The organism is Colwellia sp. BRX10-3 (genome assembly GCF_014077505.1).
In the GTDB taxonomy this organism is placed as follows: Bacteria; Pseudomonadota; Gammaproteobacteria; order Enterobacterales; family Alteromonadaceae; genus Cognaticolwellia.
Genome location: NZ_JACGWA010000001.1, coordinates 403,701 through 461,371, shown reverse-complemented (window position 1 = coordinate 461,371; position 57,671 = coordinate 403,701). Strand labels below are relative to the sequence as shown.

Annotated in this window: 37 protein-coding genes, 1 tRNA gene and 1 pseudogene (2 of these 39 cut by a window edge); 21 read left to right on the top strand and 18 right to left on the bottom strand. The window is 38.6% G+C overall.

Annotation, left to right across the window (positions count from 1 at the left end; translation table 11 throughout):
- On the bottom strand, positions 1-2,895 hold the 5' end (the start) of the coding sequence (locus tag H4J38_RS02000) for a lamin tail domain-containing protein (protein ID WP_182128954.1). Its footprint begins 3,141 nt before the window's first position; the window shows 2,895 of its 6,036 coding nt (coding positions 1-2,895); it begins with the start codon at positions 2,893-2,895; the stop codon falls past the left edge of the window.
- A gap of 397 nt (positions 2,896-3,292) precedes the next feature.
- Between H4J38_RS02000 and H4J38_RS01995 the strand changes: the two are divergent.
- Positions 3,293-4,276, top strand: a pseudogene (locus tag H4J38_RS01995) (transposase).
- 654 nt (positions 4,277-4,930) lie between these two features.
- Here H4J38_RS01995 and H4J38_RS01985 read toward each other — a convergent pair.
- Both H4J38_RS01985 and H4J38_RS01980 read right to left on the bottom strand, forming a co-directional pair.
- Positions 4,931-5,007, bottom strand: a tRNA-Ile gene (locus H4J38_RS01985).
- Positions 5,008-5,180: 173 nt separating this feature from the next.
- A complete protein-coding gene (locus tag H4J38_RS01980; protein WP_182128952.1) occupies positions 5,181-7,934 on the bottom strand; it encodes a choice-of-anchor B family protein in 2,754 nt (917 codons plus the stop codon).
- A 146-nt stretch (positions 7,935-8,080) separates the two neighbouring features.
- Here H4J38_RS01980 and H4J38_RS01975 point away from each other — a divergent pair, with 146 nt between their 5' ends.
- Together H4J38_RS01975 and H4J38_RS01970 are read left to right on the top strand one after the other, a co-directional pair.
- Positions 8,081-8,968 (top strand): MbnP family copper-binding protein, encoded by an 888-nt coding sequence (locus H4J38_RS01975; protein ID WP_182128950.1) that lies wholly within the window; start codon positions 8,081-8,083, stop codon positions 8,966-8,968.
- On the top strand, positions 8,958-10,103 hold the full coding sequence (locus H4J38_RS01970) for an MbnH family di-heme enzyme (RefSeq protein ID WP_182128948.1): 1,146 nt from the start codon (positions 8,958-8,960) through the stop codon (positions 10,101-10,103). The genes H4J38_RS01975 and H4J38_RS01970 overlap by 11 nt, the downstream gene beginning before the upstream one ends.
- 104 nt (positions 10,104-10,207) lie before the next feature.
- Here the strand turns inward: H4J38_RS01970 and rpoD are convergent, their stop codons facing one another.
- From rpoD to rpsU, 4 genes are all read right to left on the bottom strand, one after another.
- Positions 10,208-12,043, bottom strand: coding sequence for an RNA polymerase sigma factor RpoD (gene rpoD / locus H4J38_RS01965; protein WP_182128946.1), 1,836 nt, complete (start codon positions 12,041-12,043; stop codon positions 10,208-10,210).
- A gap of 133 nt (positions 12,044-12,176) precedes the next feature.
- The gene (dnaG, locus tag H4J38_RS01960; RefSeq protein WP_182128944.1) at positions 12,177-13,934 is read right to left on the bottom strand and encodes a DNA primase; all 1,758 of its coding nucleotides are present in this window, start codon (positions 13,932-13,934) and stop codon (positions 12,177-12,179) included.
- A gap of 151 nt (positions 13,935-14,085) precedes the next feature.
- Complete coding sequence (locus H4J38_RS01955) at positions 14,086-14,532, bottom strand: GatB/YqeY domain-containing protein (protein ID WP_182128942.1); 447 nt, start codon at positions 14,530-14,532, stop codon at positions 14,086-14,088.
- A gap of 53 nt (positions 14,533-14,585) precedes the next feature.
- Positions 14,586-14,801 (bottom strand): 30S ribosomal protein S21, encoded by a 216-nt coding sequence (rpsU, locus tag H4J38_RS01950; RefSeq protein ID WP_011045067.1) that lies wholly within the window; start codon positions 14,799-14,801, stop codon positions 14,586-14,588.
- Positions 14,802-15,211: 410 nt separating this feature from the next.
- On the opposite strand from rpsU, the gene tsaD reads away from it, so the two are divergent.
- Positions 15,212-16,261 (top strand): tRNA (adenosine(37)-N6)-threonylcarbamoyltransferase complex transferase subunit TsaD, encoded by a 1,050-nt coding sequence (tsaD, locus tag H4J38_RS01945; protein ID WP_182128940.1) that lies wholly within the window; start codon positions 15,212-15,214, stop codon positions 16,259-16,261.
- 21 nt (positions 16,262-16,282) lie between these two features.
- On the opposite strand, the gene plsY is transcribed toward tsaD, so the two are convergent.
- A complete protein-coding gene (plsY, locus tag H4J38_RS01940; RefSeq protein WP_182130076.1) occupies positions 16,283-16,855 on the bottom strand; it encodes a glycerol-3-phosphate 1-O-acyltransferase PlsY in 573 nt (190 codons plus the stop codon).
- Between the two features lie 225 nt (positions 16,856-17,080).
- Between plsY and folB the strand changes: the two genes are divergently transcribed.
- The 4 genes from folB (at position 17,081) to H4J38_RS01920 (ending at position 20,168) form a co-directional block, all read left to right on the top strand.
- Positions 17,081-17,452, top strand: coding sequence for a dihydroneopterin aldolase (gene folB / locus H4J38_RS01935; RefSeq protein WP_182128938.1), 372 nt, complete (start codon positions 17,081-17,083; stop codon positions 17,450-17,452).
- A complete protein-coding gene (gene folK / locus H4J38_RS01930) occupies positions 17,452-17,958 on the top strand; it encodes a 2-amino-4-hydroxy-6-hydroxymethyldihydropteridine diphosphokinase (RefSeq protein ID WP_182128936.1) in 507 nt (168 codons plus the stop codon). The genes folB and folK overlap by 1 nt, the downstream gene beginning before the upstream one ends.
- Positions 17,959-17,963: 5 nt before the next feature.
- Complete coding sequence (locus H4J38_RS01925; RefSeq protein ID WP_182128934.1) at positions 17,964-18,764, top strand: undecaprenyl-diphosphate phosphatase; 801 nt, start codon at positions 17,964-17,966, stop codon at positions 18,762-18,764.
- A gap of 249 nt (positions 18,765-19,013) precedes the next feature.
- Positions 19,014-20,168, top strand: coding sequence for an acyl-CoA dehydrogenase family protein (locus H4J38_RS01920; RefSeq protein WP_182128932.1), 1,155 nt, complete (start codon positions 19,014-19,016; stop codon positions 20,166-20,168).
- 65 nt (positions 20,169-20,233) lie between these two features.
- Here H4J38_RS01920 and H4J38_RS01915 read toward each other — a convergent pair whose 3' ends face one another.
- Positions 20,234-20,842 (bottom strand): DUF1801 domain-containing protein, encoded by a 609-nt coding sequence (locus H4J38_RS01915; RefSeq protein ID WP_182128931.1) that lies wholly within the window; start codon positions 20,840-20,842, stop codon positions 20,234-20,236.
- A 140-nt stretch (positions 20,843-20,982) separates the two neighbouring features.
- On the opposite strand from H4J38_RS01915, the gene H4J38_RS01910 reads away from it, so the two are divergent.
- Entirely contained in the window at positions 20,983-21,828 is an 846-nt protein-coding gene (locus H4J38_RS01910) for a tetratricopeptide repeat protein (protein ID WP_182128930.1), read from the top strand.
- Positions 21,829-21,963: 135 nt separating this feature from the next.
- Here H4J38_RS01910 and msrA read toward each other — a convergent pair whose 3' ends face one another.
- Positions 21,964-22,524 carry a peptide-methionine (S)-S-oxide reductase MsrA gene (gene msrA / locus H4J38_RS01905; RefSeq protein WP_182128929.1) on the bottom strand — a complete coding sequence of 187 codons (561 nt, stop codon included), beginning with the start codon at positions 22,522-22,524 and terminating at the stop codon, positions 21,964-21,966.
- Positions 22,525-22,911: 387 nt separating this feature from the next.
- Positions 22,912-24,027 (bottom strand): DUF3083 family protein, encoded by a 1,116-nt coding sequence (locus tag H4J38_RS01900; RefSeq protein ID WP_182128928.1) that lies wholly within the window; start codon positions 24,025-24,027, stop codon positions 22,912-22,914.
- A gap of 156 nt (positions 24,028-24,183) precedes the next feature.
- Between H4J38_RS01900 and H4J38_RS01895 the strand changes: the two genes are divergently transcribed.
- Positions 24,184-24,405 (top strand): DUF3820 family protein, encoded by a 222-nt coding sequence (locus tag H4J38_RS01895; protein ID WP_182128927.1) that lies wholly within the window; start codon positions 24,184-24,186, stop codon positions 24,403-24,405.
- 195 nt (positions 24,406-24,600) lie between these two features.
- Here the strand turns inward: H4J38_RS01895 and putA are convergent, their stop codons facing one another.
- On the bottom strand, positions 24,601-28,437 hold the full coding sequence (gene putA / locus H4J38_RS01890; RefSeq protein ID WP_182128926.1) for a bifunctional proline dehydrogenase/L-glutamate gamma-semialdehyde dehydrogenase PutA: 3,837 nt from the start codon (positions 28,435-28,437) through the stop codon (positions 24,601-24,603).
- A 554-nt stretch (positions 28,438-28,991) separates the two neighbouring features.
- Between putA and iadA the strand changes: the two genes are divergently transcribed.
- From iadA to H4J38_RS01855, 7 genes are all read left to right on the top strand, one after another.
- Entirely contained in the window at positions 28,992-30,179 is a 1,188-nt protein-coding gene (iadA, locus tag H4J38_RS01885; RefSeq protein WP_182128924.1) for a beta-aspartyl-peptidase, read from the top strand.
- 8 nt (positions 30,180-30,187) lie between these two features.
- On the top strand, positions 30,188-31,012 hold the full coding sequence (locus H4J38_RS01880) for a cyanophycinase (protein ID WP_182128922.1): 825 nt from the start codon (positions 30,188-30,190) through the stop codon (positions 31,010-31,012).
- A gap of 217 nt (positions 31,013-31,229) precedes the next feature.
- Positions 31,230-34,049 carry a cyanophycin synthetase gene (gene cphA / locus H4J38_RS01875; protein ID WP_182128920.1) on the top strand — a complete coding sequence of 940 codons (2,820 nt, stop codon included), beginning with the start codon at positions 31,230-31,232 and terminating at the stop codon, positions 34,047-34,049.
- A gap of 139 nt (positions 34,050-34,188) precedes the next feature.
- Positions 34,189-35,907: a Mur ligase family protein gene (locus H4J38_RS01870; protein ID WP_220465392.1), complete on the top strand. Its 1,719-nt coding sequence runs from the start codon at positions 34,189-34,191 to the stop codon at positions 35,905-35,907.
- Between the two features lie 547 nt (positions 35,908-36,454).
- Positions 36,455-36,625 carry a DUF2256 domain-containing protein gene (locus tag H4J38_RS01865; RefSeq protein WP_182128918.1) on the top strand — a complete coding sequence of 57 codons (171 nt, stop codon included), beginning with the start codon at positions 36,455-36,457 and terminating at the stop codon, positions 36,623-36,625.
- Between the two features lie 94 nt (positions 36,626-36,719).
- Complete coding sequence (locus tag H4J38_RS01860) at positions 36,720-38,270, top strand: cryptochrome/photolyase family protein (protein ID WP_182128916.1); 1,551 nt, start codon at positions 36,720-36,722, stop codon at positions 38,268-38,270.
- Positions 38,271-38,497: 227 nt separating this feature from the next.
- The gene (locus tag H4J38_RS01855; RefSeq protein WP_182130072.1) at positions 38,498-38,749 is read left to right on the top strand and encodes a TIGR03643 family protein; all 252 of its coding nucleotides are present in this window, start codon (positions 38,498-38,500) and stop codon (positions 38,747-38,749) included.
- Positions 38,750-38,987: 238 nt separating this feature from the next.
- On the opposite strand, the gene H4J38_RS01850 is transcribed toward H4J38_RS01855, so the two are convergent.
- A complete protein-coding gene (locus H4J38_RS01850) occupies positions 38,988-39,824 on the bottom strand; it encodes a GGDEF domain-containing protein (RefSeq protein WP_182128914.1) in 837 nt (278 codons plus the stop codon).
- 915 nt (positions 39,825-40,739) lie between these two features.
- On the opposite strand from H4J38_RS01850, the gene H4J38_RS01845 reads away from it, so the two are divergent.
- The 3 genes from H4J38_RS01845 (at position 40,740) to H4J38_RS01835 (ending at position 44,298) form a co-directional block, all read left to right on the top strand.
- Positions 40,740-41,024: a hypothetical protein gene (locus H4J38_RS01845; RefSeq protein ID WP_182128912.1), complete on the top strand. Its 285-nt coding sequence runs from the start codon at positions 40,740-40,742 to the stop codon at positions 41,022-41,024.
- A gap of 295 nt (positions 41,025-41,319) precedes the next feature.
- On the top strand, positions 41,320-42,447 hold the full coding sequence (locus tag H4J38_RS01840; protein ID WP_182128910.1) for an OprD family outer membrane porin: 1,128 nt from the start codon (positions 41,320-41,322) through the stop codon (positions 42,445-42,447).
- 177 nt (positions 42,448-42,624) lie between these two features.
- On the top strand, positions 42,625-44,298 hold the full coding sequence (locus H4J38_RS01835) for an RluA family pseudouridine synthase (protein ID WP_182128908.1): 1,674 nt from the start codon (positions 42,625-42,627) through the stop codon (positions 44,296-44,298).
- Positions 44,299-44,537: 239 nt separating this feature from the next.
- Here H4J38_RS01835 and H4J38_RS01830 read toward each other — a convergent pair whose 3' ends face one another.
- The 4 genes from H4J38_RS01830 to H4J38_RS01815 form a co-directional block, all read right to left on the bottom strand.
- Positions 44,538-45,764 carry a HAMP domain-containing sensor histidine kinase gene (locus H4J38_RS01830; protein WP_182128906.1) on the bottom strand — a complete coding sequence of 409 codons (1,227 nt, stop codon included), beginning with the start codon at positions 45,762-45,764 and terminating at the stop codon, positions 44,538-44,540.
- Positions 45,757-46,509 (bottom strand): response regulator transcription factor, encoded by a 753-nt coding sequence (locus H4J38_RS17330; protein WP_182128904.1) that lies wholly within the window; start codon positions 46,507-46,509, stop codon positions 45,757-45,759. The genes H4J38_RS01830 and H4J38_RS17330 overlap by 8 nt, the downstream gene beginning before the upstream one ends.
- Positions 46,510-46,652: 143 nt before the next feature.
- The gene (locus tag H4J38_RS01820) at positions 46,653-46,865 is read right to left on the bottom strand and encodes a hypothetical protein (protein WP_182128902.1); all 213 of its coding nucleotides are present in this window, start codon (positions 46,863-46,865) and stop codon (positions 46,653-46,655) included.
- A 179-nt stretch (positions 46,866-47,044) separates the two neighbouring features.
- Positions 47,045-48,589, bottom strand: coding sequence for a hypothetical protein (locus tag H4J38_RS01815; protein ID WP_182128900.1), 1,545 nt, complete (start codon positions 48,587-48,589; stop codon positions 47,045-47,047).
- Between the two features lie 571 nt (positions 48,590-49,160).
- On the opposite strand from H4J38_RS01815, the gene H4J38_RS01810 reads away from it, so the two are divergent.
- Positions 49,161-53,210 carry an ExeM/NucH family extracellular endonuclease gene (locus H4J38_RS01810; protein ID WP_182128898.1) on the top strand — a complete coding sequence of 1,350 codons (4,050 nt, stop codon included), beginning with the start codon at positions 49,161-49,163 and terminating at the stop codon, positions 53,208-53,210.
- A 301-nt stretch (positions 53,211-53,511) separates the two neighbouring features.
- On the opposite strand, the gene H4J38_RS01805 is transcribed toward H4J38_RS01810, so the two are convergent.
- A protein-coding gene (locus H4J38_RS01805; RefSeq protein WP_182128896.1) for an ABC transporter substrate-binding protein crosses the window boundary here: on the bottom strand, positions 53,512-57,671 show its 3' portion. Its footprint extends 1,477 nt past the window's final position; 4,160 of the gene's 5,637 nt are visible here — the last part of the coding sequence; its start codon lies beyond the right edge, outside the window; it ends in the stop codon at positions 53,512-53,514.

Below are 57,671 nucleotides of genomic sequence, written 5' to 3'. Positions count from 1 at the left end.
TGATATATTTTCAAAGGTAATATTTTTAATCAACGCGTTAATTGCGGTAATTGTCGCATTTGCATTAAAACTTATCACAAGTGGTGTACTACCGTTGTTGCCACCAGATGATGTCGCAATTAAGGTACCTTCATAGCTAACATTACCTGTCCCAGTATCAAAGCCAATTTCGCCACCGGCATTACCAATATTTTTAATGGATAATCGATCATTAGTGCTGCCATTTGCTGTAATATCTATACTCAGGTCGCCTAAGTCAAAATCGACAGAATCAAAATCGCTTGCGGTAGCTAAGTTATCAATTTGGACTGCACCATCACCTTCAGTATAATTTAACGCCGTACCAGTTATGGTTAACACTGAAGCAACATTACAATCGGAAGTTACATTGATGTTAGCACTTCCAGGGGTTGTACATAAGAAAGACCAATCGGCGCTATTATTGTCAGTATCGCTACCATCAGGAAAACGGCCGATACCACCAGAATTCATCGTTGAAAGATCAACAATGCCAGAGCCTGAGGTTTCAATATAGGGGGGAGAGCTATTACCCTCGTAACTTATCACATCTATAATTGTTGAATTTAATTTCAGAGCTATAGCATCAGGCGCCCCATTTTGAATTAAATTAATATCAATTGCATCGTCTTGATCACAGTTATTCACACGACTCGCATTACTACAAATAACATAATAATCGCCAGGAGCTAAAATAGTGTTGGGCAGAGTTAAGGTTTTGTATACGGTAGTTAAATTTTCATCATATAACTCAATTGTAAAATTACTTAAATTAATTCCTGCATCGCCAATATTTTTTAATTCGATAAATTCGTTGTTATCAGTACCCGGTTGATCGTAGTCAACTTCATTAATCACTAATGATAAATCATTAGTGATACGTTGAGCATAAATTTCAAATTCATCCACTAATGTTTGATTTTCACCTGACCAAACCACTAAGTATTCATTATTTTTTGGGTTATATAATACAGTCTGCTCTAACGCATCAAAATCAGCATCACCATCTGTTCCCATATTACTAATGCGAAAATCATTTGTACCTATTGCTAAACCACTACTTGCAATAAGCCTTTGACCGTAAATTTCAAATTCATCATCCACACTTGTGGCGCTGTCATCATCTCCATTCCAAACCACTAAGTATTCATTGTTAGCAGAGTTGTAAGTTGCAGCCGGAGCGAGAGCAAATATAGTGGTGCTGGTATCAGTGCCCATATCACTAATGCGAAAATCATTGCTACCCAACTCGACTGCTGTAGTCCCGGATAATCGTTGACCAAATATTTCAGTTTCACCGATAACTAAGGGTAATATATTATCTTCCCCTTCCCAAACGACGAGATATTCGTTATTAAAAGTGTTATAAGCTACATCTGGCTCAAAACCACTGTAAGCGCTTGAATTATCATCACCCATATCGCTAATTCTAAAATCATTATCACCTAGTTCATTGGTGCCAAGCGTTGTGCCAGATGAGCCATCAATACGTTGTCCATAAATTTCAAATTCATTGGAAAGTGCTTGATTTTCTCCCGCCCAAACTACCAAATACTCATTATCTGTTGTATTGTGTGTTACCGCTGGGCGTAGAGCATCAAAGTCAGCATCACCATCATTACCCATATCACTTATGCGAAAGTCATTGCTACCAATTTCTGCGCCTGTGGTACTTAATATTCTTTGACCGTATATCTCAAATTCACTTGCTACCAAGGTCCCTGTATTGTCACTTCCTTCCCAAACTAATAGGTACTCGTTATTGATTGCGTTATAAGTAACATCAGGGTTGAATGCAGAGTAATTTACACTGCCATCAGTGCCCATATCTGAATATATAAAGGGGAAAAATGGTGTAGTTCCTGTTGCAGCAACAACATAATTACAGTGAATTTCAAGCTCTTCATTAACTTTAGGTGCACTATCATCATCACCACTCCAACAAACAAGATATTCATCTTCGGCACTACTGTAGGCAATAGTAGGAGTATTTGCTCTGTAAGTGGTATCACCGTCAGGCCCCATTTCACTGATTCTTATACGGGAGCCGACAAGCGCTCCTGTTTCAGCATTTATGCGTTGGCCAAATATTTCTATTTCTTGGTCAACTAGTGGCAAGGTATCATCATCGCCTTCCCAAACGACTAAATACTCATTTAAACTACTGTTGTAGGCAATAGCAGGGTTATCAGCAGTATAACCAGTAGAACCATCAGGCCCCATAGTGCTGACTCTAAAGTCGTTAGTACCTACTTCAGGATCGATTAATACAGGGTAACTTGCGTTAGCTAAAGCTTCACCATCAACAATAATACGTGAATAATGCTCACCGATTTCCATTGTGGCAGCAAGCTCAAGCCCATTAGCGTCAAATACAGTTACATCGCCCAGGCTAACTACGCCTTTATCGTTTTGCCATAACCAGCCATTTGTTGTGTCAATAAATGTACCTGAAGAATTAATACGACCTTCTATTTCTAGTGATTTACCATTTAACGCTAATGGTGCCGGAATAATAAATTGCTGTTCTATACTTTGGGCCTTAGCAATGTATTGCTCAATAATGGGACCACGATAGTAACGAATATCTCGTTGATTAAAGGCTTCAGGTGCCGCGGATAAATTGATTGGCTCTACGATATTGGTTTTTGTTAATGTCCAGTCCCAAGTTGGGCCGTCTTTGAGGGAGTTGAACTTCCAACCTTTATTTGAAAAATCGGCGTCGAAAGTATCATTTTTAATTTGAAATTTTTGTCCAGTTTGTATTCTTTGGTTGAGCGCTATTGAAATAGCTTTTGCACTGTCTAGTTCTATTTTGTTGGCTACAAGCTGCTTAGCATCAGAACTAATTGATAAAATGGGAGTAATAGATAGCATTGCCCAAAAAACAAATAAAAATAATTTGCGAGAGACATGAGTTGCTGAAAAATAGAACTTATTCGTACAAAGGAAAAAGGTCAAATTTACTTTACTACTTTTAATAAGAAAAATATCGATATAACGAACATTAATAATACAATTTTTATATCGCTTGTTCTATATAAAATTATTTGTGCAAATCGAGTATAGTTTAATTCGCGAGCAATAATGAAATTAAAAGTAGTTCAGGGAATATGTATTTAATATTATAATCTTAAATAATAACACCGTCGGAAACTACATCAGGTAATTTAAAGATATTCTTTAAAAGATTCATTAAACCACCCACAATAACTTGCTGATATTTTGAACAAAAACTACACTTGATTTATCCTTTTTAAGTGTGGTGATTGATATGCCTAAGCCTCGTTCACAGCAAATCAGTTTTTCCGATACGCCCTATTATCATATTTACAGCAGAGCCGTTCGCAAAGCCTTTTTATGTGGTGTGGATAAAGAAACCGGTGTCAGTTATGAGCACAGGCGTCATTGAATTGAGAAGCGCATTTTTCAATTATCTCAGGTATTTTTCATTGATATTTGCACTCATGCCCTAATGCATAATCACTTACATCTAGTACTGCATGTTGATAGTGAACAAGTGAAAAGTTGGTCTACGCTATAGGTACTTTCCCGTTGGCATAAGTTGTTTAAAGGCGCCATTTTGACCAGTAAATATCAGCGAGACAATCATTAACTAAATTCGAGATGGAAATGGTTGAAGAAACAGCGCTGATTTATAACCAACGCTTAATCGATATCAGTTGGTTTATGCGTGCTTTAAACGAGCCGATTGCCCGACAAGCGAACAAAGAAGATAAGTGCTCAGGTCATTTTTGGGAAGGACGTTTCAAATCACAAGCACTACTCGATGAAGGAACATTACTGTCTTACATGGCATATGTTGACTTAAACCCTGTACGTGCCGGGATTGCACCTACTCCTGAGCAGTCAAGCTACACCAGTATTCAACTACGTATCAAAGCCGCGATAAAAGTCGAACAACCGACAGCGTTATTAGTTTTTACAGGCAATGGCCATGAAAACAAAATATCAGGTATTTCCTTTAGCTTAAAAGATTACTTAACGTTGGTGGGTGAAGCAGGCAGATTGATTAGAGAAGATAATCGCGGTGCAATAAATGCTAAAAGCGAACAAAAAAACACTGTCAAGGCTTCAGAACAGTGATGAAAGCTGGCTAAAACTTACCACTAATTTTGAAGGTATATTCACCGGCGCTGTAGGGACAGCAGAGCATTTGTGTGAATTTACTGAACATGTCGGCTTAAAACGCACACACGGCATCGCGAATGAACAAGCTTGTTTGAATAGCGCTTAAAAACTGAACTATATACCAATCAAAATAAGGCTATCTTCGTATAGAGTTTAAAACTTGCATGAAATTCAGCGGTTTAGGATAAATTCATGATAATCATTACTAAACTACTTATTTACCAAATAAATGAGTTTATTGGATTATCTGTAGATTACCCTATATGTGCTTGGTTATTGTGCAAGTTATTATGGGTGGCATAGTTGAGTACTTGTTCTTCACGGTGGTATTTAGGATCAATACCTTGAGCTAACAGCTCTTTGGTTTTTTTCTTAACTCTCTTGCTTGTGCAGTGATAAGGCAGGGTATGAGCCAAAACTGATATTAGCCCGTTTTTTTGTTATTGGTCGATAATAATTAAACAAACAAAGCTTTGAGCCTTTGGGTTTGACTCGCAAAGACTATCCATCACCATCAACAAGGTTGTACTCTTTGTCTTTTGGTTTAGCTTGTTTTATTTCCGTATTTGTTAAGGGTTTTGTTGTTCTAGCCATTTTAGTAACACCAAAGTTAGTAACATTAGGTACGTGTTACTATCAATGTTACTAAAGATTTGAGATTTAGCAAGACGCTCTCAGAATTGTACAGGTATGTTTTCTAAGTTTTTATTAGGCTGTATATGGTGTTTGGGATAATTTTAGACTGTATGAGAGTAGTAGATGGTGGCCCCTCCCTGACTTGAACAGGGGACCTGCCGATTATGAGTCGGATGCTCTAACCAACTGAGCTAAGGGGCCATCTTGTTAATCTGCTCTGATAAACGCGAAAGGTTAATCAAAAGCGGCGGGAAGTATAAGCATTTTTTATTTTGTTGTCACCATTATAAAGTTAAAAAACCTGATAAAAGAGTCTGATAGTTCAATAGTTGAGCGATTTGCTGTTTCGCTAATCGCTCAACTGGCTTTATTGCTTATTTTATTTGTTTTCTAGTTAATAACACCAGCATAAAGATGACGAAATATCCGATTGAACCACTACCCGAAGACTTATCTGCTGTTAGTGGTATTGGCATTCCCGCTGGCATTGCTATAACCGTTAGTGTGATTGTGTCACTGGTCGATAGTCCTTTAGAGTCAGTGGCGGTGAATGAAAGCGTTATATTACCGGCTGTTGATGGGGCTACAAAGCCTGCTACTAAAGTGTCGGCGTTAGTTAAATTGATACTAGTTCCAGCTGTTTGTTGCCACAAGTAAGTCATGGGGTCATTTTCATTATCCGCTGCTGTTGCAGTTACGCTAACCGTTGCAGCGGTGTTTACTTCACTATTTTCAGCTAAAGTTACTATGGGGGCTGTATTACTATCGTCATCTGAAATAGTTACTGTGTACTGGGTATTTACACCTAGATTACTACCATCAACCGCTGATAAGGCAATGGTGAAATTCTCATTAATTTCACTTTCAGTGTCATCAATAATCACAATTTGAATGTTTTTTTCTGTTGAGTCACCATCTGGCCAATTTACGGTGCCTGAAGCTGATTCAACATCTTCACCAATAATGGCTGTGCCAGAGCTTAATAAATACGAAACAGACACTGCTCCTGTCGAGCTTCCTTGACGTGCAAGTGCTATATCTAGCGTGCCTTGGTTTTCAGCTACGGTTGTTTCAGATGTGGTGAATGACAATGAACCACTGTCGATAAGGCCGTCAATATTAACCGTTAGGTAACTATTACTACCGAGTGTGGCGCTATTGCTTGGTTGGCTTAAACGTACAAAAAATTGCTCTTGAAACTCTTCACCCGTTGAGTCACTGGCAATATCGATATTGATAGTTTTATCGGCTATGTCATTGGCAGCCCAAGTTAATGTGCCAGCTACTGGCGTGTAGTCGCTATTTTCTTTTGCACTACCGGGTAATAGCTGGTAATTAATGGCTATGGCCTGATCAGGGTTGCTAGCGCTACTACGTTGCACGTTAACTGTTAGGGTTTCACCTTGGTTAGCTGTTATGGCTTTATTAGTAAAGGTTACTTTGCCTTGGCTAGATTCATGTGTACGGTCTTTTAAAATGTATAAACCGCTGCCAATGTCACTCACTAAAATATTACCTGAGGGTAAAAAGGGGTAAGTACCCCAAGCGCCGTTAAAACCGGCGTTATTCGACGGTGTATAAGTGTCGAAAAAACCAACGTCGACTGGATTTGCAGGATCAGTAATATCTAATACGGTTAAGCCGCGTTCATAGTTTGACATGTAATATCGGTTACCACGAACAAAGCCATTATGATCAATCGCGCGAGTTGGGCCGGTCCATTGACCCACTTGTGTCGGGTTATTAAGATCAGCAATGGAGAAAATACGCACGGTAGAGTTTAAGCCACCGTCTTTCTCATCAAATTCATCATGTAAGAATATATGCTGTTTATCTTCCGTACCCCACCCCGAGTGCACATATTGATTACTTTTTGCCACATCGTTATATTCACCTGTGCCAAGTAGGGTTGTGGCAGAAGCATCTGTGATATTCCAAAGTTTCATTTCCTTTTCATTAAAATCAATGAAAACAGTACAGCTATCTCCTCGGGTGTTACATTGGCTTTCCTTTCGACTATCGGTAATGTTTAGTGAAGCGCCATCGTGAGTGTAACCTGAGCCAAAATAATTATTAGATAATGGCGTTAATGTCGCAGGATTTTTTAATGAATAACTGTGAAAGGCGCCACCAAACTTGTTACTACCAATAAGTTGTAAGCTAGGTGTTAAGCCAGGTAAAGCAATGTTAAGCGTGTGATCAACATTGGTAATGTAAACATTATGCGCTTTAGTCACAACTCTATTCTTCTCGACTAAATTAACTGAGTTAGGTAGTTGGTTGAGGTTAATAATAGTTACGTAATCGGTTGCGCTATCGACAGTGGCGTAAGCGTAGGCTTGCCATGCATTGATACTGCTATCAAAATATTGATAAACTTTGATATCGCGCCAGCTAGAGTTAAGGCCTGATATGGTGCCAACTTCTTCAGGGTTCTCTGGGTCAGTAACATTAACTACGGCAACGCCATTGCGCAAACCTATCAAGGCATATTCATCACCGGTATTTAAATCTACATGACCCCAAATATCGTTAGCAGCATTTGGCTTACTAGAAAATTCATTTAAGGGCATATGGGCAAGTAAATCGATATTGTTACAAGCAAAGCTACCTGCTGAGCCGTCAACACAATCGACCCCCGTCTGCTTTTGACTTAAGGTATAGTAACTATCGAGTTTGCTCTGTAGTGCATTGCCTTCAGGACTGTTATTGGCAAATAGCGATTTACCGTCAGCTAGAACAACAAAACCTTGCTGACGTAAGGGCTCGGCCATATCTGCTGGAATATTTTTCAACTCTGTCGGGTTGGTATCTGGGCTTTGGCTTTGAAAGTGGTCAAAGCGATTGTAGCCACCAAAAATCGGTACTAAAGCACTTTTTAAATAGAATAACTCTTCACTGGAATTAACCGTATATTCACCAGCAGAAACTAATATTTTATCGCCTTTATTCGCTTGTTTAACAGCATAAGCAATAGTTTTACAAGGTCTTAGTACCTGATCGCATTTTCCTGTGTCTTTGCCTTTTTTTGCAACAAAACGTGCTTTGTCGTGTTCTGAGTGGGCAAATGTTAGGTGGCTATAAAGCATGGTCACCAACACTACAAAAATCCATGTTATACGCAACATCAGATAGTCCTTATGTTAATAAAATGTTATATATTACTTTAACGCATTTGAATTGTTTTTTAAATAATTGCTTTCTAACCGCTAGAGTTTTTAACTTGTATGAAAAAACTTATATTTATAGCCTTAATGACCTTGAAGTGGAGTTTATGTTAAGTAATAAGCAGTATGTATATTCAGCCGCATTTATTATTTTCCTCAGTGTGTCTGGATATTTTTTTAGCTTTACGTCGTCGAGTAATCCGCAGATTAATGTGCAGTTACTATGGCAGAACGATGTACTTGACTGCCAAATACCATTTGATACTGGCGAGGTAAATAAAACCTGGTTTATTGAACAATTTCAATTTTTTATTAGTGACGTTCAATTAGGTTCAGATAAAACGGGTTGGCAAAAGCTTAATTTAGCGCAAAACCCTTTTCAAGCCCATGATACGGTTTTGCTTGGCACTAACTGCCCCTCTGTTAAGCAGCAAACGGGCTCAATTAAAAACAGTAATTGGATTATCGAGCTTGAACCTATCTCTGGTGCTAGTATCAATGAAAATAGCGCCATTCGCTTTACACTTGGCGTGCCTTTTAAGGTCAATCATTTAAACCCCATTAGTCAAAAAAGCCCGTTAAATTTACCGTCAATGTTTTGGGTTTGGCAAACTGGCCATAAATTTATGCGACTTGAGCTTGCCACTAATAATGAGCAATGGTTATTTCATTTGGGCTCGACAGGCTGTAAATCAGCCAGTGTTATGCGAGCGCCTGAACAAGGCTGTCGATATCCAAATACTTTCTATTTTGATTTACCTATAGCTAAAGGTGAGGGTAACCAACTGGTACTCAATCTTGACTTAGCTGCTCTGTTGAAAAATGTTGACTTAACGGCGTCATCAAGCTGCCAATCAGAACAAGATCAAGATAGCTGTCAGCAATTATTTAAAAACTTAGCTTTTGATAATAAAACTAAAGGTACAACAATTGTTTCAAGTGTATTTGAGGCGATAACAATTAAGTCTGAAAGTGAAAAAAAAGATGTTGAATAGATTTATAGCTACGACAATATGCTTAGCTTTAACTGCCATGCTTTTTGGCTGTGATAACGCTAAAAAGTTAGATGTTAGCTATAAATGGCCTATTATTGATGGGTTTCCTAAGCCACAAGTACCAACAAATAACCCGATGAGTCATGAGAAAGTTGCGTTAGGAAAACAACTGTTTTTTGATAAAAACCTATCAGCTAACAAGCAGCAATCTTGTGAAAGTTGCCACCTACAACAATATTCATTTTCAGAGCCATTGTCGGTATCTGTTGGTTCAACAGGTGTATTACATCGCCGTAATGCACCCGCTCTAGTCAATATCGCTTATAATAAAACCTTAACCTGGGCTCATTATGGCATTACGTCGCTTGAGCGACAAATATTGCTGCCTATGTTTGATGAATCACCTATTGAACTTGGCATAACCGGACATGAAGCCGAAGTGCTTGCACGCTTTAAAACGCAAGAATATCTGCAGGCTTTTAATTTGGCCTTTCCAAGACAGCCAGTTAGTTTTGAGCTGATAGTAAAAGCTTTAGCGAGTTATGTGCGCAGTTTAATTTCATTAAATTCACCTTTCGATAAATATGCTTATTTAAGTGATGATGATGCTATTTCTGCTGCTGCTATTCGAGGCATGAACTTGTTTTTTTCTGAGCGTTTAGAATGTCATCACTGTCATGGAGGTTTTAATTTTACGCAATCAACAGGTCATGAACAGCAGCTGATTGATCGCAGGCCATTTCACAATACGGGTTTGTATTATGTTGAAATAAATAAAGGTGAATTTGGTTATCCTAGCAAAGATATCGGACTCGCTGATATATCTACCTTAGCAAAAGACAATGGCCGTTTTCGCGCGCCCACGTTACGAAATATTCGCCATTCTGCACCTTATATGCATGATGGTAGTGTTGCGACACTTGCTGAGGTTATCGATATTTATGCTGCCGGTGGGCGTAATATAAAAGGTGGTCAATATAAAGGAGATGGCAGAGCCAACCCAATGAAAAGTCAATTTGTTAAGGGTTTTGAATTAACGCCCCAGGAGAAACAAGATTTGTTAGCGTTTCTAGATACCTTAACCGATGAAACGTTTTTAACATCACCAGAACATGGCATGAATAAAAAAGAATAGTACGCAGCTACTATCTGGCTCATGAATGTTGTGTACGTTAAATTTAAGCTAAAAAAAATCCAGCACGTAGCTGGATTTTTATATAATTAATTCGATAAAATTAATTACTCACCGTCTAAGAAACTTTTTAGTTGCTCTGAGCGTGAAGGGTGGCGCAATTTGCGTAATGCTTTTGCTTCAATTTGACGAATACGTTCACGTGTTACATCAAATTGTTTACCTACTTCTTCAAGGGTATGATCAGTGTTCATGTCGATACCAAAGCGCATTCTTAATACTTTTGCTTCACGCGCTGTTAAACCAGCTAATACTTCATGTGTCGCATCTTTCAAGTTTTCAGCAGTTGCAGAATCAACCGGTAATTCACCGCTACCATCTTCAATAAAGTCACCTAAGTGAGAATCTTCATCATCACCAATTGGCGTTTCCATTGAAATTGGCTCTTTTGCGATTTTTAACACTTTACGAATTTTATCTTCTGGCATAATCATGCGTTCAGCTAATTCTTCAGGTGTTGGCTCGCGACCCATTTCTTGTAACATTTGACGTGAAATACGATTAAGTTTGTTAATCGTTTCAATCATATGTACTGGAATACGGATAGTACGCGCCTGATCAGCAATTGAACGAGTAATAGCTTGGCGTATCCACCAGGTAGCATAAGTTGAAAACTTATAACCACGACGGTATTCAAACTTATCAACTGCTTTCATCAAACCAATGTTACCTTCTTGAATTAAATCCAAGAACTGTAAACCACGGTTGGTGTATTTTTTCGCGATTGAGATAACTAAACGTAAGTTAGCTTCGACCATTTCTTTTTTCGCACGACGAGCTTTCGCTTCACCGATCGACATACGACGGTTAATGTCTTTTATGCCGTGAACGTTAAGATAGGTTTCTTCTTCTAACATGTTCAGTTTGTAGATACAGCGCTCAACATCTAATTCGATGTCAGCCATTTTCTTTGAGTGAGGTAGGCCAGCTTCTTTTTGTTCTTCAAACCAACTTTTCGAGGTTTCATTACCCGGAAATATTTTGATGAAGGTAGTTTTTGGCATACCTGCACCAACCACACAGTGTTTCATGATTAAGCGTTCTTGAACACGTAAACGGTCCATAACACTACGCATGTTTTTCACTAGGCGATCAAATACTTTTGGTACGATTCTAAATTCTTTGAATACTTCAGCTAAAGCATCGATGGCCGCTTGTGCATCAGCATGACCACGGCCTTTCTTTTTAATGACTTTATTAGCAAACTCGTATGCTGTGCGCAAAGCAGTGAATTTTTCACGGGCTTCTTCAGGACAAGGACCAGTGTCTTCTTCTTCCTCGTCTTCCTCATCAGATTTATCTTCGTTAGCTAATTCTTCTTTAGAAAGCTCAGATCCGATATGAGTCGCTGCCGCTGGAATTTCTTCATCTTCAGCATCAGGGTCTAAAAAGCCAACGATAATATCGCTTAAGCGTACTTCTTCGGCTTCAAAATTATCCCATTGCTCAAGCAAGTAATTAATTGCTGGCGGATATTCAGAAACAGAACGTTGTACTTCTTTGATACCTTCTTCGATGCGTTTGGCGATTACAATTTCGCCTTTACGCGTCAATAGCTCTACCGTACCCATTTCACGCATATACATGCGAACGGGATCTGTAGTACGACCGATTTCACTTTCAACGGTAGCAAGTGCTTGCGCAGCAGCTTCAGCAGCATCTTCATCAGTATTTGCTTCACTCATCATTAACGTATCGTTATCAGGAGCGTTTTCAAACACCTGAATACCCATGTCGTTAATCATTCGAATGATATCTTCAACTTGATCTGAATCGATAATATCCTGAGGGAGATGATCGTTAACTTGTGCAAAAGTTAAATAACCTTGCTCTTTACCTTTGATTATTAACTCTTTAAGTCTAGATTGCGGGGCTTGATCCATTGACGAGTGTCCACCTATTTATGGCTATCAAAATTACAACAGTTAGCCGGAAATTATAGCGAAATATTTACTAAATTACCAGCGATAAACTGCGCTTCTGTTTGTGCTAAATCTAATTTGAACGATATTGTTTCTAAGCGCTAAGTAAACCGTGCAATTCTTGCTTTTCGGTTAACGTTAAGCCGCCGTTACGTTCTTTTTCTAATAATTGCTCTGTGCGTTGTTCAATAAAAACATTTAAAAAGTTTTCAATTAAATCTAAAAACATGCTTTCGGCGTTTTCTGCTTCGACATGATGTTCTAAACACATCAATTTTGTTAATTGTTTTCCGGCTTCCTGGCCTCTAAAGTGCTCAATTAATTGTGCACTATTTACCTTTGGATTTTTCTTACACAATGCTAACAGTGTATTTAGCAAAGGAATACCTGGCATATTCAATTCATTTAAAATTGCCGGGTCGGGTAATATTTCTACTATATGGGGATGCTCAAGCAATAATGCAATAGCGAGTCTCACTGGGGTGATTTTAGGTCGCTTAGCTTTGGCTTTATTTTCAGTGACGTTAGCAAAGTTTTTATGTAATTTTTTTAATTGCATTTCATTACTTGCACCAAATTGATTTGCTAGTTTGGTCACAATTGCGTCTTTTAGATTACTTTCAGGCAATTTGGCTAAATAAGGTTGAAAAGCTCCAATTGCAGCCCCTTTTCCTTCGGGAGAGCTCATGTCAATTTTACTTAATAAGTGCTCAAACAAAAATTGCGATAACGGTGTGGCATTATCTAATATTTGTTCAAAAGCGGCTTGGCCTTGCTCTCGTATCATTGAGTCAGGGTCTTGTCCGTCAGGTAAAAACACAAATTTTAAGCTGTAACCATCTTGAATCAAAGGCAAGGCATTATCCATTGCACGCCATGCGGCGTCGCGGCCTGCTCGGTCGCCATCGTAACAGCAAATAACTTCTTTTACGGTACGAAATAAGGTTTGTAGTTGCTCGGGTGTTGTTGCCGTGCCAAGTGAGGCAACTGCGTAATCAACACCATGTTGAGCAAGTGCAACTACATCCATATAGCCTTCAACCACGACTAAACGAGTTAGTTGCTTAATGGCTTGTTTTGCTTCAAATAAGCCATAGAGTTCTTGGCCTTTATGATAAATACGCGTTTCTGGTGAGTTAAGATATTTAGGTGTGCCGTCACTTAGTACTCGACCACCAAACCCAATAACGCGTCCACGTTTATCACGAATAGGAAATTGAATACGGCCTCTGAATCGGTCATAAGGTTTATTTTTATCACCTTGAATGGCCATACCTAAATCAACAAGTTGTTGATTTACTGGACCACTGCGGCCAAAGACTTTCATCATGCCATCCCAGGCATCACTGATGTAGCCAATACCAAAGCGTTTAACTATTTCGCCGCTTAAGCCTCGACCTTTTAGATAATTTATTGCTACATCTTTATCAGCGGCTACTTTTAATTGTTGTTGAAAAAACCGGCTGATTTGCGCCATTAATTCATAGTCGTCTTGTTTTTGTATGTAGGCTTTTTGATCTTGTTTTTGTTGTGCTGGTGAACGGGTATTTTGTTCGCGTGGCACGTCCATATTGTAATGGGAAGCCAACTCTTCTATTGCGTCTGGAAACTCTAAACGGTCGAACTCCATCAAAAACGAAATGGCATTACCATGTTCACCACAACCAAAGCAGTGATAAAATTGTTTATCTTGGCTAACGCTAAAAGAGGGCGATTTTTCAGTATGAAATGGGCAGCAAGCTTGGTAATTTTTACCCGCTTTTTTTAGTGGTACGCGAGAATCTATCAATTCGACAATATCAGCTCTTGCCAATAAGTCATCAATAAACTGTCGAGGGATCATACCAGCCATAAATACCATTATTTCTAGATAAAGCACTATTTTACACAATTAATATTGGGAGAATAGTAACTTTGTGTGTGCTAGTTAAAATAAAACCGCGAGGCCAAGGCTATCGCGGTTTATATTCAGAATGAACATTGAAGTTCAAAAGGAAGATTAACTAACTGTTTAAAATTGCTCTAACTTGGCCGCTTACTGCGCCCATGTCGGCTTTACCTTGCATTAGCGGCTTTAACACCGCCATAACTTTACCCATATCAGCCATTGAGGCTGCATCGGTATCAGCAATAGTTTTTGTAATCAGTTGGTTAATTTCATCTGCTGATAATGGTTGCGGAAGAAAATATTCTAAGGCGATGATTTCTGCAGCTTCTTTAGCTGCTAATTCATCACGACCACCTTCAGTAAACATTTTGATAGATTCTTTGCGCTGTTTAACCATTTTGGTTAACAAGGCAATGACATTTTCATCAGTTGCTTCTGTATTGTGATCAATTTCTGCCAGTTTTATCGCAGAAAGTGCCATACGAATTACGCCAAGACGAAGTTTGTCTTTGGCACGCATGGCATTTTTCATTTCATCTTTAAGTTGGCTAAGTAGACTCATATTTAATTTACGTTTAAGTTAACTCAGTTGACTCAGGATTAACTAAGGTATTCTTAGTACATGCGAACGCGACGAGCGTTCTCACGAGAAACTTTTTTAGCTGCACGTTTTACTGCTGCTGCTTTTTTACGCTTACGTTCCCAAGTCGGCTTTTCGTAAGATTCGCGACGGCGAACTTCTGAAAGGATACCTGCTTTTTCACATGAACGTTTGAAACGACGTAGTGCAACGTCAAATGGTTCGTTTTCTCTTACTTTAATTACTGGCATGTACTGTTTTACCTTAGTTAGAAATCTATATTAAATCGGTGTCTGATTTCAGCCGGATGGCCTCATCTTCACCCACTCTATTAAAAATTGGTGACGTATTCTAATGCGAACGCTATAGAAATGTAAAGTAGTAATCAATTTTTCAGCTGTTTTATTGTATAAATTGTTGCCGAAATAGTTACCGTGGTATTTACATTGTAAGGAACTGGCTTATTTTGAGTCATTAATTATAAGTTATAATGGTAGTCTTAAAGCCGGCCTTAAAAATATTTTAGCTATCTTTATACGCTATAAATTGAAAGTTGCTTGGTGCATAGGTAAAATCATCAGCCAAATGATGGCTGCTTTCTTAATGCTAGTAATTAGTCGACTTCTTATATTGATGTAACCCTGCTAGGTAAATAAAAGCTATGCGAATTTTAGGAATTGAAACCTCTTGTGATGAAACAGGTATTGCCATTTATGATGATGGAAAAGGTAATTTACCCGAAGGCATAGTTGCTCACAGATTATATAGTCAAATCGCAGTTCATGCCGATTATGGTGGAGTAGTGCCTGAGTTGGCATCACGTGATCATGTTCGTAAAACGATTCCCTTAATCAAGGAAGTACTTGCTGATGCTAACTTAACACCGGCTGATTTAGATGGCGTTGCTTATACTGCAGGACCTGGCTTAGTTGGCGCTTTATTAGTCGGCTGTTCAATTGGTCGTAGTTTGGCTTATGGCTGGAACTTACCCGCCGTACCTGTACATCATATGGAAGGACATTTATTAGCACCAATGCTGGAAGAAAATGCGCCTGATTTTCCATTCGTGGCTTTATTGGTGTCGGGCGGCCACACCATGTTGGTGCGCGTTGACGGAATTGGTCACTATGAATTATTAGGCGAATCTGTCGATGACGCTGCAGGTGAAGCCTTTGATAAAACTGCCAAGTTACTCGGGCTTGATTACCCTGGCGGACCGGTATTAGCGAAAATGGCAGAAAGTGGTCGAAAAGGCCGTTATAAGTTCCCGCGGCCTATGACGGATAGACCAGGGTTAGACTTTAGCTTTAGTGGTTTAAAAACTTCAGCCGCTAATACTATTCGTAAAGAAGAAAAAGAAGAATTAACACCTGAGCAAAAAGCGCAAACACAAGCTGATATTGCTTATGCTTTCCAAGAAGCGGTAGTTGATACCTTAGCAATTAAATGTAAAAGAGCATTAAAACAATGCGATTTAAATCGTTTAGTGATTGCCGGTGGTGTTAGTGCTAATACAGCGTTAAGAGAGAAGTTAGCAGAGATTACTAAGAAGCTAGGTGGTGAAGTATTCTACCCTAGACCTGAGTTTTGTACTGATAATGGTGCCATGATTGCCTACGCAGGATTACAGCGTTTAAAAGCCGGTGTGGATACAGATTTAACCTTTAAAGCCACGCCGCGCTGGCCATTAGATACCTTAGAGCCAATTTAATATACCTGATACAAGATGAAGTTATTTTTTAGTAAAAGATATTTTTGACTCTGTGCCTTGTATCAACCGGATAATATTATCTTTATGTCGAAAGATGATCAGCCCAGATAACATTAAAACAGGGTAGACATAAATAGGTTTTAATAACCAAGTATAGATGGGTGCCATTGATACGGTAACAATGGCTGCTAGGCTTGAATATCTTGTAACTTTAGCGACTAATAACCAGGTTAAAATAAGCAATCCACCTAAGTCCAAACCAATAGGTAATAGTACTCCAAACGCAGTCGCAACGGCTTTTCCACCGGCAAAATTAAAAAATATTGGGTACATGTGTCCCAAACAAGCCGCGACAGCAATAACGCCTAAATATAACGGTTCTAAGCCTAAGAAATAGCCACCCCATACCGGTAATGTGCCTTTGAGTATGTCAAAAACAAGAACTGCTGCGGCAACAAACTTATTACTAATGCGTAACACATTTGTTGCACCCGGGTTTTTTGAACCTGCAGAACGAGGATCAGGTAAACTCAGTAGTTTGCAAAGTAAAATGGCACTCGAAATTGAACCTACTAAGTAAGCCATAATCACCATTAAAAATGTTACAAATAAACTAGTGATACCCAATTCCTCCAGCAAAAACTATAAAAATAATCTTTTTGTTTTTAGCTTTTTGCCATTGTAGCGTGATGTTTACTAGTTTTTCTAGACCTGCACAGGTAAACTCGCCATTTATTTTGTAAAGCAAGTTGTGGCGATTGTTTGTTCTATCTCAATTAACGCAATGGCTAAAGTAACAAACCAGGTAAGGGTTTTAGTGTGGATAAAGTCTATATTGAAGGATTAACCTTTCAAACAACCATTGGTTTTTATCAGTGGGAAAAAGAAATAAAGCAAACACTTGTCGTTGATTTAGCCATGGGTTGGAATACAGCACAAGCAGCAGAAAATGATGAGTTAGCTAAAACGCTTGATTATGCAGCAATCTCTGAAGCTGTAGTCGAGTTTGCCAACGCAAATCCTGTTGATTTAATTGAAACTCTTGCTGAACGTATTGCTGCATTTCTTATCGATAAATATCAAATTCCTTGGTTGCGCTTAAAATTAATGAAACCAACCGCGGTGCATAATGCAACGACAGTGGGTGTTGAAATCGAGCGTAGTCAACAGCAATCAGATCAAATATTGTAATGGCTGAAATTTATATTTCACTTGGTAGCAACATTCATCGTCAACATTATATTGAACAAGGGCTTAATGCGTTAACTGATACCTTTGGCGCATTAAAACTGTCTTCCTTATTTGAAAGTGAGGCTGTAGGTTTTGCAGGTAAAGCCTTTTATAATATGGTGGTTGGGCTAAATACAGAGCTCAGCTTGGCTGAAGTTGCTGCAACATTGCGCAAAATAGAGTTCGCCAACGGCCGAAGCCAAAACGCAAAGAAGTTTAGTCCGCGAACATTAGATTTAGATTTATTACTTTATGATGATGTTATTGCTGAAGTACCCGCGCAAATACCTCGTGATGAAATTACCAAAAATGCTTTTGTATTGTGGCCGTTAGCTGAGGTTGCGGGGCATTTAACTCATCCGATTATTGGCCAAAGTTATTTAAAATTATGGCAACAATACGATAAAAACCAACAACAGATAAAAAAAGTGCCTTTAGTTTGGGCAAGAATAAATAGGGTGAAATAATTAATATGAGCACAATTGACGTTTTTATTTTAGCGATAATTCAAGGTTTAACCGAATTCTTGCCAATTTCGAGTTCGGCGCACTTAATTTTACCCTCGGCTATTTTAGGCTGGAAAGATCAAGGCATAGCATTTGATGTTGCCGTGCATGTTGGGACGTTAATGGCGGTAGTGCTGTATTTTCGTAAAGAAGTGGGCAGTATGGCTGTGGCTTGGTTTGGCACTTTAAAAGGTGAGCGAAATAATTTCGATGGCAAATTAGCTTGGTGGATTATTTTTGCCACTATCCCTGCTGGCTTATTTGGTTTATTGGGCAAAGACTTTATTGAAGAGCACTTGCGTAGTGCACTTGTTATTGCCGCAACAACGCTATTATTCGGCTTTTTGCTTGGCTTTGCAGACATTAAAGCTAAACAAAACAAGAGTATTGAAAACTTAGGTTTTAAAGGCGCTATGCTCATTGGCCTCGCTCAGGCCATCGCGTTAATTCCGGGGACATCGCGCTCAGGTATCACCATGACTATCGGTTTGATGTTAGGTTTAAGCAGAGAAAATGCTGCCCGTTTTTCTTTTTTATTATCTATTCCTGCTATTGCCATGGCAGGCAGTTATTTAACCTTGAAGTTAATTCTAGAAGCTGAAGCAGTAGATTGGTCAGCAATGGGCTTGGGCAGTGCTCTGGCGTTTGTTAGTGCTTATGCTTGTATTCATTATTTTCTTATTTTAGTAAATAAAATAGGCATGATGCCCTTTGTAATTTATCGACTCATTCTTGGTGCTGGTCTGCTTTGGTTTGTGCTTGGATAATTGCTACAATAGTCAAAATTTATAAACGCGTTTTGGCGCGTTTTTGTTATATTCATAACCAAATGTAAGCGCATTTGGTATTACTTTATCTAATAGGGCGATAGCATTTCAAACGAATTCATTCTCGTTAAGTGATCAATAAGTGAGTCCAATGGGTATAATATATGTCAGGACTTTATTAAAGTCGTCAATATGCTTAGCGTTAACCGATAGTGATAAATATTAAGCTAATAAAAAGTGAGAAGTTTGATGGATTTGTCTTTAACTGAAGAACAAATAATGATTCAAGATATGGCACGAAAATTTGCCGATAGTGAATTAGCACCTGTAGCGGCAAAGCTTGATGAAACAATGGATCAAAGTTTGTTTTTAAAAAACTTAGCTCAGCTGAATGAGTTAGGTTTTATGGGCTTAAATATTAAAGCTGAATATGGCGGTGTTGAAGCCGGCACTGTCGCTTTTAGCCTAGCAATAACTGAATTAGCGCGTGCTTGTGCATCAACAGCGGTTACCACATCGGTGACTAATATGGTCGCTGAGGTTATACAAGCGGTAGGTAACGATGAACAAAAAAATAAATACTTGCCAAAAATTTGTAGTGGTGAATATCGTGCCGGTGGTTTTTGTTTAACTGAGGCCACAGCAGGTTCAGATCCCGCAGGCATGAAAACGCAAGCGGTTAAAGACGGTGATGACTATATTATCAATGGCAGTAAACTCTATATTACTAGTGGCTCGTTTGCTGATGTATTTGTGGTTTGGGCGGTTACTGACCCTGATGCCAAAAAAGGTAAGGGTATTTCGTGCTTTATTGTTGAAGCAGATACTGCGGGCATAACCATTGGCAAACCTGAAGAAAAAATGGGCCAAAAAGCATCACCGACTAATGAAGTTCACTTTAACAACTGTCGCGTGCCAGCGACAGCCATGATGGGAGCAGAAAATAAAGGTTTTGGCGTAGCGGTAGGTGAACTGGCAGGTGGTCGAATCGGTATTGGCTCATTAGCATTAGGTGTTGGCCTGGCCGCACTTGATTATGCTAAAGCTTACATTGTTGATCGTAAGCAATTTGGTCAGTCACTATCAAACTTTCAAGGTTTACAGTGGAAGTTAGCCGAGCGATATACTGAGATGGAAGCTGCACGATTACTTTTGATGCAAGCAGCCTACACTAAAGATCAAGGTCAGCCATTTGGAATGGCGGCTTCAATGGCCAAGCTATTTGCTACTGAAAATGCCAATAAAGCTTGTTACGACGCATTACAGTTAATGGGCGGCGCGGGCTATATAAAAGAATATCCGCTTGAGCGCATGGCGCGCGATGTGCGTGTAACATCAATTTATGAAGGCACCAGTGAAATTCAAAAAGTGATTATTGCTCGAGAATTATTGCAAAACATATAGGTTATTACCTCCACAGAGCTCGTGCTTTAACTTATAAAGTTATGGCTCTGTGAAGTTTCAGTTGATTAACAGTTTTCGTATTTCCAATTACGTCCTTTCCCTTCACTAATCCATTCAACAGCAGTAGCCAATCTTGTCGCTCTAGTGGCTTCTCGTTTTGCAGATGTGATCCACTCGATATAGTCTTTTTGCTTTGAATAACTAAACTCACTGAAGACGCGTTTTGCGGCTGGTGTGATTGTTAGCGCATGCGCGAAATCGTCGGGAATGACAAGGTCACTTTTATCTTTGCGAGGTGCTACATTCTTTTTGAACTCATCATTACTATTTAGAGCGATAGCTTGCTGAATGTACCCTTTTAGCACTTCACTTTCTGGTATGTCGCTAATCGAGCTAAACTTAAGCGCCGTTAATTCGTTATTGTCGCTTGGTACGAAAATACCTGCACTGTCGTTTAAAAACTGACCTTTAAAAAAAGAAAAATTGACATGTTTTTTAAAGGCCGCAAATGCACAAATTAAGCCATTATGTTCAAAGCAAGGCTGTCGCCATTTAATAGTCTCTATTATATCTGGTGAAGCATCATGAATGATCTGGCGAAGGTGTATTAAAATTTCTTGAGAAAAAGTCGCTTTGCTCGCAATGTAATCATCAACTGCTGAGTTTTTTGACATATTCTTTCCTTTGCATTAATTATTTGCGATTAAATCATGCTGAAGCATTTAACAGCAGAAATATTTAGTGTTCTTGCTTGTATATTAGGTGTTTGACCCCAATTAAAATAGCATATCTATTTATTATTGGAACTGCATTGATGGCAAACTCTATTGCGATTACCTTAGAAAATTTTCAGCAAGTTATTCTCGAAGCATCAAAAACTAAACTTGTATTGGTTGATTTTTGGGCTCAGCAAATACCAGAAAGTGTTGAACTACGGGATAAGTTAGCAATTGCATTAGTTGATGTTGGCGATACTATTTTGTATGCCACGGTAGACTGTGAAACCCAAGGGCAAATTGCTCAACAGTTTGGTATTCAAGGCTTACCAACAGCTATTTTGGTTCAAGATGGGCAACCGCTTGACGGCTTGACTGGTCCACAAACAGATGAAAGCACGAGTGAGTTTTTAGCGAAATATTTACCAAAAGCGCAAGATGTTTTATTAGCGCAAGCGAATGAGTTGTTAGCAGAAAATAAAGTAGCTGAAGCATTTCCTGTTATCACTCAAGCTTTTCAGCTTGATAATGATCGCGCTGATATTAAACTAGTGTTGGCGAATGTATATATTCAAACCGGCAAAATTACCGAAGCAGAAGTATTGCTTAAAAGCATTAAAATGATCGATCAAGACAGTCATTACCAATCATTAATGGCAAAATTAGAGCTAGCGAGTCAGGCCGCAGATTCTCCTGAAATTCAAGCACTTGAGCAACAGCTAGAAAGTGACCCGGATAATGTTGAGCTAAAACAAAAGTTAGCTGCACAATATAATCAGGTTAATCGCAATGACGAAGCATTAACAATTCTGTTTTTACTGGTGCAAAAAGATGGCGCAGATATCGCCAGTAAAGACATGTTGCTTGATGTGATGAAGTCGTTACCAGAAGGTGATGTATTGGTGAGCAAATATAGACGTAAGCTTTATACCTTAATGTATTAAAGCATATGGATTATCTTGTACTGATTTTAAGGTTACTAAATTAAAGTGAAGTAACGCATGGCAAAAAATTGTTATGCGTTTTTTTTGCAGCTAATTTTAACAATATTAAGAACACAATATTTTATTCTTTTGATATTAAATTGCTACAGCCATTAAGTCTTCTTCTTTTAATAAATATGAAAAATCATTTAAAAACTTTTGAATTTTCTTCGCCACAACAAGCTGACAGTACTTATTTTCTGGGTTGTTGGTGACATAACTTTGATGATAGCTTTCTGCGCTATAAAAGTTATTTTCTGCTTTAACTGAGGTGACTATCGGTTGCTCAAAGCATTGCTGAGCATTCAACTGGGCAATTTTATGTTTCGCTATTTCTTGCTGTTTTTTAGTGTGAAATAAAATTGTTGAGCGATATTGGCTACCAATATCATCCCCTTGGCGATTAATTGTTGTTGGGTCGTGAATAGCAAAAAATACCGTTAGTAGTTGCTCTATACTTAATTGCGACGGGTTAAACTTTATTTGCACTACTTCTGCGTGACTAGCAGTGCCGCTACAAACTTGCTCATAGCTTGGATTTATAATATCGCCATCTGCGTAACCACTGGTCACCGAAACCACACCTCTAATTCGGGCAAAAATATTCTCAACACACCAAAAACAGCCGGCGCCTAAAGTTATTGTTTCGATGCTCATATATTATTTCCTCGTACAAATTAACCGAGTGTCATTAAAGGTTAATTTTCAATCTAATTAGAAGACGTTTAGACGTCTATTTATTTGAGTTTTTAAAAGATATCACTCAGACGTTTAGATGTCTATATGTTTTGGTGATTTAAATGTAAGTGCCTAACCGTTGTTAACACTCTACATTTATATTGTGTCTAAGCATTAGGTAGTGATGCGATAACAAATATTAACTCACTTAATGCGGCTTAATTATAAGGTATTTGCATGGAGTAACGTTTGGGAAGTCAGTGAAATTATCAAAGTTAATTTACTTTAAAGGGATGTCTTTAGTAAGTTAAAAGTCGCCTAGAGCTAATGATTAACCTTTGCTCTAGGCGCTATAATTTCAGTTGTTTACGATAAGTTATAGGCAACATGTTGATGAAATCGCAATATTAATTCGTTTTTTTCTGTTGGAATTTCTAATTCAGTTGCAAATAAACGCATGGCTTGCTCTATTTGATTGACAAATTTTGCATAGTTTTGTTCTTCGCCATTTTGGCAGTTTGCAACAAATATTAACTGCACATTATCAACTAATTCATCCGCTTTCCATCTACTGACAACGCCACAGGGGCTTTGTGTTGGGTTGTAGCCTAGTATTTGCAATTCTCCAACTTTGGAGACTAAATCATGCAAACTATGTCTAACAATTGGGACTAGACCATTGGCGATAAGTACACCATTATTTAAGTTAAAGCGCTTTGCGACTGATGAGAAAGTGTCAGTTAAATAAGTATAAAGTGGGTTGTAGGGATCAGGTGATACTGCATCTATATCGACCAAATCAGCAATTCTATGATCGAGCGTTAAGTCGACTATCGCGTAAGTAACTGACGATACATTTTCTGCTAATGTTACATCTTGACTCGCATACCTTAAGGGGATCGGCCTAAATTTATGTGCTTGGCTAGCGTTACAATCTTTATTTTTAGCAAAAATATCATAGGTTAAATGCTGGTGATCACGCATACGTATAGCGTTTAATGGTAGTTTTATTTGTTGTGAAAAATTTTCTAATAGCGTTTTTACCTTTTGATGAAAGTTTGCCGCACTGACTCTGATATCAGTACCTGCTGCTAAAAATACTAAGGTAATTTTTTTTGCTCTGATATTGTCATCGAAAAACGAATTTTGTAGCACATGTTGTTCTGGATCGTAATAGAAAATAATTTGTTGTTTTGTTTGCCACTGATGCATTTCTTGGCTATAACGCACACGCACTAACTTGTCGTTGGCCACCAATATACTGTTGGTGATGGCATTGTCGTAACTTAAAGTAAACAATAAGTCGGCCAGGGCTTGGTAACAAGCATAATAATTGATATTACCGCTACTACTAACATGGGGAGGTAATTGCGAAAGCAGTTGATCTGTTAACGTGAATTCAGCCAAAATGTACTGATTGTCGCGCGCATTAGCTGGTATATAAGCTTTTGGCGACGCATTGCGTTTCCTAACTATAGACATATCAATTCCCTGAAAAATGTTAGGCATCAACTTGATACCATTAAGTATAAATGTGAGATGGATTATAAGTCGTAGGTATGACATTTTTATGTCAACGAATTAGCGTATTTGAAATAATCAATAATAGATGGAGGCTCAATTGAGCATGAGTAACTTATGTCGTTAGATAACAATGCAGAGCTAATTGCTGCGATAAATCAGGTAATGCCCTTCGGTAAGTACAGCGGCAGAAAGTTGCTTCAGCTGCCTGAACCATATTTAGTTTGGTTTCATGCCAAGGGTTTCCCAGAAGGAAAGTTAGGCCAGCAACTGGCATTAATCTATGAAGTTAAACTTAATGGCTTGGAAGATATGTTAAGACCTTTATTAAGGAGCTAGTAACATTCCTGTTGCCCCATAACCCAACTTAATTGTGGTTATACTTGGTTAGAATTCTGTTTATCTAAAGCTAAGAATATATTGGTAAGCTTTTAGCTGAAATATATGAGTTTAATACAAAAAAAGGGCATCGAATGATGCCCTCTTTAATTAATGTTTTATAATAATCAGTTTGATATTATAGGTAATAAGCTATTAATCTTCTTCAACTAATGTCATTAATGACGTGTTACCACCTGAAGCGGTAGTATCAATGCTGACGGTTTTTTCAGTTAATAAACGCTGGATCAAGTTATCAAAATATTCAGAACTGATCACTGGCAATATTGCGCCTTGGCGTTCAGCTAATTTTTCACTAATATAATGTTTACGATCACAATGACTATCAACTACCACACCGGCTAGAGCAGGGTGCGACAACATAGTAGATAAGTGACATAAACGGGCGACTTGGAAAACACCTTCATCGGCACCGGTCGACAAGAATTTATCTCTAAAAGCTATCGCTTCATCATAGTACAAGTCTGACACCACACTAATAACGGTATTACCTGTTGCTAATGCCGTTACAATCGAAAGTACCCAGAAGTGAAAGCTAACATTCTTATCAGCAAAACAGATAATATTGCCGCGATTTTCCAAATAAAGCACATTCGACTCACCTGTTGGTCCGGGTAAGAATTTTGGCTTTTTCAAGCGCTTTTCAATATCAATTAATTGCGAACGCGCAGATTTTAAAGTGCGGTTTAAATCGTCTGCTAAATCTTCAACAATATCAACATGGGCAATTTTTGCTAATAATTGACGCACACAAGAAATACGGGTATTTAGCTCAATTAAACGCCATGATTTTTCTGCTTCATTCGCCTTGTCCATAAATAAAACTGATTCTGCATCAGATTTTTCATCACCGTCTAACGCTTCTACTTGTGAAGGTAGTAAGTTAAATTGCTCGGCATCAGGTGTGGCTTTTTCTATCACTAAACGGGTTAAGTAATTGGGTCCACCGGCTTTTGGTCCTGTACCTGAAAGGCCACGACCACCAAAAGGTTGTACGCCAACAATAGCGCCAATCATGTTGCGGTTGATGTAAACATTACCTGCACGAGATAGTTTGGCTAACTCAAAAGCACGGTGCTCTATTCGGGTATGAATACCCATGGTTAAACCAAAGCCAGTACCATTAATTTTATCTACAACCGCTTCTATTTCGCTGCCTTTAAAGCGCACCACATGCACACAAGGACCAAATACTTCCTTCTTAAGTACGCTAATATCGTCAATTTCATAAAGTCGTGGTGCAAAAAAGAAGTGCTCGTTTGCAGCCACGTTATCGGTTATTTCATTGCCAATAGCGCATTGGTACAACAATTTACCATTGCCTTTCATGTAATCACTGTGCGCGTTAAGTGCATCTAGTGCTTTTTGGTCAATCACCGGACCTATATCTGTGCTTAAATATTCTGGGTTGCCGACATGTAATTCAGCTAAGGCGCCTTTGAGCATGGTAATGACATCATCAGCAATATCTTCTTGTAAAAACAATACACGAAGCGCTGAACAGCGTTGACCTGCCGATTGAAAGCCAGAAGAAATAACATCATCTACTACTTGCTCAGGCAAGGCAGTAGAGTCAACTATCATGCAGTTTTGGCCGCCCGTTTCGGCGATAAGTGGCACTTGGTCGCCACCTCTATCAGCCAAGGTTTGTGAAATAATAGTGCCGGTTTCAGTAGATCCCGTAAACATCACGGTTTGAATACGCGCATCAGGAATAATGACCTTGCCTACTTCGCTACCGCGAGCAATAACCGCTTGGACAACGCCTTCCGGTAGCCCAACATATTTCATTAATTCAATGGTACGCAGGGCAATTAAACTAGTTTGTTCAGCAGGTTTAGCCAATACCGTATTACCGGTGGCAATAGCGGCGGCAACTTGGCCTAAAAATATCGCTAATGGAAAATTCCACGGGCTGATACAAAGTACAACACCACGCGCTTCTAAGCGTTCATCAGCGGCAACTTCAACCGCTTGTTGTGCGTAATAACGACAAAAATCAACCGCTTCACGTACTTCATCAATGCCATCTTGGGCAATTTTACCGGCTTCTTTAATACATAAAGCGATAAGCTCATCAGTATGACGTTCCAGAATATCGGCCACACGGCACAATAAGTCGGCACGCTCAGATACCGGCGTTTGTGACCAAGAGGTAAAAGCTGTTTGCGCGGTATCTATCATCGCGAGCATGTCGTCTTTATTGTGATGATGATGAAAGCCAATGATTTCATTGTGATTTGCTGGATTCATCACGGCAACAGCACCTGTGGGAATGTCGCTACTCTTGAGCTCGTTTGCTTCAAACCAGTTATCTAAAGATGCTTTTAATGGCGTAATGACATTAATGTCGGTTAAGTCTAAGCCTTTAGAATTATCACGGCCAAGACCTTTTGCGTCATGATAGAGTGCAATGGGGGTGATGATTTGGTGATTATATTTATCTTTTAAACGTTGGGTTTTTTCAACGGGATCTTCAAGTAAAGACTCGACCGGCTGCGACTCATCAACGATAGCGTTTACAAAAGAAGAGTTAGCGCCATTTTCTAATAAACGTCGGACCAAATAGGCTAATAAGTCTTCATGATGACCCACTGGCGCGTAAATGCGACATTGAATGCTTTCAAGTGACACAATTTGGTCGTACAACGAATCACCCATGCCATGTAAGCATTGGAATTCGAAACCTTCTTTATCATCACCGGCTAATTCAACAATGGTTGCTGCAGTGTAAGCATTGTGGGTGGCAAACTGTGGATAAATAGAATCTCTATATTCTAATAATTTATTCGCACAGGCGTGGTAAGAAACATCAGTAGAAGACTTACGGGTGAAAACAGGGAAATGCTTAAGGCCATCTTTTTGAGCATTTTTGATTTCTGTATCCCAATAAGCACCTTTTACTAAGCGCACCATCATTTTTCGGTCAACACGTAAGGTTAATTCACGTAACCACTCAACCACGAAAATTGCGCGTTTTTGATACGCTTGTAATGCAATACCAAAACCATCCCAACCAGCTAAGTCGTCATCACTAAATACCGCTTCAATGACATCTAGCGATACATCTAAGCGCTCAGACTCTTCAGCATCAACCGTTAAACCAATATTGTAGTTTTTTGCTTGCAAGCATAGGGCTTTAAGTTTTGGCACAATTTCAGCCATCACACGTGCTTTGTGGGTAAATTCATAACGGGGATGAATAGCGGACAGTTTAACTGAAATACCAGGTACTCTGCGCGGGTTGTTTTTTCCTGAAGCACGTGCCACTTTACCAATGGTTTCTATCGCATCTTGATACGCTTTTAAATAACGGTTAGCGTCGTCCATTGAGCGCGCGCCTTCGCCGAGCATATCGTAAGAGTAGACATAACCTTTTTGCTCTTTTTCAGCTGCACGTTCTGTTGCCGCAACGATCGTTTCGCCCATCACAAACTGTTTTCCCATGACTTTCATGGCATAGTTCATGGATTTACGAATAACGGGTTCGCCTAAACGGCCAATGGTTTTTTTCAATAAACCAAAGCTGTCTTGCTTGCGTTTATCAGCATAATTGACCATAGCACCGGTAATTAATAAGCCCCATGAAGAAGCGTTAACGAACAGTGATTCGCTGCTGCCAAGATGTGTACTCCATTGGCCTTGAGAAATTTTGTCACGAATAAGGGTATCTTGAGTATGTTTGTCTGGTACACGAAGCAAAGCTTCGGCTAAACACATCAACACCACACCTTCTTCACTTGATAATGAGTATTCATTTAATAATGCATCTATTGCGCCGTTACCTGACTGGTCATGGCGTATTTTTAACACCATTTTACGCGCTCTTTCCCAAGCCCTACTTCTGGCACTAACATTAACTTCAGCTAGGGGTAAAATATGATCTACCGCTGTATTCTCATCAATTCGGTAAAATTCACGAATTTTTTGACGAGTAGGGCAATCTGAGATAAACGAACCATTAAAAAGCATGTGCTTTTCCTCAAAATGACTAACGAGTAGCTTGTACTCGTTAGCGATAGTTACAATAGAAATTATTGCTGCATTCTAATGAAAACTTAACCGTATGTGCTAGTTAAATTTTAGTTTTAAGCCATTTTAAATATCGTTAAAATACCTTATCGCCATATAATGTATTTCAAGTTAAATCAGTGCAATCAATATGTGGTCAGTATTCAACTGCAAAGCCACTGTTTTTACTAAGATTTATCTTAATAATTCCATCAATGTTGTTTAATGCTTTATACTTGACTCTTAATTCTTTTTTAGAGACATAAGTGGGCTAGATTGTTACTGCAATTGATATAAGTTCAATGGGCATTAATCTAGAGTAAATTAAATGCGGATGCTGCTTTAAATAATCAAGATGATTGTATAGTGATACTTGGTGGTAAAATATCAACTGTGTTATAATCTTTTTCAATCTTTCTCACTGTTCTCATTGTCGGTTTAGTTTACTAACTATTATGTTTTATTATTTAAAATAATTAATAAGTTAAGCTAAATAGAACGTCACTTAAAATATCATGAAAAATAGCCAACCAATGCTCCAATTATTGTGTAATGTAAATATTTACGCACCTACGCCCCTCGGCATTAAAGATGTTTTGATTGCAGGTAATAAAATTGCAGCAATTTATGAACATGGAACAGGGCAGCTAGATATTCCTAAACAGTGGCACGTTAATGTTATTAATTTTGACGGTGCGACGTTAACACCAGGCTTTATTGATAGTCATGCTCACATTACCGGTGGTGGTGGTGAGGCAGGTTTTGCTACGCAAGTGCCACCTGTTGGCCTCACTGAATTTACCCATGCTGGTGTAACTACCGTTGTTGGTTTGCTCGGCACTGATGATACTACCCGTAGTACTGAAAATTTGTTAAGTCGAGTTTATGGCCTACGTGAGGAAGGTATGTCTGCTTATTGTTGGACAGGTGGATATCATTATCCTTTAACCACAATAACGGGCAGTGCTAAGTCAGATATCGTTTTTCTTGAGCCAGTTATTGGTATTGGTGAGTTTGCAATAAGCGATCATCGTTCTAGCCAACCAACCTTTGAAGAAGTGATCCGCCTTGCCAGTGAAACGCATGTCGCGGGCTTAATGACAGGTAAAGCGGGTATTATTCATTTTCATTTAGGCGACGGTGAAAAACGTTTAGCCTTAATTGAACAAGCGATTCGAGACACTGAACTGCCAGCGCGGGTGTTTAATCCAACCCATGTTAATCGCAATAAAGCTTTGTTTGAAGATAGCTGCAAATTATTATCTCAAGGTTGTCATATTGACCTTACGGCATTTCCTGCTGGCACAGCTCAGCCAGGTTGGGAAGCCTCTGACGCGATTGAAATGGCGGTTGAAAGACAATTGCCTTTAGAACAAATAACCCTTAGCTCGGATGGTGGAGGTTGCTTGCCTTGTTTTGACCCTCAAGGTGAATTAGTGCATATGGATTTTGGTCGAGCGAGTACCTTAGGAGAAACTTTAGTGGAAACTTTACGTAAAGGTTTACCACTGGAGCAAGTTCTTCCTATGTTAACGAGCAATGTTGCTAATATTTTGCGCTTTAAAAACAAAGGGCAAATTGCCGTTGGTTTTGATGCTGATTTATTAGTGATGAATGAAAAATATGAAATTACTGATGTGATGGCGCAAGGTGTATGGCACAAGCAAAATAATCAGACAATTATCAAAGGTACATTTGAATAGAGGTAGATATGTGTCCAGCTAAAACAATTGATGGTCAACAACGGGGATTTGTAATTCCTATCGGGGGGGCAGAAGAGCGCGTAAAGGATCCTATAATTCTACAACGTTTTGTTGAGCTTTGTGGTGGAGAAAATGCATATATTGTTATTATTCCGACCGCTTCACAACTTGAAGAAACAGGATCCAATTACGAAGATGTTTTTCATGAATTAGGCGTGCAAAAAGCAATTTCTTTGCCGATTAATGATCGTGAAGAAGCTAATAGTGATGAATACCTCGCTGAGTTGGATAAAGCCACGGGTATTTTTATTACCGGTGGTAATCAATTACGCTTGTCTACAATTTTAGGCGGCACACCAGTAGCACAAAGTATTCGTAAACGTAATGCGGATGGTGTGCATGTTGCAGGTACGTCTGCAGGTGCAGCCATTATGCCAGAACATATGATCGCTGGCGGCCGAACAGGTGCGTTACCTAATGAAGAAGGGGTTACTTTTGCACCGGGCATGGGCTTAATTAATAAAGTCATTATTGACCAGCATTTTAGCCAAAGAAACCGCTTAGGCCGTTTGCTTTCAGCAATTTCTTATAACCCTTTTGCTTCAGGCCTGGGTATTTGTGAAAATACTGCTGCTTTTATTGACCCAACAGGGGTTTTAGAAGTGGTTGGTCATGGCAGCATAACGGTAGTTGATCCTTCAGACTTATCGCATAGTTCAATGGCAGATGCTAATAGAGGCGAAGCTATTACCTTAATTGGCCTTAAATTACATGTGCTTGGACCAGGTGCAACTTACTGTATCAACGAAAGAATAGCTACACCAGCAAGCTAAACTTTCTAGTAGAACCCACCTATTTCTTGGTGGGTTTTATTATTTTATTACAATAACTTAAAGCATATTTCAATATTCCCTTCTTCTGTTCAATAAAATATTCTCTCAAGTAGTATGTTCCCTATTCAAAGCGTGTTATCTTTTCTAGACCGCGTATAGCGTAGTCCCAATAACAAATAATAAAAAATTCTCGTTAGAGTAATAAAAGGAAATCACTATGAAAATGCTCTCTTCCAACGTTTATGTTGGCCCTAATGTTTACGCTCATTTTCCAGTGATTCGCCACATTGTAGATATAGGTATTTTGGAAAAATATCCTTCAGTTAAATTGGGTGCTGATTTTATTGATGGATTAATCACTAACCTGCCAAGTTTAGATCAACACGGTTGTTCTTATGGTGAGCCCGGTGGCTTTATCAGGCGTTTGAAAGAAGACGAAGGCACTTGGATTGCTCATATTTGGGAGCATGTTACGCTCGAGCTGCAATGTGTAGCAGGTACTGAAGTTACTTTTGGTAAGACTCGAAGTACAGGGAATCCAGGCGAATACAATATGGTTTTCCAGTATAAGCAACGAGATGTAGGTCTTGAAGCCGCGATATTAGCTCGAAAGTTATTAATTTCATTAATGCCTGAAAACATTAAAACCGAGTTGCAAACCACTATTGAAGATGATTTTGATTTTCAACAAGAGATGGCCGACTTTATTCGCTTTGCGCAACGCAAACAATTTGGTCCTAGTACACAATCACTTGTTGACGCTGCAGAAAAACGTGATATTCCTTGGTTACGATTAAATGAATATAGCTTGGTTCAATTTGGTCATGGTAAATATCAGCAGCGCATTCAAGCCACTATTACTAGTGAAACTAAACACATAGCAGTGGAAATTTCCTGCGATAAAGAAGACACCCATAATTTATTAAATGATCTGGGTTTGCCTGTTCCTAAGCAACGTATGGCTTATTCTGATGTACAAGCCGTGAGAATGGCAAAAAGTATTGGTTATCCTGTGGTATTAAAACCATTAAATGCTAATCATGGTCGCGGAGTATCTATTGATCTAACGACTGAAGATCAAGTGATCACCGCTTTTGCCTTTGCGCGTGAGCATGGCACAAGCCGTGCGGTGTTAGTTGAGTCGTTTTTGACTGGATTAGATCACCGCATGTTAGTGGTTAATGGTGAATTAGTCGCGGTAGCTAAACGTGTACCTGGCCATGTTATTGGCGACGGCGTTAATACGATTAGTCAATTGGTTGATATTATCAATGAAGACCCACGCCGAGGTGTTGGCCATGAAAAGGTACTAACGCAATTAGAGCTAGATACCCAAGCTATGCGCTTATTAGAAGAGTCAGATTTTACGGAAGAAACGGTATTACCAAAAGGTGAAATATTCTACCTTCGTGCGACTGCAAATTTATCTACCGGCGGCACGGCAATTGATATGACCGATGTGGTTCATCCTGACAATAAAACGATGGCCGAACGAGCTGTACAAGCTGTTGGTTTAGATGTTGGCGGGGTTGATTTTTTAACTGCTGATATCACTCAATCTTACAAAGATATTGGTGGCGGTATTGTTGAAGTTAATGCGGCACCAGGCTTTAGAATGCATGTCGCCCCAAGTGAGGGTAAGCCAAGAGATGTTGCCGGAAAAGTGATTGATATGCTGTTTCCGCCTGCCTTACCAACGCGTATTCCTATTGCAGGTATTACAGGCACAAATGGTAAAACTACCACCTCTAGAATGCTATCTCATATATTAAAAAATGCCGGACATGTTGTCGGTATGACCTCTACCGATGGGGTTTATGTTGATGGTCAGTTATCTGTTAAAGGTGATATGACGGGGCCAGTTTCATCTCAAATTGTGTTACGTGATCCCTCTGTTGATATTGCCGTATTAGAAACCGCCCGAGGTGGTATTGCACGTTCAGGCCTTGGCTATTTAGAAAGTGATGTAGCCGCTTGTATTAATGTGCAAGAAGATCACCTTGGACTAAGAGGCATAGATACCCTTGAACAACTAGCTGAAATTAAACGTATTGTTGTTGAAGTTGCCAAAGATAGTGTTGTGCTCAACGCTGATGATCCACTATGTTTAAAAATGGCTGATCACACTAAAGCTAAACATTTATGCTATGTCACCATGAACACCGGTCATAGCTTAGTACGCGAGCATATTCGTGCTGGCGGTCGAGCAGTAGTATTAGAGAAAGGTATCAACGGTGACATGATCACCATTTTTGATAACGGTACTCATATTCCGCTACTCTGGACGCATTTAATTCCGGCAACCTTGGAAGGTAAAGCACTACACAATGTGCAAAATGCTATGTTTGCAGCAGGCTTAGCTTATTGTTTAGGTAAGCCGTTAGATGCTATTCAACAAGGTTTAAGAACTTTCACCACAACCTTTTATCAAGCACCAGGCAGAATGAACGTGTTTGATGAACATAACTTTAGAGTGATACTTGATTACGCCCATAATGCTGATGGTGTGCGTTGTATGAGCGAGTTAGCCAGCAAATTAGAAGTTAATGGTAAACGTATTACTGTGTTAGCAGGTCCAGGAGATCGTCGTGATGAAGATATCGTTAATATTGCTAAAGCTGCTGCCGGGCATTTCGATATCTACATTTGTAAGGCTGATGATGATCGACGTGGCCGTGATTCAGATGAAGTGCCACAAATGTTAGCGGCATCATTAAGAGCTGAAGGCATTAAAGAGTCGCAAATATATTGTATTTCAGATGAAGTAGAGGCCATTAATAAAGGCCTTGAATTAGCCAGTACTGATGACTTATTAATGGTGTTTGGTGATGCTATAACCCGTTGTTGGAAGCAAATTATTAACTTCAATGGGGTTAATGAATCTGAACACGAAGAAGCTAAACCAGCACGTCAAACCGTTGTTTCTATGTTAGAAACTACAGAGCCAGATACCTTCGTCTTAGAAACAGGCATGCGAATTGTTACTGATGAACGAGGTGTGCGTGTGGTATCTGAACACGATGAAGACAGTGATTAATTTCAGCTAAAAAAGTTTAAACCTTTAGAACACCTGAGCAAACCATGTTCTTTGTGCATCTCTTAATCAAAAGGTGCACAAAGGGTTTTGATTCGCTCAGGCGTTCTGAAACTCACATCTTGAAGTCGTTTGGGTATATATGAACAGAGAAAATATAACACTAAGCTTAGATGATAATCGTCGACTGACCGGTAAAAATTTATTATCAGATCAACCTGGCGCTATCATTGATGCTTTTGTCTCCGGTATTGATAAACTTGTTGTGGTAAATATTTGGTCTATTTATGCCAACAGGTTACTTAAAGCGGTTGATTGGTCAAACGAAAAAATCTACTCGCGTATCTTCGAAGACGGAATCACTATTGCCATTAGTGCACCTATGGATGCGCTTTATGCTGCCTGTGATTTAAATGAATTAGCATGGCAGCTAACTTGCGAAGAATTAACTAACACCCCGAATGTAGAAGAAATATCAGTAGCAATAGCACGCTTAAAAGTGACTATAGCGGAAGAAGTTAATCCAAAACTGCTTGAGTTAATTAAACAGTCAAAAGCTAACAACATTGTTTATTTGGTTGACGATGATGAGTTTTCATTAGGTTATGGCACCACAGCGCAGTGTTGGCCAATAACTGAACTCCCTGAACCATCAAGCATAAATTGGTCAAAATACAAATCGATACCGCTTGCCTATGTAACTGGCACTAATGGTAAATCGACCAGTGTGCGTATAATGTCGCAAATTATTGAGCAAGCAGGAAAATGTTGTGGTGTAACCTCAACCGACTTTATTCGGGTGGGTGATAACATTATAGATCACGGCGATTATTCAGGACCAGGCGGTGCAAGAATGTTATTACGCCACCCTGATACCCAAACCGCTATTTTAGAAGTTGCTCGCGGCGGTATTTTACGTCGGGGATTACCGATAGATAATGTCGACGCTGCTTTAATCACCAATATTGCAGAAGATCATTTAGGGCAATACGGTATTAACACCGTTTCTGCCCTGGCCCAAGCGAAAGCAGTTGTTGCTAAAGGCTTACTGAATAACGGACAAAGCAAAGGTACGTTAGTGCTTAATGCCGATGATGAATATTTAGTGGCCTTGGCGCCTGAATTACCGGTGAATAAGTGTTGGTTTTCTTTGCATGAAAACAATAAAACATTACAGCAACATAAACAAAAGGGTGGCGCTGTTTGTTTTGTGCGTGATCAACATTTGGTGTATTTAGACCAGCATGAAGAGTCGACTATTATCGCAGTTAACGATATTCCGATGACCCTTAACGGCGCGGCATTACACAATATTCAAAATGCACTTGGGGCAATTGGTTTAGCGAAAAGTTTAGGTATTCAGAACAAAGCAATTACAGCAGCGTTAGCAATTTTTGCCAGTAATAGTGAAGACAACCCTGGCAGAGGCAATCAATTTAAAATTAATAATGCGCAAGTTATCATGGATTTTGCTCACAATGTTCATAGCATGCAGGCCATGGCTGTCACTACGGCAAACATACAAGCACAGCGCAAATTTTTAATGTTAAGTCACGCGGGCGATAGAACTGACACCGAAATCATCAACTTGACAAAAACTGCGTTAAAAATGAAGCCTGATTTTATTATTGCTGCTGAGGTGGAGCCGTATTTACGTGGCAGGGAGTTAGGTGAAGTACCTAAGTTAATTGTTGATACCGCGCTCGAACATGGTATGAACGAATGCGATATTTCTACTTTTAGTAGCCCGTTTGCGGGCGCAAAGCATATTGTAGAACAGCTGCAAGCCGATGATTTAGCGTTATTGATGGTGTTATCTGAGCGAGAAGAGATCACTAAACTGTTACTTGAAAAGTCTTAACTAATTTTTGTTAAATTACAAACATTAGCCACTGGCTATAATAAAAAATATTGCTAGTTTTATACAATATTATAGCTCTCCATTTTATTCAAAATGGTATTGAAAATTTAATTAATACCATTTTGGATCCCCTATACTAAACATCTAGCCAACGACTAAACCTAGCCGCAAATCCATTTAGAACATAAGTAATAGCCCTATTTTAGTGACAGTGATTACCTCATAAAAATTTACTATGACCCTTTTATTGGCCGTAAAGCATTATATGCGCTCCAATTCGATGTTAATCTCGGTCATTGCAATCTTTAACTAGGTGTTTGAATCTTTGTTTGATATCCCAATAAGAACAGTTGCGCCAAACCTATCCTTTGCCTATGGTTGATATCAATGAAACAGGAAAAATTGCCCGCGACTTACTCTGGGGCTTTCGACAACGATTAGGTACCAAAAAAGAGAGTCAACGCATTTTATCAAAGCATGTTCGAAGTACTAAAAGGCGAGTAAAACGAAAAAATATAAGTCGTTAGAAAAGTGAGTTAGGTAAGTCATGCATAAAAAATTATTGTTACCCCATAAAAGCTGTCTTACCTGCGAAAAAGATTTTGTATGGCGGAAAAAATGGCAGGCATGTTGGAGTAGTGTGCTTTATTGCTCAGAGCGATGTCGGAGCAACAAGCGCCCGAAACTTAACTCAACCCATAACGCAATTAATAACTAAAATAAGAACTAAACTCAGACCTGCACTTATAAATAAAATCATCACTGAGCTCAGCGCTAAATTAAAATATTAAAATAATGAATAAGGTAAATGTATGAAGGCAAAACATCTCAGGCTTATATTAGGCGATCAGCTTAATCCTATGCACAGTTGGTATGAACATGTTGATGCAGATGTTGTTTATGTCATCGCTGAGCTTTATCAAGAAGCCAACTACACTAAGCACCATGTACAAAAAATAACCGCTTTTTTTACCGCCATGGCTGAGTTTGCCCAACAGCTCGAAAGTAAAGGCCATCAGGTTTGTTACTTAACTTTAGATGATACTGAAATGTATCAAGACCTTACCGCACTGATTGAAGCGTTAGTTGCACGCTATGGCTGCGAAAGCTTTACTTTTCAGCGACCCGATGAATACCGATTACGTACACAATTAAAGGCTATAAAAAATCTACTAACTTTACCGGTTATTGAAGCCGACAGTGAGCACTTTTTGCTGCCATTTGATGAGTTATCAAGCCATTTTCAACCTGCTACACATGTAAGAATGGAGAACTTTTATCGTTATATGCGCAAGCGTTTTTCAATTTTGATGAAGGGCTCAAAACCAGAGGGTGATGCATGGAACTTTGATGCTAATAACCGTCAATCATTTAAAAAAGCTGATCTCAAACTTATTCCTAAACCGCTAGTGTTTGATAATTCAGCTGAGCACTATCTACAGCGGATAAAAAATCACAATATTAAAACCATCGGAAAAGAGTCTCCCAACGTTGCTTATCCGATTAATCGTGAACAATCCTTGTCATTACTGCACTTTTTTTGCCAACATCAGCTGCCTAATTTTGGTGATTTTCAAGACGCGATGACAGTCGCGTCGCCCTATGCTTGGAGCTTATACCACTCGCGTCTAAGTTTTTCATTGAACTGTAAAATGCTCAATCCAATGGAGGTTATTCAAACAGCACTTGCTGCTTATCAAAACTCAGCTGGAAGCATAACACTGGCTCAAATTGAAGGATTTATCAGGCAAATTTTAGGTTGGCGAGAATATGTTAGGGGCATGTATTGGGCAAATATGCCTAACTATGCTGAGCAAAATTTTTTAGAGGCTAACCGTAACTTACCTGACTTTTTTTGGCATGGTAATACCAAGATGCTTTGTTTAAAAAGTGCAATATCGCAATCTTTAGAACATGCCTATGCACACCATATTCAACGACTCATGATCACCGGAAACTTTGCTTTGCTTGCTGGCATATCACCAAGCCAAGTAGATGACTGGTATTTAGGCGTCTACATAGACGCTATTGAGTGGGTCGAATTACCTAATACGCGTAGCATGGCACTTTTTGCAGACGGTGGTTGGATTGCCACAAAACCCTATGCGGCTAGCGGTAACTACGTTAATAAAATGAGTGATTACTGCAAAGGTTGCCAATATAACGTGAAAGAGAAACTCGGCCCGAATGCTTGTCCGTTAAATAGTTTGTATTGGAATTTTATTGACCAAAATTATGACAAGTTTACGTCGAACCATAGAATGAGCTTTCCTATTCGTAACTGGGATAAAATGGCGCCGGCGCAAAAAATTGAGATCAGAGAAAAAGCGGCCGAATTATTAAGTGATTTAGATAGTTTGTAGATTGCCTAGAAAGCTTGCACGGTAATTAAACTATTTTCTGCCGTTGTCGTTCTTTAAGTTAAATAAGCTTAGATAAGTTAGTGAAAATTATAAATGAAGTCGTTCTGATTTAGGTTTTATTCAGCGTAAAGTTAGCAAAATATATGACTGTAAATTGGTCTTTTATTGTCGCGTATTCGTATAGCTTTACTCAGTATTTGCCAACATTATTATGCTTAGGGTTTTTTATGTCATTGTTCGTCAGTGAAGAATCAAGAATTATAGAAATGGCCTGGGAAGACAGAACTCCATTTGAAGCTATAGAGCAACAATTTAATATGAAAGAGACCGAAGTTATTAAATTTATGCGCAGTCATTTAAAGCCAAATAGCTTTAAGCTCTGGCGTAAAAGAGTGTCTGGTCGCTCGACAAAACATCTCAAACTTAGAAGCCCTGACATTTCAAGAGGCTACTGCCCAACGCAGTATAAACAGCGCTGATATAGAAAAACTGAGGTTTAACGATGCTAGTATAGCTTGATGCGATTTTACATTGTGTAGGTAAGTAAATTCCTAAGTTACAATGATAGGTTATCTAGCTACCTAAAAGTTATTCATTAAGTCATAAAACATTAAAACGCTAACCGCTGCTTTTGTTTAGATAAACTGTATTAAATTACATGCATTTTAAGCATCAAATACTCAATACTAGGTATCAGTAACGACTATGGAACAGTTGTTAAATAGTTTTTAAACAGTGTTGGTTTCTGCCATTTTCTTTTGCTTCATATAAATATTCGTCAGCTAATTTAACCAGTTTATCACTGGATATTCTAGTACTTTTAGGCTTTAACGCTGCTCCGACAGAGACTGACGTTTTAAGGATTCTGCCATTATTCTTCAAGTTTAAATTTGCCACATCTTTGACTATTTCTAAACATGTTTCTTCAAGTTTTGCTCTATTTACCCCATAGAGAATCACTGCAAATTCATCGCCACCTATGCGAAAGCCAATATCTTCAGTACGACGACATTTTTCATCTATTACGCGAGCTAGCTTTTTTAAAACCTCATCACCTATGCTATGACCGCAAGAGTCGTTGATTATTTTAAAATAATCTGCATCAACAAAAATTAAACCCAGGGTAACTTCGTCACGCACGGCAATCGAGTTTAATTTTTCTATTTGCTCTTGAAATGATCTTCTGTTGTTGAGTTTTGTTAATCCGTCTGTTATTGATTCGTTGTAAAGGCGATTGATTAATAAATAATTTTTATAGAGCGTTTTTTGGCCGATTATATTAACCAGAAGACAAATAGTTGCAACAAAAATCAAAATTACCAGCGTGAATATTAAGTCGGTTAATGGGTGGCTTAAGTGAATATTTACCGCTGCAAATACGCAGAGAATAATCACAGTGGCTATGGCTGCAGGTTTGATCGGCAGAACCATAAGTAAGCAGCCAAACATTATAATGAGTATTAAACCAAGCTGAGAAAATGAAAAACCATTTATGTCAGAAAGATAATAGATAAAGGTGTGATTTAAGCCCACAGCCAAGTAGATAAACAACATTAATAATATGTTTGAACGTATCGTTATCGGGGGGTTGAACCAATATATGCAATTTAAATACAATAAGGGCAGTATCACTAAAACTAGCCTAGATGTTAGTGTTAATATGTATATTTCACTGGGGAATTTAACTACATCCATAATGGCAAATGCTAGGTATAAGAGTAATCCGGCTGTTAAAGCCCCACGCCTAACGTTTAAGCATTGCGACATCAAAAAATGGGAGAACTTCTCTCTATTATCAGTCTGCTTGTTATTACTCGGAACTGCTGTATCCATATAATATAAACTTTAACCCATATCTATAATGCATAGTCTTTTGGTTTATTGCGAAAAAATCGAGCATGTAATAACTTTAAAAATAATAATATTTTGAATCTTTTACATTTTTTTAATCTTTTACAATGTGTAACACTTTTATTGGGAGGGTGCAATTTAATAGCATAATAAAACTATGTTTATAAAATGGCCAAGTAGTATCTACTCAGTTTTAAGTGTTTCTAAGTCTTAATGAATGCTCATACTGAGTCAGGCTAGTAGTTAACATGTATTAACAGCTTAGCCATTTTAGCAATCACTTATTTAACTATTCAGTCGGCCTACGTAGTTGTATTTAACTTTCCTTACTGTCGTTTTTCGCGGGTAAACCTGTTTGAAATAGTAACTTAAAAATGCACTGAAATAAGGCAGATACAAAACTATTGGCGTGAATTTAAATTTGTGGCCAAAACTAGTCGGCGATAAACATCAATTAACTATATTACAAACATCATTAGTCAATGGCTAAAAAGTAATGCAAACTAGCAACCAGCATTAGCTAGCCGGTTAATTGCTAGCTAATGTTGTTTTCGCAGCATATTTTAGTCAACATAATCAGTCCATTAATTGGGCATATACTTCTTCTGGATAGATATTATGAATTTAGATAAATCAACAAAACGAATAGCAAAAAAAGTTAAGGCTGGTTTTCAAGGCTACCCTCAAATTACCTTGGCATATTTTGGTGAATCTGAAAATTGCGCATCACAAGTGGTGGTTAGTTTTGTTTTAGAAGCAGGTGCTGATGCTCAGGAAGAAAAATTCTCTAGTGCCGGTGATGTGCGAAAAGACGAGACTATTCAAACGACTATAGTAAAAATTATTGAGCGAGCCGAGGCTAAAACTGTTCTAGAAGTCGCAGGTGTAAGCTTAATTAAATAACTTAAGTGAATGAAAATTGGTTAATCAATTAAAGCGCTTACTGTAGTTTAGACGTTAGAGTAAACCTCCTGAATAGTTCAATAAAAGCGTAAATAAAGAGCTTTCAATTTAGGTGATAGATAAATTATCTGTGCTGAATAATAGTTATACTTATTTTTTATATCCAGCGATTCAGACGGCAGCGATTAATTGTCATTAATAAGCTTAATTATGATGTTATTTTTTATTAAATATTGATTCTGGTTAATTTAATCTCTATATTTGCCGCACTTTTACCCGATTCTTAACCTCAGACATGAATACTTTTAAAAAGCCATTAGCAGTTATTGCTTGTATTGCCATCACCAGTTCTTTTTCTACTTATGTTTATGCATCTGAAAGTACTGAAATACAAAGTGCTGTCGTTATTTCTGACGTTTCAAATACTGGTTTTTCTGGACGTGTTCGCCTGGGTTATATTTCAATTAATGACGAAAATGAGGCTAGTGCTCAAGGTTCAGCCGTGGGTGCAGCGCTAAATTATAGCAGTGGAAGTTGGCATGGTATCAGTGCAGCAGGCAGTTTATATGCAACACAAAAACTATTTCACGATGATAATAGTGATTTTTTTGCCTCTAACGGTGATAGCTATACCATTTTAGGACAAGCCTATTTGCAGGCAAATATCGCTGCGACAGAAGTTAAAGTAGGGCGTTTTGGTTTTGACTCTCCTCATGCTGATATGGATGATATTCGCATGGTGCCAAATACCTTTTCAGGTGTTTTAGTTACTAACACTGATATTGCTGATACTACAGTTTATGCGGCACATTTAACGAAATGGTCTGGGGTTGATAGCGACAAACCAGAAAAATTTACTGACCTTAACGACAGTGCTGGTGTCAACGTATTTGGCATTGTGTATCAAGGCTTTGATAATGTAGCCTTACAAACTTGGTATTATAAAGCGAATGATTTAGCCGACCTTTTCTACCTTGAGGCTATGGTTGAATTTGATGATTTCTCATTTGGCGCGCAATTTGGAAAGCAATCAGATAATAGCGATAACCATACCGGCCCAGACGGTGACGTTTATGGCGTTTTGGCCAGTTATACGTTAAATAACTTCACCTTTAGCTCTTCGTATAATTATGTTTCGGGCACCATTATTAATGGCTTTGGTGGTGGACCATTTTTTACCAGTGCTGCAGACCACACCATTGAAGGCGTATTAGATCAAAATGCTTTTGCTGTTGGTGTTGACTATAGTGGCTTTGAAAATCTAACCATAGGTTTATTAAACGTTGCCTTTGATAAAGGTGAAGATGAAATAGACATTTTTGTTAGTTATTATTTTGGTAACGATATGGCGTTTGATTTTATTTATCATCATTTGCATCAAGATGGCGAAATGGTTTTAGCCATGTTTAATATGGGTTTTTAGTCTTACCTATTAACTTAATAAATTAGCATGTGTGAGCCTTTTAAAATTTGGCTCATTAAATGATTTTATCATTATTTTAATCTTGTTTCGCTTTGCAGAGGTTATTGAGTGACAGAACACTGAATATGTTATCATCTCGATTTATTGCCTTATTGAACATTTCATGATTATATCGCCATGACAAACCTTACTCCCTGTTTTACGTTGTTTTCTCAGTCCATTGACCTTTTAACGCTGCCAGAAAAGTTTACTTTCCCCTTTTATTATCAACCACAACCTTTAGCGATAGCGGCAGTTGAGCAGTTACAGCAACAGCTTGAAATGCTAGCGCCATGGTTGGACAACACCGATGCGGATGATGTCAGTGCGGGTAAAATGTTTGGCGTATTAGTGGTGCAAAATAGCCTGCAACAGCTCGGGTTTCTAAGTGCATTTTCGGGACAACTTGAAAGCGAATCAACTGAGATTAATTTTGTACCAGCAGTTTCTAATATGCAATTACAAGACTCAGCATTCTTAGCTGAAAATCGCATTATTAACAATATAAACGCGGATATTAAGCAGTTAGAAAGTAGTCAGCAGCTAAGTGCTATCAATAAAGAACTTAGTGAAGCAACAGCAACTTTCCAACAAGCATTATCAGCGCAACAACGTTTAATCGTGGCGAGTCGTCTGCAAAGAAAACAGCAACGCTGTGAAGCTGTTGGGCAACTTAATGAACATGAATTTGAGCAGTTAAAAACCAGGTTGGCAGGGCAAAGCATTCAAGAGAAAAAGCAATTGCAAGCGCTCAAACAAAATGGGCAAAACAAAGTCGAATTATTGCAACAAGCCTTAAGCCAACTCACCAGTGAAATTGACAAGTTAAAGAAATTACGTAAATCACGTTCAAAACATTTACAGAAAAAACTTTTTGCTCAATATGATTTTCTCAATGCCATTGGCGAAACGAAAGATTTAAATGCTATTTTTGCCGAACTACCTGAACATATGCCACCGGCTGGCGCAGGTGATTGTGCTGCACCGAAATTATTGCAGTACGCTTATCAACATAACTTAATCCCTATTGCTATGGCTGAGTTTTGGTGGGGCGCTGCGCCAAAATCGGCCGTTCGACAGCATAAAAACTACTACCCTTCATGCTACAGTAAATGCCAGCCAATTTTATCTCATATGCTTAAAGGTTTGCAGGTTGATGATAATCCGCTGTTGATCAATCCCGCACTTGGTAAAGACTTAACCATAGTTTATCAAGACTCAGATATGTTGGTAGTAAATAAGCCTGCCGAGTTTTTATCTGTGCCAGGTAAAAATATAGAAGATTCGGTTTATATGCGTATTAAAACGCAATTTCCTCAAGCCTCTGGGCCGCTTATTGTCCATCGTTTAGATATGTCGACTTCAGGACTCTTAATTATTGCTCTCAATAAAAGAGCCCATAAAGCGCTGCAAAAACAGTTTATTGAACGCACTATAGAGAAACGTTACGTCGCCTTGGTTGCAGGAAACGTAGTCGAAGACGTTGGTAGCATTGATTTACCACTGACGTTAGATTTTGATGATAAACCGCGACAATTGGTTTGTTATCAACACGGCAAACACGCGCTAACCACGTGGCGAGTGTTGGAGCGAAAAAATAACACTACGCGACTACATTTGTTTCCTAAAACCGGCCGAACTCACCAACTTAGAGTGCACTGTGCGCATAAGTTGGGCTTAAATATGCCGATTGTTGGCGATGATCATTATGGCGTGAAAGCTGAACGATTACATTTACATGCAGAATATTTGTCGTTATCGCATCCGATTAATCATAGTAAGTTAGAGTTTGAAGTCGCTGCAGATTTCTAACATTAAATTCGGCATAAAAACTTGAATAATGACTGCTTAATTAAAGTGACGAATAAAGACTCAGCTGTATAATTTTATGTATCTATTAAAACTTGATTTTAAAGTGTCGGGTGTAGACAAGATAAAATTAAACATTTGATTGTTTATTAATGAGTAATCAACCGTTAGTTTTTGTTAGTGGTAATAATAGCATTGAGTGAAATTAACTTAAGTAAATTAGTATCTTGCAGTTATTTTAACTATCTATTTGAAATGGTCGCGATGGCTATATTTTGTTCGTTATAGACGATATCTAACTGCAAGTTAAATTTATTAGCGAGCCGTTGAGCGATAGTCAACCCAATGCCAAACCCTTGCTGATCGAGCACAGGTTTCGACGATATACTTTGTTTTAATTCGTTTTTAATGCTGACTTTATCTTGGTTTATAGTAATAGTAATTGGACTGTTGTTACTATGCTGGAGCGCATTCGTTAATAAGATAGATAATAACGTTTCAATAACTTCCTTTATCGCAACAATATTTACCGGCGTTTTTAATACCATCGTATTAATAGCAATTGTTTGTTTCTTTATCTCTGCCAATGGTGTTAATTCGTCAACAAGTTGCTGGCATATCTGAACCACATCAACTTGATAAGTCGGTAGTAATTGTTCTGACTCCATCAAATATAAAATAGTGTTACTCAAACGTGTCATTCGGTTGAGTGAGCGAGTTAATCGTTCAATGGCTTTTTTATCTTGGGTTTTAAGTGCTAATAATTCTAAAGTTGCCAGTGATGATTGAATGGGAGTGCGCAACTCATGGCTAAGATATTCTAAACCTTGTTTTTCACGGCTGAGTATATCAATTTTTTGCTGCCACACTTGAGAAAATAACTGGCCAAATTGTGCTAGCTCATCGATAGATTGAGCCTCAGAAAATTGCGCTAATGCTATGGGAGATTCACTTTGCTTGATGGTGGTTAATAGTTGTTTGAAATGCTCTTGTAGTTCGCGTATGAATTTTTTTGCTAAAAATGATGCTATTGCTAAAAATATGATAATCCAAGGTAAAATCATAATAAGCAGCTTATTAGATATCGACGCAATAGAATTTGTTTTACTGGTATCTAAAGCCAATATGAACACTTCTTTGCTGTTACTAAACTTTGAGCGCAGTATATGTATCGTATTCCCTTGCGGGTTGTTTAGTTCTATTGCATCGTTTTGCGCCAAATGCGTTAGTTGATCAAGCCAAGCTTTTGGTGCTTCAGTAGCTGAATAGATTTGAATATGGCTAGGTATGCCTTTAATCGATTTGTTAACAGCAACAATATTACTAATATCAATGAGCTGTTTTTCAAGAAAGTAATCTTCCATAGAAAATAGGAAGAAAAAAGTGACGGCGATGAAGAATAAACTCGTTAAAGAAGTATGTAGCCACCATTGAAATTTAAGTACAGAGGCCAAGCTTTTCTTAGTCATTAGAACCTGCTTTGTTTTCACTGACTTGATCTACAATTGCTTGTTCTATATCGGGAACTGACAATTGGTAACCTATGCCACGTATCGAGGTAATAATTTTTTGCTCTGAATAACGTACAAATTGCGAATTAATCTGTGAGATGTGTGATTTTAGCGGATTACTTTTAGGTATTTCATCTTGCCAGATAATGGCGCAAAGACGATCAGTACTTAACGGTTTTGGGTGACTACGCATCAAGGCAATCAGCAGTTTTAAACCTATGCTATGCAATTGGATCTGTTGTATCTCATGTTGAGAACCATGAGGTAACTTATAGTTAACTGCGCCACTTTGAATACAAACAGATAGCGGTCCAAGTGAAATCTCAAATTGTTCCTGACTATTAATATGGGCATTAAGCGCCTTTATTCGAGCCAATAATTCTTGCATCGAAAAGGGTTTTACCATGTAGTCAACTGCGCCTGATTCAAAAGCTTTAAGTTTATCTGCTAATACACCTCTGGCGGTAAGAAACAAAATTGGTTGTTTAATTTTATGTTCTTGCTTAAGTTCACGACATAACGAGATGCCATTGCCATCTGGCAAATTGACATCCATTATGATCAAATCAAAGGTCGTATTTGACAATAAATTTTTTGCTTGCTCAACACTGTAAGCAAAATCTACGCTCATTGCTTGATATTCGAGGTAATCGGCAATGCTGGCAGCTATGTCGATATCATCTTCAACGAGTAGTATTTTCACGCAGCTCTAACCAGTTATAAACCATAGGTATTAGTTCCTTTTCCAATATTTTATTGCCGGCTTTACCTGTCCAATAAAAACTCTATTTACTTAAGTATTACTTATGCCGAAGCGGTAACCTGAGTTGCTGTAGTAATGCTCTGTTATGCTAGGAATTTCCTTTGGCAATTGACTTGTGGCCATTGACTTGTGGCCATTAGGGCTGCATGTTCTTTACTCACAATATCAGGATAAGATCCTGGCGTCATCAGCAAGTTTACAAATTTAGAATAGTCTGCAGCGGTTAAGACTAAAACACTTCTCTCTGATTCAGCCGCTTGTATTTTAGTAAGGCCATTTTCTGGCTGTGCTACCAAACCAATTATTACTGTACATAGCAGCTAGGCGACTAGCACGCTCGGGTTCAACATAAAAGCTAGTGTCATTCATGTCTAATTTACTGAACAAGCGACTATTTGCATAAATAGTTCCTTTAACTTCATCATTAAGGATACTTTACAAGATGAAGGTAAAACGGAGGTAATATGATTAAATGCTAAAAAAATGACTTTATTGTCAGCCAAACTTGCGCACTGGTAAATGCCCAGCTTGTTGCTATCTCAGCAACATAGTTTTTCATGATAGTAAAATCTTTTTGAGCAAATATTTGCTGATGTACAATAACGGTTTCAAGAGATTCGATATTTTTAATGCTATCGAGAGGGTTCTTAGTTAGTAACAATAGATCGGCTATTTTATTTTCTTCAACACTACCAAATTGCGTTTGCTGGTTTGAAAATTGTGCGGAATCAATCGTCGCTATCTTCAAAATGTCTTTGGAGGCTATTTTTGCTTTATCAAATTCTAATAGTTCATCCCAAAGTGCACTGCCATGAAATGAATAAGGATCTGGTGAGTCGCTACCTGCTAACAAGCCTATGCCTACTTCATGGGCTTGCTTAGTTATAGTTAAACCAAGTTTGTAGAAGTCGTTAGATACTTTGCTCGACTCCTTTCTACCCAGCATAAATGCATCGATATTCCATAAAGTACGCAGTAAATAAGGCACATATTTTAGACGTTCATCATTGATATAAGCTTCATCATCATAGCGCGCTTCCCAGCGTCTTGTAATATGGGTTGGGCAATACCAAGTATCATTACCTTTAAATGCTTTAAAGGTATTTTCTGCCAAGCGAGGTTGATAGCTGTTAATCATTTCACTATATATTTCATCTTGAGTGCCTTTGCCCTTAAATGAACCATTGAGGTAAGTATCTCTTAATGAAGAGCTTTCATAGATAATAAATCGGGCATGCTCAAAACTTTTCATACCAAGGTTTGATGCTTCAATGGCAGATACCTTTCGTGGCTTATGTCCTACTACATTTAATCCTACTTGGTTTGCAGCAGTCATAATGTCATAAAAAAATTCTTTCGGTGGATTGTTTTCTAGTGTTATTTTAATAAAATCGACACCGCTTTTTTCCAGTTTTGTAAAAACTTTAAGAATAGTTTCAAAAGGGGGGATTTGGTCTTCATTATCCCATATGTCGCCGAATTCTTCGATTTGATAGACTGCAGAAGTGCTGATATAAGGACCAATAAGCTTTTGATTACTGATTTGACTACGCCATTGATCACGATCTTTTAGGGACATGAGAATGCTTTCATCAGGACTTACTTCAGCAGGAGAACCAAAACCCATTTCACGTACATGGGTCACGCCGTGGGCAATTAGCAGCGGAAAATGCAGTTCAGGGGAATGGTGCATAAAGTGAGTGTGCATATCCCAAAGACCAGGCATAACAAACTGATTTGAACCATCGATAACAACTGCGTTCTTGTTTGTGATCAGAGGTACTGTGGATATTTTTTTAATGTAATTATCTTGAATGAGAATGTTCTGGTTTGGAATAGTTGTGCCATTGATTACATCAATGATTGAAACATTATTAATAACTAATGTTTGGTACGTTTGACCGGCTGAAAAATTTGTTAAGGGTAGTAGTAAACCAATACTGATTATCACCATGATACTAAACAGGCAGAAAATTAGCAGCTTGGATAATCGCTTAAGATATATTTTTATCACTTTCATAAGGTTGAGCCTTTTGGTCACTCTGGTGATAATAAGAATACAGGCTGAATGTTAAATGAAAGTTAAAAAGAAAGTGTATATCTGGATTTTCAGCCAACATTGTTGAATTCGTCAGGTATGTTAACCATTTTACAACCTTAACGATCTCAAATTCAAAATTAGTCTCCACAATATGGACTAGGACTCAACAGGTATAACTCATCATAACGTTTCATCCAATAGTGACTTAAATACGGCACTTCCTCCTTTATAAAACTCTACTATCTTAAGCACCTATCGCGGTAAATAATATTCTCTAATTCAATAGCTATAAATCTGGTCAAATACTGTACAAATGGTCAAGTAATAAATTGTGCAATAGCATTTTTTAAAAATACGATTAATTATAAGTAGTATATCTATTTATATTTCTATAAAAAGTCGATTGAAATTTGACCAGATGGTTAGGTTATGAGATATTTCAGGCTGGATACAGATTAAATTGATTAGATGTAGTGCTCTGTTGAAGGTTGTAATATTTTTGACATTTAGTCATGAAATACTATGAGAAATACTACCAATAGGAATAATAATGAAACTAAAATCCCCTATAATATTTGCTTATTTTTGTGCATCGCTAGCGCAAGCTAGTGATATTACCGATGCATGTTTTAACTGCCCGCCACTAGATAAAGTTGCCGATGCAGGCAGTTTTAATGATGGAAATTACTATGCTGATGTTTTTGCGGCAATTAACAATAATTTGTTAGCAAGCGAAATAAAAACAAACATAACCAGTGCAATCAGCCAAAACCACAAAAACTTATCTTATTCAGAAGTGTGGTCGGCCCTAACTCAAACTGATGAAGACCCTGCTAATACAGCTAACGTAATTTTACTTTATAGCGGCATTTCATTACCTAAAATGTCAAATGGTAGCGGTTCGCAAAGCACCAACCCAGATAACTGGAACCGTGAGCATGTTTGGCCAAAAAGTCATGGTTTTTCAGCTTCAAGTTTAGAAGCTTATACCGATATTCATCATTTACGTCCTACCGATATTTCAGTGAATTCGTCGCGCGGAAATTTAGATTTTGATAACAGCGATGCCCCTTTGTCTGAAGCGCCGGCAAATAGAGTTGATAATGACTCTTTTGAACCTAGAGATTCAGTTAAAGGTGATGTGGCCCGTATGGTTTTCTATATGGATACGCGTTATGAAGGTTTCGATGCAACGCCTGATTTACAAGTTGTTGACCGTTTAACGGCTGTTGGCGCCAGCGAAATTGGTCGTTTATGTCGATTACTTGAATGGCATGCTGCAGACCCTGTTGATGCTACAGAGCAAAACAGACATAACCGCATTTATGAATATCAAGGTAACCGTAACCCTTTTGTTGATCATCCTGAGTGGGTAAGTTTATTGTTTAGCGCCGAAGCTTGTACTGGTGCAGGTGGAGGAAATACTGGTGGTGGCGATACCGGCGGTGGAGATACTGGCGGCGGAGATACTGGTGGTGGCGATACTGGCACACCATCATCAAGCGCCTTGTTTATTTCTGAATATGTTGAAGGCAGCAGTTATAACAAAGCACTAGAACTTTATAATGCCTCAAGTAGTGAAATAGATTTAACGGCTGACAATTACCAATTAGGTCGTTTTAGTAACGGTGGCACAACCGCATCAATGATCAACTTGGATGGTATCGTCGCTGGAAATGGCACATTTGTCATTGCAAATTCAAGAGCTTCAAACGCGGTGCAAAGTCTTGCTGATCAATTAAGTGGCTCACTCAGCCATAATGGTGATGACGCTTACGTATTGTATAAAAATAACGAAGTAGTAGATTCTTTCGGACTTGTTGGTGAAGACCCAGGCTCTGCTTGGGGTAGTGATACTTATACCACCAAAGACAATACTTTACGTCGCAACAGCAGCGTTGTCTCTGGCGACACCGTTATCGATGATGCCTTTGATCCTGCACAGCAATGGACCGGTTTTGGTAAAGATGTATTTTCAGACTTAGGTCAGCACGTCGTTATTAATCCAGAAATTTTCATTTCTGAGTACATTGAAGGCAGTAGCCTTAACAAAGCGCTAGAATTTTATAACCCTTCTGGAAATGCCGTCGATTTAAGCGCGGGCAATTATCAACTAGGCCGTTTTAGCAATGGTAGTACGTCAGCAACCATGATTAACCTTGACGGTGTAATTGCTGGGAATAGCGTTTATGTGATTGCTAATTCTGCTGCGGCTTCAGCAATACTTGACGTTGCCAACCAAATATCCAACTCAGTCAGCCATAACGGCGATGACGCATATGTATTATATAAAGATAATGTTGTCATCGATTCAATCGGCCGTGTTGGTGAAGATCCTGGCTCACAATGGGGCAGTGATTTACAAAGTACCAAAGATAATACTTTAGTGCGCAAAAGCTCAATAAGCGTGGGCGATACCATCATTGATGATATCTTTGACCCTGCATTGGAATGGGATGGTTATGCTAATAACACCTTTGACTTTATCGGCAGCCACGAAAGCAATGGTGGCGAAGACCCTATTAGCCTTATTGGCGAATGTACTTCCCCAGCAACGTTAATCAGCGCTGTGCAAGGTGCAGAATTTTCATCACCATTAGTTGGTGAAGCGCATATTATTGAAGGTGTAGTAACGGGTAGTTTTCCTGCGCTAAACGGCTTTTTTATGCAAGAAGAAGTTATTGATCAAGATGCCGACCCACTAACATCAGAAGGCATTTTTGTTGCATTGAGCAGCGGCGAATATCCTGCGGTAAATACTATCGTTAGGGTAATTGGTAGCATCTCAGAAAGTTATGGCAAAACACAAATCAATGCAACAGAAGCTACATTAGATTGTGGTGTTGATAGCGTATTAGCCAGCAATTTAACTTTACCGTTTAGTTCGAGTGAAGCACGGGAAAGCATCGAAGGCATGTTAGTCACTATTTCTGATACGCTAACCGTCACTGACAACTACAGTCTAGGCCGTTACGGTGAAGTTGCTTTATCAAATGGTCGGTTGTATGTACCAACCAATATCTATCTTCCAGCCTCAGCTGAGTATAGCGCTTTAGCGGCTCAAAATGTCCTAAATAAAGTCACGCTTGATGATGGTGTTAATGGTTCAAACCCTAAAAATATCATCTACCCAACCAATGGCTTATCAGCAGCAAATACGTTACGTGCTGGAGATACGGTAACGGCGTTAACCGGTGTAGTGGATTATAGTTTTGGTAATTATCGAATTATTCCTGTTGAACCGCCGACGTTTGAGAGTGTTAATTTGAGAACTGATGCACCTGAGCTAGCTAGCGGCAACCTGCGTATCGCAAGTTTTAACGTATTAAATTATTTTAATGGTGATGGTTTAGGTGGTGGTTTCCCTACGTCAAGAGGCGCAGATAGTGTTGAAGAGTTTGACCGTCAGCGCAGTAAAATAATTGCGGCTATAACCAAGATGGATGCCGATATAGTTGGTTTACTTGAAATGGAAAATGACGGTTTCGGTGAGCATAGCGCCATCCAAGATTTAGTTCACGGGTTAAACCTTGTGGCACCGGCTAATGTTCATTACAGTTTTGTTAATCCAAATATTCCTGCTGATGCAGCAACGGGAGTAGAACTTCTCGGTGGTGATCGCATTAAGGTGGCGATGATTTACAATGATAAAGCTGTGACTGAATTTGGTACGACTGCTTATTTAACTGCATTCCCATTTGAATATCATAACCGTCCACCTATGGCGCAATCTTTCAGAGCTATTGAAACGGGCGAGCGTTTAACCGTAGCGATCAATCACTTTCGCTCTAAAGGCTGTTCAAGCAGTGGTGGCATTGAAAATGAAGATAAGCTTGATGGCCAAGGTTGTTATAACCTACGACGTGTTCAAGCGGCAGAAGCGATCACGGCTTGGTTAGCGACATATCCAACCGGTATTGCAGATGATGATATATTAATCATCGGTGATCTGAATGCTTACAGTAAAGAAGACCCGGTAAAAACCATTGAAAATGCTGGTTTTACTAACCTTGCTCAACAGTTTATCGGCGATATGGCGTATAGCTACGCTTACCGAGGAGAAATTGGCACGTTAGATCATGCTTTGACGTCAACGTCATTAAGCGAAAAAGTGATTGATGTTACTGAATGGCATATCAATGCTGATGAGCCGACTATTCTTGATTACAACATGGAATATAAAAATGCCGAGCAGCTAGTTACTATGTACGACAGTAATGCCTATCGCGCATCCGACCATGATCCTGTGTTAGTTGAAATTGAGGGTGTAACGCCACTTATTTCAGTGAAAGAAGTGCATACAGACCTTGGCACAAAATCACGCTGGAGCACTTTTAAATTTGAAGTACCAGAAACGTCTGTAAGCTTTACCGCTAAAATTATGGGTGGCGCAGGTAACGTTGATTTATATGTTCGAGCAGGTAAAAAACCTAATACACAGAAGTTTGATTGTCGCCCTAAGTTAGCTGGCAATGAAGAAAGCTGTGTGATGGATTTACCCAGTTCAGGTACTTGGTATATAAGATTACGCGGCGAGCGTCATTACAGTGATGTAACCCTAACTTTGGAAGCTTTATACCCAGAGCCGCTAAATAATTAGGCGGTGAATAATCAGTGAGCAAACTGTCTTATTTAGATTTGCTACTGACATGAGTAATCTAGAGGAAACACGCTGAATTATCACTGTTAATTTAATTTAGCGAAATTCATTAAAAAAACATCTGCCCATTGGGTAGATGTTTTTTTTGATCTTACCTCGCTAAACTAGGTATTTGGTGTTGATATTTATGGTTCAATCATCGTTATCAACAATACAATTTAGCAAACATGTAGTGGTATATTTCTTATGATTTCTGAGGTTATTAGCTTGTCAAAAATTAGGCTTATGCGTTATTAGTTGATTACTCAATTATAATTTCTTTTAGTAGTATGGCGGCATCGTCAAACTCATAAACTTCAACTTTTGCCATAATGTTTTTCAGTTGTTGATGGTAGGCTTGCTGTTGAGTCATTGATAATAAAGTTTGAATGGTATCGATAGCGGAAACATCATAATTATCTACGTCAATTTTTAATTGCGCAATAAGGGTTTTACAGGTTGAAATATTGAAAATCATCTCTGCTGACACCGAATGATTTATTGCGGCTAATGCCACTTGAATACGACTTAGTTCATCCTGACATTGTGTTAAAATCAATGGCGATATATTGTGTTGGTTAGCACTGCTCTCTAATAATTGGCAAAGCTGATAAAGCTGCGTAGCACCAATATTGCCAGCTACACCTTTCAAGGTGTGTGCTAGACGCTCTATGGTGGCAAAATCATTTTTATTTAATGCTGCTTCTATAGGTGCTATCGCATTTGCATAGTGGTCTTTAAATTTAAGTAATAAGCGCTGATAAAGTTCGTGATTATTTTCCGCTATCGCTAAACCTGCTTTTATATCGATACCGTTAAGGTCAGGGAGAGTAATTTGCTTATTTGCTTGTGTTAATAACAGGGCGCTATCGTCGTTGTTACTGTTTTTTTTATGTGAGTTATATGAATTGATTGGTGTCACCCATTGTGCCAACTTTACAAATAATTCACTGGTGTTGATCGGCTTACCAATATGTTCATTCATTCCTGATTTTAAAGCTTTTTCACGATCGCCTGCCATCACATCGGCAGTCATAGCGATAATAGGTAAATCGATAAATCGTGGATCTTGACGGAGTTCTCGCGTGGTGGTGTAGCCGTCTTTAACGGGCATTTGGCAATCCATTAATACACCGTCAAAGTGTTCATTATTAATGCGCTCTATTGCTTCTTGGCCATTATTGCTTACCACCACTTCAATACCATGATTATTTAATAATTCAGTGGCCAATTCTTGATTTATTTCATTATCTTCAACGAGTAATATTTTAGCACCTTGCAGTGTGTCTATTGCAGAAGGTGCTTCGTTATCAAATAAATTATATTTAACACTTCGCAGATTTTCGTAGCCTAAAGCTATCAATAAGCTGTCAAGTAAGTTTGAGGTCGTTATCGGTTTAAAAATGGTGGAATACTTTTCATCTCCTTCGAGTGCTAGTACCGACATTTTTCGTTTATTTGGCAGAATATGTAATATGGGTAAATCAATATTGGCAGCTCGAATTAACCCAATATCGCTGCAGTTTTTATTGTCACTGCAATTTATAAGGTCGAATAACAAGGCATCAAAAGTGTTGGTTTGCTGTTTTAGTTTAGGTAATGCCTGCGCGACAGAGTGATAGTTTTCGACCTTAAAACCGAATGATTTTAAAATTCGCTGTAAAATTGGCTGATAGGTTTCATTGTCTGTTATTAAGGCAATTTTCAAACCTGTTATCGAAGTTAAGTTAGATTTTTTAGATTCAATATTTTCTAGCGACTGGCTTCGATAGCTAAGTGTAAAATGAAATTTACTACCGTTATTTTCTTCACTTTCAAGCCATATTTCGCCACCTAATAATTCAACAAGGCGTTTGCATATGGCTAATCCCAAACCTGTGCCACCATATTTTCGAGTTGTTGATGAATCGGCCTGACTGAAAGATTGGAATAATTTCTCTTGTTGCTGTGTATTCATCCCTATGCCGGTATCACAAATAGAGAACTTTAACGTTACCTTATCTTCATGCTTATTAAGGCATGAAACGTGGACTTTTATTTCACCTTTTTCAGTGAATTTAGCCGCATTGCTACCGAGGTTGGTGAGTATTTGGCCAAGGCGTAGCGGATCACCAATTAGATTAAGCGGCACGTTTTTATCAATATCAAAAATCAGCTCAGTTTGTTTTTCGTTAAGTTTATCAACTAACATATTACTGAGATTATCTAAAATATCGTCTAAGCAAAACGGGATTGTTTCAATATCAAGTTTATTAGCTTCAATTTTTGAAAAGTCCAAAATATCATTAACGATACCCATTAATGATTCGGCAGCAAGATTAACCTTAGCAATATGATTTTGTTGCTCTGGTGTTAAGTTAGTTTTTAGTGCTAACGCCGACATACCAATAATGGCATTCATGGGGGTGCGAATTTCATGCGACATATTAGCTAAAAAGTTAGATTTGGCTTTAACCGCATCTTCGGCTAAAGATTTTGCATGGGCGAGTGTTTGCTCTGCCATTTTTTGTTCACTGATATCAACAAAAGTGCCTAAAAGTCCGCCAGCACTGCCATCAGCCTTTGCAAAACTTTTTACCCAATACATGGTGGTATGGGCTAACCCATCGCCATAAACAAGCGAAATTTCTTTTCGTACCATACCCATTGAGGCAATAATTTCAGTATCTTCCGCTTGATAGGCTTTGCGGTCTGCTAAGGGTAAATAGTGTAAGTCGAGTACCGTTTTGCCAATAATATCTTCTCGTTTAACATTAAAGGTTTGTTCGTAAGCTTTGTTTACGTTAGTAAATGTTGAGTCAGGGGCTTTAACAAATATTGGGTAAGGAATGGTATCGGCCAATGCCTGCTGGAATATAATGTGTTCAGCTAATGCTGCGTCATGCAGTTTACGTTCGGTAATATCTCTAATAATGGCAACAATAAAACGCTCATTATGGATATCAAGTGCGCTAACCGTTACTTCTGCAGAGAACTCACTGCCATTTTTTCGCTTTCCGGTAAGTTCGAGTAATTGTTTTTCTGGCGTTGACTCATGCAGTATTTGGTCAAAAATATGTAAACTTGTTTCTTCGGGTAATAGTTGCTCAATTTTTTCACCGATCAGCTCAGATTTTTCATAGCCAAACATGGTTAATACTTGTGAATTGACCATGCTGTGTTCTCGATGTTTATCTAACATTAATATGGCGTCAGGTGCTGACTCCATTAACGCGGTAAATTGTGCTTGGGCTGCATTTCTTTGCGTAATATCGATTAATGTTAATCGCACCTCAATTAACTGTTCAACTTCATTATAAACAGGGAGGGCAGACAACATGGTGTCTATCGTTTGTGTATCGTTAATATCTACTGGAATTTCACACTTTAAAGGGTGAGATTTAGTTTGAAATATTTTATGTACATAATGCGCTGGCGCAACAAAGTTTTGCCAATTTAAGGACGTAAACGTTTCTCTTGGTCGCTTAAACATATGCGCAAATGCAGAGTTGTGCTTAATAAACACACCTTGCGCGTTTAACGTGGCATATGCGACTGGCGCATGTTCGTATAACTCCCACAATGCTCGTTCACGTTGATGTAATTCAACCGTGCGCTTTACCACCAGTTGCTCTAGTTCTTCTTTTGAACGGCGCATATATTTTGTTGAACGTTGTCCGACAGAAATGGTAAATATGTTCGATGTTAAGGTTAATAACAGAGTGATAAAAGCAATTAACATCAATTTGTTACGCAGTGAATTTACCCCAGACATGGCTTCATTTGCGTTGATTTCTGTTGTGATGCCTAAACCATACTTATTGTCCCATAACCAAGCGCCAAAAACGGATACACCACGATAGTCGTTATATCCCAAAACATTACTGGTTATTTTATTACTGGTAATTAAGCTAATGTTATCTGAACGGGCACTATTAACGAGGTGGTTTGCCATAAATGTGAAGGGTAATTGCTGACCATCAATAACCGTATCAGGGTGTTGCATTAGATTTATTTGTGGGTCTTTAAGTGCGATGGGCTGTTTGCTTTTACTGAATGCTTGAAAATAGCTTATTGCAGCAAATTCAGTCTCAAAACGACTTCTGGAAAGCATTTGTCCTTGTCTACTGACTAAATAACTTTCGCCAGAGTCGCCAATACGGCCTTGCTGCATAATGTTAGATATTTGGCCACTAGGTTGAATTCGCATAGACAATGCCGCAATAACCTGATTACGATCATTAATGATCGGCGTGATCATAAACATACTGTATTGGTCTATGGGATTGTTAGGGTTACTTAATGATCCTAATACATCCAGTTTTTTTGGTGGCACAAAGTGACTTTCTCCGGCAAAAACAGCTGCGATAATATCGGGATGTTGCTGTGCTATTACGTTGATTTTATCTAAGTTTTCATCACGATTAGAACCAATGTTGATGT

Excerpts from the sequence above, each read along its gene's own strand:
- H4J38_RS01895 (WP_182128927.1), top strand. The coding sequence starts at position 24,184 with ATGTCGTTAGATAACAATGCAGAGCTAATTGCTGCGATAAATCAGGTA.
- putA (WP_182128926.1), bottom strand. The coding sequence starts at position 28,437 with ATGCTTTTTAATGGTTCGTTTATCTCAGATTGCCCTACTCGTCAAAAA.
- cphA (WP_182128920.1), top strand. The coding sequence starts at position 31,230 with ATGAAAATGCTCTCTTCCAACGTTTATGTTGGCCCTAATGTTTACGCT.
- H4J38_RS01815 (WP_182128900.1), bottom strand. The coding sequence starts at position 48,589 with ATGAAAGTGATAAAAATATATCTTAAGCGATTATCCAAGCTGCTAATT.
- H4J38_RS01830 (WP_182128906.1), bottom strand. The coding sequence starts at position 45,764 with ATGACTAAGAAAAGCTTGGCCTCTGTACTTAAATTTCAATGGTGGCTA.
- H4J38_RS01870 (WP_220465392.1), top strand. The coding sequence starts at position 34,189 with ATGAACAGAGAAAATATAACACTAAGCTTAGATGATAATCGTCGACTG.
- H4J38_RS01880 (WP_182128922.1), top strand. The coding sequence starts at position 30,188 with ATGTGTCCAGCTAAAACAATTGATGGTCAACAACGGGGATTTGTAATT.
- H4J38_RS01980 (WP_182128952.1), bottom strand. The coding sequence starts at position 7,934 with ATGTTGCGTATAACATGGATTTTTGTAGTGTTGGTGACCATGCTTTAT.
- H4J38_RS01810 (WP_182128898.1), top strand. The coding sequence starts at position 49,161 with ATGAAACTAAAATCCCCTATAATATTTGCTTATTTTTGTGCATCGCTA.
- plsY (WP_182130076.1), bottom strand. The coding sequence starts at position 16,855 with ATGGTGATTATGGCTTACTTAGTAGGTTCAATTTCGAGTGCCATTTTA.
- H4J38_RS01925 (WP_182128934.1), top strand. The coding sequence starts at position 17,964 with ATGAGCACAATTGACGTTTTTATTTTAGCGATAATTCAAGGTTTAACC.
- H4J38_RS01975 (WP_182128950.1), top strand. The coding sequence starts at position 8,081 with ATGTTAAGTAATAAGCAGTATGTATATTCAGCCGCATTTATTATTTTC.
- H4J38_RS01835 (WP_182128908.1), top strand. The coding sequence starts at position 42,625 with ATGACAAACCTTACTCCCTGTTTTACGTTGTTTTCTCAGTCCATTGAC.
- rpsU (WP_011045067.1), bottom strand. The coding sequence starts at position 14,801 with ATGCCAGTAATTAAAGTAAGAGAAAACGAACCATTTGACGTTGCACTA.
- H4J38_RS01910 (WP_182128930.1), top strand. The coding sequence starts at position 20,983 with ATGGCAAACTCTATTGCGATTACCTTAGAAAATTTTCAGCAAGTTATT.
- H4J38_RS01915 (WP_182128931.1), bottom strand. The coding sequence starts at position 20,842 with ATGTCAAAAAACTCAGCAGTTGATGATTACATTGCGAGCAAAGCGACT.
- H4J38_RS01860 (WP_182128916.1), top strand. The coding sequence starts at position 36,720 with ATGAAGGCAAAACATCTCAGGCTTATATTAGGCGATCAGCTTAATCCT.
- H4J38_RS01900 (WP_182128928.1), bottom strand. The coding sequence starts at position 24,027 with ATGTCTATAGTTAGGAAACGCAATGCGTCGCCAAAAGCTTATATACCA.
- tsaD (WP_182128940.1), top strand. The coding sequence starts at position 15,212 with ATGCGAATTTTAGGAATTGAAACCTCTTGTGATGAAACAGGTATTGCC.
- rpoD (WP_182128946.1), bottom strand. The coding sequence starts at position 12,043 with ATGGATCAAGCCCCGCAATCTAGACTTAAAGAGTTAATAATCAAAGGT.
- H4J38_RS01845 (WP_182128912.1), top strand. The coding sequence starts at position 40,740 with ATGAATTTAGATAAATCAACAAAACGAATAGCAAAAAAAGTTAAGGCT.
- H4J38_RS01920 (WP_182128932.1), top strand. The coding sequence starts at position 19,014 with ATGGATTTGTCTTTAACTGAAGAACAAATAATGATTCAAGATATGGCA.
- H4J38_RS01850 (WP_182128914.1), bottom strand. The coding sequence starts at position 39,824 with ATGTTGTTTATCTACTTGGCTGTGGGCTTAAATCACACCTTTATCTAT.
- folK (WP_182128936.1), top strand. The coding sequence starts at position 17,452 with ATGGCTGAAATTTATATTTCACTTGGTAGCAACATTCATCGTCAACAT.
- H4J38_RS01955 (WP_182128942.1), bottom strand. The coding sequence starts at position 14,532 with ATGAGTCTACTTAGCCAACTTAAAGATGAAATGAAAAATGCCATGCGT.
- H4J38_RS01855 (WP_182130072.1), top strand. The coding sequence starts at position 38,498 with ATGTCATTGTTCGTCAGTGAAGAATCAAGAATTATAGAAATGGCCTGG.
- H4J38_RS01865 (WP_182128918.1), top strand. The coding sequence starts at position 36,455 with ATGCATAAAAAATTATTGTTACCCCATAAAAGCTGTCTTACCTGCGAA.
- H4J38_RS01840 (WP_182128910.1), top strand. The coding sequence starts at position 41,320 with ATGAATACTTTTAAAAAGCCATTAGCAGTTATTGCTTGTATTGCCATC.
- dnaG (WP_182128944.1), bottom strand. The coding sequence starts at position 13,934 with ATGGCTGGTATGATCCCTCGACAGTTTATTGATGACTTATTGGCAAGA.
- H4J38_RS01970 (WP_182128948.1), top strand. The coding sequence starts at position 8,958 with ATGTTGAATAGATTTATAGCTACGACAATATGCTTAGCTTTAACTGCC.
- msrA (WP_182128929.1), bottom strand. The coding sequence starts at position 22,524 with ATGAGCATCGAAACAATAACTTTAGGCGCCGGCTGTTTTTGGTGTGTT.
- iadA (WP_182128924.1), top strand. The coding sequence starts at position 28,992 with ATGAAAAATAGCCAACCAATGCTCCAATTATTGTGTAATGTAAATATT.